This window comes from Aquamicrobium soli, from assembly GCF_042646345.1.
GTDB lineage: Bacteria > Pseudomonadota > Alphaproteobacteria > Rhizobiales > Rhizobiaceae > Mesorhizobium > Mesorhizobium soli_A.
The window spans coordinates 1-55,968 of record NZ_JBHRTK010000016.1 but is presented as its reverse complement, the minus strand read 5'-3'; the positions used below and the strand labels follow the sequence as shown (position 1 = coordinate 55,968).

Genomic DNA, 55,968 nt, shown 5'->3' with positions numbered 1-55,968 from the left:
TCCTGCAACAGTTCCACCCTGAAACCAGGCAAAAGCTTGGGCGCGTAGAGCACCGCGATGTCGAGGACGCCTGTGCGGAGCTGGTCGATAAGCTGATCGGGCACGCCGACATGGGCATGGATGGCGATTTCGGGCTTTGCCTTCTTCATCCACACCAGCCAGTCCAGCAACAGCGGATTCCACAGGCTCAGTTCCCCGCCGACCGCGACGACGCCCGTCCGGCCGAGGGGGATGGCGAGTTGATGGCGCGCACGCTCCCAGATCTGGACGAAGGACTGCGCGAACCGCACGAATTCCCGCCCCGCCGGCGTCAGGTGGGCACCGTTGCGGTTGCGCACGAACAATTGCCGGCCAAGTTCGTCCTCCAGCGTGCGCACGCGCGCGCTCACCGTTGTCTGGGTGACGTGAAGGCGTTCCGCCGCCCGTAAAAAACTGCCCGAATGCACGATTTCCAGAAAAGTCCGGGCGCGGTCGATATCCAAGAAAGTCTCCAATCAATGCAATAAATTTGCACTAACGCTGCATTTAATTCCATTTGTCTTCCCCTTTCAAGCGGAGCACGGTCGCCGAAAGTCGGGTGCGGAGTCTGTCCGTCACCACGGCTCACAACGGTTTGCTGATGCAGAAGAGGGAAATTCCAGTCCGATGAGCGGCGAATACGCCTCGCCTCCATGCTTCATGCATGAGCTGGAGCCCGGCCGCGACCATGCGCCCGCGCCTCGGGATGCGTGGGCCGACGTCGCGCGCTGGCGCCAGGCAGAGCGCAAGCGCCTGCTCGACGCCCGCCTCGCCCTCGATGTCGCGGCGCGCCATGACAGCGCGAACCGCATCGCTGCGGCATTGGATCGCACCATCGGCAAGACCGGCGGCCGCACCGTCAGCAGCTATTGGCCGTTCCGCGGCGAGCCCGACCTGCGCAACTGGTCGATCCGGGTGATCGAGCGCGGCGGCCGCATCGCGCTGCCGGTCGTCATCCGCAAGAACTGGCCGCTGGAATTCAGGGCGTGGACGCCGGGCGACCCGCTGGAGCGCGGCATGTGGAACATCCTGGTGCCGGCGCGCGGGCCGTCCGTGCAGCCCGACATCGTCATCGCGCCGCTGGTCGGCTTCGACGCCGCCAACTACCGCCTCGGCTATGGCGGCGGCTTCTTCGACCGGACGCTCGCCACGCTGCCGCGGCGGGCATTCGTCATCGGCGTCGGCTACGCCGCTTCCAGGGTGGCGACCATCTACCCGCAACCGCACGACATCGCCATGGACGCAATCGTGACCGACGCGTGAATTCAACAGAAAGGCAGGCCGGCCCTGCCTGCGGCAACGATCACCGATCGGTGCCCGTCTCCAGGACCGGAACTTCCCGCAAGAAGGACAAGAAGAAGGCAGGGCTAAAGATATGTCTATTTCCGCAACCGTTCCCGAGGAACACAAGCCCACATTCATGAGAAGGTGGCTGTTCTCGACCAACCACAAAGACATCGGAACGCTTTATCTGGTCTTCTCGATGATCGCCGGCATCCTGGGCACGGGCCTGTCCGTGCTCCTGCGCATGGAGTTGCAGGAACCCGGCTTGCAGATTTTCTCCGATCCTGCGGTCTATAATGTCATCGTCACCTCGCACGGCCTGGTGATGATCTTCTACGTCATCATGCCGGCGCTGATCGGCGGCTTCGGCAACTGGTTCGTGCCGATCATGATCGGCGCGCCGGACATGGCCTTCCCGCGCATGAACAACATCTCGTTCTGGCTGCTGGCGGTATCGTTCCTGCTGTTCATCCTGTCGCTGTTCGTTCCCGGCGCGCCGGGCGTCGACGGACATGGCGGCGGCTGGACCATGTATCCGCCGTTCTCCGAATCCGGACAGCCCGGCCCCGCGGTGGACTTCGTGATCTTCGCCATCCACCTGTCGGGCGCATCCTCGATCCTCGGGGCGATCAACTTCATCACCACCATCTTCAACATGCGCGCACCGGGCATGACCATGCACAAGATGCCGCTGTTCGCGTGGTCGATGCTGGTCACCGCCTTCATGCTCCTGATGGCGCTGCCGGTCCTGGCCGGGGCGATCACCATGGTGCTCACCGACCGCAATTTCGGCACCACCTTCTTCATCCCCGACGGCGGCGGCGACCCGATCCTCTACCAGCACCTTTTCTGGTTCTTCGGCCACCCGGAAGTCTACATCATGATCCTGCCGGGCTTCGGCATCGTCAGCCACGTCATCTCGACCTTCTCCAAGAAGCCGATCTTCGGCTATCTCGGCATGGCCTATGCGATGGTGGCGATCGGCCTGATCGGCTTCGTCGTGTGGGCGCACCACATGTTCACCGTCGGCCTGTCGGTCGACACCCAGCGCTACTTCGCCTTCGCCTCGATGGTCATCGCGGTGCCGACCGGCGTGAAGGTGTTTTCGTGGCTGGCCACCATGTGGGGCGGTTCGATATCCTTCAAGACGCCGATGCTGTGGGCAACGGGCTTCGTGCTCCTGTTCACGATCGGCGGCGTCACCGGCGTCCAGCTCGCCAACCCCGTGCTCGACCGCAACATGCAGGACTCCTACTACGTGGTCGCGCACTTCCACTACGTGCTGTCCCTTGGCGCCGCCTTCGCCATCTTCGCGGGCTTCTACTACTGGTTCCCGAAGATGACCGGCTACATGTACAGCGAGGCGCTGGGCAAGCTGCATTTCTGGCTGATGTTCGTGGGCGTGAACCTGGTGTTTTTCCCGCAGCACTTCCTCGGCCTGGCCGGCATGCCCCGCCGCTATGCGGACTATCCCGACGCCTTCGCCGGCTGGAACTTCATCTCCTCGATCGGTTCCTACATCTCGACGCTCGGCCTGGTGGTGTTCTTCATCATGATCGCCGAGGCCTTCGCCCGCAAGCGCATCGCCAGCGCCAACCCGTGGGGTGTCGGGGCAACGACGCTGGAATGGACGCTGTCTTCGCCTCCGCCCTACCACCAGTTCCAGTCGCTGCCTTATATCCGCTGACGGCTCGGCCCCCAGCGGCCAGCCTCCCCGGAAAGGAAAAGCCCGGCCAGCCCGGGCTTTTCCTTTATGGATCGAGCCTTTTCCGGTCGGGCCGAGCGCCACCCAACCGTTTCTTAAGGGCTCCCCTGCTAGACCTCACTCCCGAAAGAAACCAGACGGAGTCAGTCCGGTGCGGCTTTCCGCAACGATCGCAGTGCAGCCCCCGAGGCTGCACCATGCAGCCGTTTTCCGCCCCTGCCTCCAATCCGGACAGGCCGCGTAATGGCAGCAATTCCCCTGATCGAGGAAACCAGTGGCGGGCCGGCCGGCGCGATGGTTTCGGGCCTTGCGGGCCTCACGCCCGACAGCGCCGAAAACGCGCATATCGAGCTTCTGGCTGGCGAGCGGCCCGAGCGCAAGCTGGCGATCTACCCCGCCTCGGCCGGCTTCGACCTCGTCGAGGAACTCGACCACCTGTGCGCCCGCACGGTCGAGCCGAATGTCTTCTTCAACCCGCGTTTCCTCGCCCCGGCGATGCCGCGCCTGGAAGACCGCGAAGTGCGGCTCGCCGTCATACGCGACGGCGGCGACAGCCGCAGCCGCCTGCGGCTGCTGGTGCCCTTCTCGGTCGAGCGGCCGGTCCTGCCCATAGGCACGCCAATCATGCGCACCTGGGCGAATCCGTTCGGCCCCAGCGGCACGCCGCTCCTCGACCGCGACGATCCGGTCGGCGTGATCGAGGATTTCTTCGCCATGCTGTCGCGCTCGCACCTCAACCTGCCGAAGGTGCTGGCCCTGCCCGACATGCGCCTGGACGGGCCGACCGCGAGCCTGCTGCGCACCGCGGCGGAAGCGCGCGGCCTGATGCTGATCACGACCGGCGAAGTCGAACGTCCCGTGCTGCAAAGCGATCTCGATGGCGAGGACTACCTGAAGAATGCGCTGCGGCCGCACCACTACCGCGGCTTCGGCCGCCTGAAGCGCCGCCTCGGTGAAACCGGCCATCTCGAGCATACCGTGGCGCGCGGCCCCGAGCAGATTCGTCACGCCATCGAAAGCTTCCTTTCCCTCGAGGCCGCCGGCTGGAAAGGCCGCGAACGCACCGCCATGGCGATCGACCGTTACCGGGCGGCCTTCGCCCGTGAAGCCGTGCACAGGCTCGCCGAGCGGGATTTGTGTCGCATCCACTCGCTGGAACTCGACGGGCGCACCATCGCCAGCCTGATCGTCTTCGTCGAACAGGGCGTCGCCTATACGTGGAAGACGGCCTATGACGAGTCGCTGTCGGCCTATTCGCCGGGCACGCTGCTGATGATCGAGGTGACGAAGCAGCATCTCGACGATCCCAACATCGTGGTGACCGATTCCTGCGCGGTGCCGGACCATCCGGTGATGAGCCGGCTGTGGACGGAGCGGCGGCGGGTCGGCACCTTCATCATCGGCCTGACGCCCGACGCGGACCGCCTCGCCCGCCAGGCGGCGTCGCAGCTTCACCTTTATCGCGAAACGCGCAACGTGGCGCGCATCGTGCGCAACCGTGTGAAAGCGTTGCTTCGCAGGCGCTGACCGCCCCCCCCCCGGCCGGGGTCCGCCGGGCTTAACCGATTTGCATCGCGAGCGCCGGCATTCTCTCCTTGAAGCCTCTTGTGCAACGCGATAGGCCGTTCCCATCTTTAGCATGGAGACAGGCCGTGAGCGCTGAGAAGACCAGGACAGAAACCGATACGTTCGGCCCGATCGAAGTCGCGGCCGACCGCTACTGGGGCGCGCAGGCGCAGCGTTCGCTGGGCAATTTCAAGATCGGCTGGGAAAAGCAGCCCACGGCCATCGTGCGCGCGCTCGGCATCGTCAAGCGAGCCGCCGCCGAGGCCAACATGGATCTGGGCAGGCTCGATCCGGCCCTCGGCAAGACCATCGTCGAGGCCGCGCAGGAAGTCATCGACGGCAAGCTCAACGAGCATTTCCCGCTGGTGGTGTGGCAGACCGGTTCGGGCACGCAGTCCAACATGAACGCCAACGAGGTCATCTCGAACCGCGCCATCGAGTTGCTCGGCGGCGTCATGGGCTCGAAAAAGCCGGTACATCCCAACGACCACGTCAACATGAGCCAGTCGTCGAACGACACCTATCCGACGGCCATGCATATCGCCGCCGCCGAGCGCATCGTCCACGACTTGATCCCGGCGCTGAAGCACCTGCATGCCGCGCTCGACGCCAAGGCGAAGGCCTTCGACCATATCGTCAAGATCGGCCGCACCCATACGCAGGACGCCACGCCGCTGACGCTGGGGCAGGAATTCTCCGGTTATGCCGCGCAGGTCGCCTCCTCGATCAAGCGCATCGAACTGACGCTGCCGGGCCTGCAGGAACTAGCGCAGGGCGGCACCGCCGTCGGTACGGGCCTCAATGCCCCGGTCGGCTTTGCCGAAAAGGTGGCCGAGCGTATCGCGAAAATCACCGGCATCGCTTTCACCTCGGCGCCGAACAAGTTCGAGGCATTGGCGGCGCACGATTCCATGGTGTTCACGCACGGCGCCGTCAACGCCACGGCCGCTGCGCTGTTCAAGATCGCCAACGACATCCGCTTCCTTGGCTCCGGCCCGCGCTCCGGCCTCGGCGAACTGGCGCTGCCGGAAAACGAGCCGGGCTCGTCCATCATGCCTGGCAAGGTCAACCCGACCCAGTGCGAGGCACTGACGCAGGTCTGCGTGCAGGTGTTCGGCAACAATGCCGCGCTGACCTTCGCCGGCAGCCAGGGACATTTCGAACTCAACGTCTACAACCCGCTGATGGCCTATAATTTCCTGCAATCGGTGCAGTTGCTGTCCGACGCGGCGGTCTCCTTCACCGATAATTGCGTCGTCGGCATCGAGGCGCGCGAAGACAACATCAAGGCCGCGCTCGAGCGCTCGCTGATGCTGGTAACGGCGCTGGCGCCTACCATCGGCTACGACAACGCGGCCAAGATCGCCAAGACGGCGCACAAGAACGGCACCACGCTGCGCGAGGAAGCGGTCGGCGGCGGCTATGTCAGCGAGGCGGATTTCGACCGCCTGGTGCGGCCGCAGGACATGACGCACCCCGGCTAGGGCGTTTTACGAGCGGCTGGATCACCCGGAACCGCACACGCGGTCGAACGGCCGCCCGGATTTTTCCGGGCGACCGCTGCCTTACGCCCATCTGATCCAAGGGGCGCGCCTATTGTGAACGATCCGTTTTCGGAATCGCATCTTATGTGAACAATCGATTCGATGTATATGGCTCTCATTCAACCTTGGAGAGCCAAAATGTCCATTTCCGTTTCCACTGCCGGTTCCGGCACTTCTTCGAGCGCTCCGGTCGCCGTGCTGGCCGGTCGCGTACTTCTGTCGATCCTGTTCATCATCGCCGGCTACAGCAAGCTGACCGCGATCGGCGGCACCGCCGGCTGGTTCGCCTCGATCGGCCTGCCGATGCCCACCGTTACCACCGTCGTCGTCGGCCTGGTCGAACTGCTGGGCGGCCTCGCCATCCTGGTCGGTTTCAAGACCCGGATCGCCGCCATCGTCCTGGCCGTGTTCACGCTGGCCGCCACCGCTGCCGCCCACCTCGACTTCTCGCAGGCCGGCAACGCCCTGATGCTGCAGAAGAACCTCGCCATCACCGGCGGCTTCCTGCTGCTGGCCGTGCTCGGCGCCGGTTCGCTGTCGATCGACGGCCGCCGCGGCTGATCCCAGCCTTCCCCGCATGAGAAAAGCCCGGAGCGATCCGGGCTTTTTTGATTCTGCCTGCGAGACGAGGCCGCCTAGTCTTCCACCGCCAGCACCAGTTGACGGTTGGCGATCTTCGCCAGTTGCGCCAGGCGGCCGACCGGACGTTCGCCGTACAGTCCGGCGAGTTCGCGCGGCAACACGAGCGCAAGCACGCCGTCGTCCTGCTTTTCCCATTTCAGCCGGGGAATGACGCCGGGCATCGCCGCCGACAGAATGTAGACGACGCGCATCGAGGCCGCCAGCAGGCGGGCGCGTTCCAGATAGCGCGGCGTCGCCAGCGATTGCAGTTCGGCGGCGGAATCGTTGAACAAGCCTTCATGACGGAACAGGTTGGTCAACGCCAGGAAGGCGCGGCCGGGGTGGTCCACGCCGGTGAAGGAAGCATGGGCGATGATGTTGAGCGATTGCTTGCCCCGATATTCCGGATGGGCGCGCCAGCCGATATCCGCGAGCAGGCAGGCTGCCTGCCGGTAGCGCGCCTCGTCCTCCGTCTCGTCGATGCCGAACGCGGCGAAGGTCGTGCCGGTCCACGCCGCCAGCTCGTGGGCGTGGGTGGTGGAACGCGAACGCAGACGGGCAAGTTCCTCGGCCGCCGAGATCAGCGGGTCCGCCTTCTGCAGTTCCGCATCCAGCAGGGAGTACAAAAACCCTTCGCGCACGCCGAGCGCCGACACGATGATCTTCGACGGCTTCATCGCCGCCAGCACTTCCTGCAGCACGATCGCACCATAGGGCAGCAGCGAGCGGCGGTTCTTCGAGATGCCTTCGATGCCCTTGGTCTTTTCCACGTCGCCCTTGGCGACCTGGCGAAGGAAGCTTGCCGCGCTGTCGATGCCGATCTCGTAGTGATGCATGACGCCGAGCGGATAGTTCGTCATCTCCATGTGGAGCCGCGCGAGGTTTCGCCAGGTGCCGCCGACGGCGTAGAACGGCCGGCCCTGCCCGTTCTTCAGCAACCCCGCCCGCGCCACTTCCTCGCGGGCGATGCGGGTCGCCTGGGCAAGAGAGTTTTTGGCCATGTCCTGCAGTCGAAGGCCGCCCAGCGGCAGGGTGATACCGACATCGCGGATCTCGCCCTTGATGTCGACCAGTTCCAGGCTGCCGCCGCCCAGGTCACCGGAAATGCCGTCGACCGGCGTGAAGCCGGAAATGACGCCCAACCCGGAGAAATAGGCTTCCTCATGCCCGCTCAGAACCCGGATTTCAGTGCCGAGCACCTCCTCGGCACGGGCTATGAAATCGGGGCCGTTGACCGCCTCGCGCGCGGCCGCGGTCGCCAGCACGAACATGCGTTCAGCGCCGGCCTGCTCGGAAAGGCAGCGGAAACGGCGGAATTCCGCCATCGAGCGCGTCACCGCCTCCGGGTCGAGCCTGCCGGTCGAAACGATGCCGCGGCCAAGGCCGGCCAGCATCTTTTCGTTGAACAGGACGGTCGGCGAGCGCACCAGCCCCTCATAGACGACGAGACGGATCGAGTTCGAGCCGATGTCGATGACGGACACCGGCAGGCGGTCCTGCAACCGCCCTTGCGATACTGAAATCATTCGCCTGCCGCTGCTTCGATCTGCTTCTTGCGCCGCTTGAACTGCGCAATCCGCTTGGGCGCATGCGATTTCAGCGCGTCTCCCCTGCCCGAGAGGCTCGGATTGGTCATGAAATATTCCTGCGCATTGAACGGCTCTTCGCCGTCTTCCAGAACCACCCGTCGCGAGGTGCCATCCGCCAATACTTCGAAACTCTGCTGGTTGTCCACGATGTTGCCCAGCATGATCTGGCCCAGCACCTGCTCATGCACGGTCGGGTTGGTGATCGGCACCATGGTCTCGACGCGGCGGTCGAGATTGCGCGGCATCATGTCGGCCGAGCTGATATAGACGATGGCCTCGTCGGACGGCAGGCCATGGCCGTTGCCGAAGCAGTAAATGCGGCTGTGCTCGAGAAAACGGCCGACGATCGACTTGACGCGGATGTTTTCCGAAAGCCCCGGCACCTGCGGGCGCAGGCAGCAGATGCCGCGAACCACCAGGTCGACCTCGACGCCGGCTCGGCTCGCCTCGTAAAGCGCGTCGATGATCGCCGGGTCGACCAGCGAGTTCATCTTCATCCAGATGCGGCCTTCCCGCCCCTCGCGCACATGGCCGATCTCATCCTCGATATGCTTCAGGATGCGGCTTCGCAGCGTGAACGGCGACACCGCCAGCAGCATCTCCTGGGTGGGCTCGGCATAGCCGGTGATGAAATTGAATATCTGGGCGACATCGCGCGCAATGGCGGCGTCGCAGGTGAAGAACGACAGGTCGGTATAGATGCGCGCCGTCACCGGATGGTAGTTGCCGGTGCCGAGGTGGACATAGTTGCGCAGCTTGCCTTCCTCGCGCCGCACCACCAGCGACATCTTGGCGTGCGTCTTCAGTTCCAGGAAGCCGAAAACGACCTGCACGCCGGCCCGTTCCAGGTCACGCGCCCAACGGATGTTGGCTTCCTCGTCGAAACGCGCCTTGAGTTCCACCAGCGCCGTCACCGACTTTCCCGCTTCCGCCGCGTCGATCAGGGCGCGCACGATCGGGCTGTCGTTCGAGGTGCGGTAGAGCGTCTGCTTGATCGCCACGACTTCAGGGTCGGCCATGGCCTGGCGCAGGAACTGCACCACCACGTCGAAGGATTCGTAGGGGTGGTGGACGACGATGTCCTTCTCGCGGATGGCCGCGAAGCAGTCGCCGCCATGTTCGCGGATGCGTTCGGGAAAGCGCGGGTTGTAGGGCACGAACTTGAGGTCGTCGCGGGCGATCGCCACGATCTCGGAAATCTGGCTGAGCGCCAACGGCCCGGTCAGCACGCTGATGCGGTTGGAGGCGACGCCGAGCTTGCCGGCGACGAAATCGCGCAGTTCCTCCGGCATCTGGTTGTCGAACTCGATGCGGATCACCGAGCCGCGCCGCCTGCGCTTCAAGGCGGTCTCGAACAGGCGCACCAAGTCCTCGGATTCCTCCTCGACCTCGATATCGCTGTCGCGGATGATCTGGAACGTCCCAGCCCCCTTCACCTCGTAGCCGGGGAACAGCCGGCCGATGAAAAGGCCGACGGCTTCCTCCAGCGGGATGAAGCGGATGTGGTCCTTGCGGTCCGGCAGGCGGATGAACCGCTTCAGCGCCGGCGGCAGGCGCAGCAGCGCGCTCATCTCCTCGCCGTTCTTGCGGTGGCGCAGATCGAGCGCCATCGAGAAGCCGAGGTTGGGAATGAACGGGAACGGGTGCGCCGGATCGATCGAAAGCGGCGTCAGCACCGGAAACACCTGCTCCTGGAAATGCTCTTCCAGCCAGGCTTTTTCGTCCTTGGTCAGCGCATCGCGGGAAATGCTTTCGATCCCCTGCTTGTCGAGCAGTTCCATCAGCACCGAGAGGCTCTTCTGCTGGTCCGCCTGCAGGCGCTCCACTTCGCGCAGCAACTGGTCGAGCTGCTGCTGCGGCGTGCGCCCGTCCGGGCTTTTCAGGGCAATGCCCTGCCGCACCTGTCCGGCAAGGCCGGCCACGCGCACCATGAAGAACTCGTCCAGGTTGGCGGCCGAGATCGACAGGAAACGGACGCGCTCCAGAAGCGGGTGATTCTCGTTCAGCGATTCTTCCAGCACTCGCCGGTTGAATTGCAGCCAGGAAAACTCCCGGTTGACGAAACGGTCGGGATTTCCGTCCTCCGCCACCTCGGTGGCCTTGATGTCGAATTCTCTCTGAACCGGCTTCAGCTCGTTCATGTCCCTGCTCTTGGTTCTCGCGCCCGATGCTGCTTGCCGGCTAACCGGCTCAATCTACCCTGTGCCATGGTTTTGCGACAGTTTCATTTCATCGAACTTGCAAATGTCGGCCTTATGCTCCAAACGCAGGAAGTCCGATCGAATTGAGACGGAGACGAAGATGGCAGGCCACTCCATTCCCCATTTCCAGAACGATGCCGGCCATCCGGCCATCGACATCGGCGTCAAGGAATTCATGTGCGTGGGCGCCAATCCGCCGTTCGACCATCCGCATGTCTTTCTCGATCTCGGCGACGACAGCGAAAAAGTCTGCCCCTACTGCTCGACGCTCTACCGCTATTCGCCCGAACTGAAGCCGACCGAGACGCGGCCGGCCGGCTGCCTCTACATCAATCGGGCCGCCTGACCAGCCATATCCGACCGATCCCGCCGTGACCCGCGACCACGCCCGGCAGATCCTGATCGCCGGAGCCGGCATCGGGGGACTGGCGGCGGCGCTCGCCTTTGCCCGTCGCGGCTTCGAGGTGCGCCTGTTCGAGCAGGCCGCGCAGATCGAGGCCATCGGCGCCGGCATCCAGCTTTCTCCCAACGCCACCCATATCCTCGACCGGCTCGGCGCGCTTGACCGGCTGCTGTCCTGTGCGGTGCAGCCGCAGGCGGTCGTGCTCAAGGAGGCCGGCCGGCTTTCCACCCTGGCCAAGGTCCCGCTGGGGGAGAGCGGAAAGCGGCGCTGGAAAGCCCCCTATCTGGTCGCCCATCGCGGCGATGTGCAGGAAGCCCTGCTGGAAACGGTGCGGCATACGCCGCAAATCGAGCTTTTTACCGACGCCCGGGTCGAGGCCGTGACGCCGGAAGCGCAGGGCGTCACCGCAACGCTGTCGCTTAATGGCCAGAAGGTGCGGGAAAGCGGCTCGCTGCTGGTCGGGGCCGACGGCGTATGGTCGACGGTCCGCGCCCTTGCCGGGGGCCCCGAGAGCCGGTTCACCGGCGAACTCGCATGGCGCGCCACGCTTGCCGCCGAAAGCCCGGCCGGCGCGGCCTTTGCCCGCATCGCCGACCCTTTCTGCGTCACCGCGTTTCTTCATGCCGGCTTCCACCTCGTCGCCTACCCGATGCGCGGTGGTGAGGCATTCAACCTCGTCGCCTTCACCAAGGGCGAGAAAATGGCGCAAGGCTGGTCCGGAAAGGCCGATATCGGCACGCTGCGGCGGGCCATGCGCCATACGGCGCCGGCGCTCGCCGGCCTCGCGGACGAATCCGGGCCGTGGACGGCGTGGCCGGTCCATACCGTCGACCGGCACCGGGCCTGGGCGTTTTCCCAAGGCATCGCCCTGATCGGCGACGCCGCCCATGCGATGACGCCGTTTGCCGCTCAAGGGGCCGCCATGGCGATCGAGGACGCGGCAACGCTGGCGGCGCAGATCGACCGTGCGGGCGTCAATCTCGCCGGCGCGCTGGCTTCGTGGGAGGCGGAGCGCAAGGCGCGGGTGGCCAAGGTCGCCCGGCGCGGGTCGCTCAACCATCTCGCCTGGCATGCGGCCGGCCCGGTGGCGCTGGCGCGCAACCTGATGCTGGCGCTGCGGCCCGGCGACAAGCTTGCCGCCGATCTCGACTGGCTCTACGGCTGGCGCGCGCCGGAATAAACCCGGCGCGCCTCGTTTCTCAGTGCAATATCTGCGACAGGAACAGCTTCGTGCGCTCGTGCTGCGGGTGGTCGAAGAACTCGGCCGGCGTGTTCTGCTCGACGATCTGGCCCTGATCCATGAAGATCACGCGGTTGGCCACCTGCCGCGCGAAGCCCATTTCGTGCGTCACGCACAGCATCGTCATGCCTTCCTCGGCAAGGCTCACCATCGTCTCCAGCACTTCCTTGACCATTTCCGGGTCGAGCGCCGAGGTCGGCTCGTCGAACAGCATGATCTTCGGCTTCATGCACAGCGAGCGTGCAATCGCCACGCGCTGCTGCTGGCCGCCCGACAGCTGCCCCGGATATTTATGCGCCTGCTCCGGAATCTTGACCCGCTTCAGGAAGTGCATGGCGGTTTCCTCCGCCTCCTTCTTCGGCGTCTTGCGCACCCAGATCGGCGCCAGCGTGCAGTTCTCCATGATCGTCAGGTGCGGGAAGAGGTTGAAGTGCTGGAACACCATGCCGACCTCGCGGCGCACCTCGTCGATCTTCTTGAGGTCGTTGGTCAGCTCCTTGCCATCGACCCGGATCGAGCCCTTCTGGTGCTCCTCCAGCCGGTTGATGCAGCGGATCATCGTCGACTTGCCCGAGCCCGAAGGCCCGCAGATGACGATGCGCTCGCCCCGCATCACCTTGAGGTTTATGTCCTTCAGCACATGGAACTCGCCGTACCATTTGTGCATGCCGGTGATCTCGATGGCGACATCGGTAGCCGATACCTGCATCTTTGCGGCATCGACCTCGATCTCTTCCGCGCTGACTGCGTTTTCCGTAGCCATAAGCCGGTTCCCTTTTTCGTTTTATCTGTGGCCGGTATCGAGCCGGCGTTCCATGAACATCGAATAGCGCGACATGCCGAAACAGAACAGCCAGAACACCAGCGCCGCGAACACGAGACCCGAGATCGGCGTCTGCGGCGAGGCCCAGGTGGCGTCGGAAAAATTCTGGCGGACCACGCCGAGCAGATCGAACATGGAGATGATGTAAACCAGACTGGTGTCCTTGAACATGCCGATAAAGGTGTTGACGATCCCGGGGATCACCAGTTTCAGCGCCTGCGGCAGAATGACCAGCACCATTTTCTGCCAGTAGCCAAGGCCGAGCGACTCGGCGCCTTCATATTGCCCCTTGGGGATCGCCTGCAAGCCGCCGCGTACGACCTCGGCCATATAGGCGGCCGCAAACAGCGTCACGCCGATCAGCGCCCTGAGCAGCTTGTCGAAGGTGACCCCCGCCGGCAGAAACAGCGGCAGCATCACGCTTGCCATGAACAGTACCGTGACCAGCGGGATACCGCGCACCGTCTCGATGAAGATGACGCAGACGAGCTTGACCACCGGCATCTCCGAGCGCCGGCCAAGCGCGAGCACGATCCCCAGCGGCAGCGAAATGGCGATACCGACGAAGGACAGCACCAGCGTTACCAGCAGGCCTCCCCACAGCGGCGTCTCGACATGCGTCAGGCCGAACCAGCCGCCGGTGAGAAGCACGAACGCAAAGATCGGGAAGACGAAGAAGAACAGCACCGCGTTCAGGCCCTTGCGCGGCGCTTTCGGGATCAGCAGCGGCACCAGCAGCAGCACGAACATCACCGCCACCAGGATCGGGCGCCAGCGCTGGTCGATCGGGTAGCGGCCGAACATGAACTGCCCGAACTTCGCCTGGACGAAGGCCCAGCAGGCGCCCGACCAGCCGTCCGGCTGGATGCCGCCCTGCGCGGCCGTGGCGCAGAAGGTGCGGTCCGTTCCCGTCCACTGGGCGTTGACGAAGGCCCATTCGAGGAAGGGCGGCAGGAGATAGGCGACCAGTAGCAGGCCGAGAATGGTCAGGACCGAATCGCCCACCGAGGAAAACAGGTTCTTGCGCAGCCAGGCGCCGGTGCCGGCCTCGCTCTTGGGCGCGGCCTGCGCCACCACCATTTCGGCCCGGACGAAGGAAAGATCGTGTTCCTGCACCTTATCTCTCCACCAATGCCATCTTGGCGTTGAACCAGTTCATGAAGGCAGAGGTCACGAGGCTGATGGCGAGATAGACCACCATCCAGATGACGACGATCTCGATCGCCTGTCCGGTCTGGTTGAGCACCGTGCCGCCGGTGGCCACCAAGTCAGGGTAGCCGATGGCGATGGCGAGCGAGGAGTTCTTGGTAAGGTTCAGGTACTGGCTGGTGAGCGGCGGAATGATGATACGCATCGCCTGCGGCACCACCACCAGCCGCAATGTCTGCCGCGCCCGCAGACCCAGCGATTCCGCCGCCTCGGTCTGTCCCTTGCTGACGCCGAGGATGCCGGCGCGCACGATCTCGGCGATGAAGGAGGCCGTATAGAAGGACAGCGCCAGGTAGAGCGACAGGAACTCCGGCTTGATCTGGAAGCCGCCGGTCAGGTTGAAGGTCGACTGCTTGGGCACGTCGAAGCTCAACGGAAAGCCGCTCAGCACGAAAGCCAGGACCGGAAGGCCGACGATGAGCGCCAGCGCCGTCCGGAAGACCGGAAAAGTCTGCCCGGTCGCCATCTGCCGCTGGCGTGCGCGTCGCGCCATGAAAAAGGCGAGTATGACGCCGATCGCGAGCGCGAGCAGGATCAGTTCTGAGCCCTCCCCCCACACCGGGCGCGGAAAATAGAAGCCGCGGTTGTTGAGGAAGCTTTCGAGCGGCAGGTGGATGCTGTCGCGCGCGCCGGGCAGCACCGACAGGACCCCGAAATACCAGAAGAAAATCACCAGCAACGGCGGGATGTTGCGAAACACCTCGATGTAGACGGTGCAGATCTTGCGGATCAGCCAGTTGTGCGACAGCCGGCCGATGCCGACGATAAAGCCGATGATGGTGGCGGTGACGATGCCGGCCGCCGCCACGATCAGCGTGTTAAGGAAACCCACCAGAAGCGCGCGCCCGTAGGTCGAATCCGACGAATAGGCGATCGGGCTTTCGGCGATGTCGAAACCGGCGCGGCTGTTGAGGAAGCCGAACCCCGAAGCGATGTTGGAGCGCCTCAGATTGTCGATGACGTTGTTGACGATCCACCAGCTTGCCGCCACGAGCAGAACGACGACGAGAAGCTGAAAGAATATACCGCGGACCTTCGGGTCATTGATGAAGGAACCGCGACTGGCCTTGCCACCGTCAAGAATCCCTTGCGATGCCATGCACTGGCCTCCCTGTTACGAGGGGCCGGAAGGCGACAGTGTCGCCTCCCGGTGTGCGTTCCGTCCGCGGTCAGCGGATCGGCATGGCGTATTGCAGGCCGCCCTTGGTCCACAGCGCGTTCAGGCCACGCGCGATCTTCAGCGGGCTGCCCGAGCCGACGTTGCGCTCGAACATCTCGCCGTAATTGCCCACAGCCTTGACGATATTGACGACCCAATCGTTGGTCAGGCCGAGGTCCGTACCGATCTTGGTGTCGGCCTCGGTGCCGAGCACGCGCTTGATCTCGGGATTGGGCGAATTCTTCATTTCGTCGACATTGGCCTGGGTGATGCCCAGTTCTTCCGCCTGCAGCAGGGCGTAATAGGTCCAGCGCACGATGTGGAACCACTGGTCGTCACCCTGGCGCACGGCCGGGCCGAGCGGCTCCTTGGAGATGATCTCCGGCAGCACGACATGATCGTCCGGCGCCGACAGCGTCAGGCGAATGCCGTAAAGGCCCGACTGGTCGGTGGTGTAGACGTCGCAGCGGCCCGAATCATAGGCGGCGTTCACCTCTTCCAGCTTTTCGAAGACGACCGGGTTGTATTCCATCTTGTTCGACTTGAAATAGTCGGCAAGGTTGAGTTCGGTCGTGGTGCCGGCCTGCACGCACACCGCCGCGCCCGAAAGCTGGAGCGCCGAGTTCACGCCGGGCAGTTTCTTGGCGTTGATCATGAAACCCTGGCCGTCATAATAGGTGACGCCCGCGAAGTTCAGCCCCAGCGCGGTGTCGCGGTTGATGGTCCAGGTCGTGTTGCGCGACAGGACGTCGATTTCGCCCGACTGCAGGGCGGTAAAGCGTTCCTTGGCGCTGAGCGGCGTGTACTTCACCTTGGTGCCGTCACCGAAAACGGCAGCCGCGATGGCGCGGCAGAAGTCGACGTCGAGGCCCTTCCACTCCCCCTTGTCGTCAGGCGCGGAAAATCCGGCCAGACCGGTCGAGACGCCACACTGGATGAAGCCCTTGGCCTTAACATCGTCAAGTGTGCTCGCCGACGCGGAAGCGGCCATCACTCCAAACGTCGCGGCACCAAGGATGCCGATTGCAATGTGTTTCATGACCCTCTGACCCTTTTCTATAATTATCCAGGCTAACGCCCGAGCTTTATTTCCCACATGAACGCAAGAAGCGTGCCGGCCCACTTCCGGCACGCGGCATCGGGTTGGATGCGCTGGCAGTTCACGGGACGCATCGAAAGCGATTATTTTCGTGAGGTCAAGGAAAATGACCAAATCGCGAAGCGTTTGGAAATCGAATCTACTATCGCCCCAAGGCGTAGCCATCGAGGCCTGTCGGGCAGGAAAACCGGCAAGCGCCATGCTCCCCCGCTTGGCCTAGGCAAAGCCCGATCCTGGCGGCCGGGAAAGGTTGCGTTGGCCAAAAGGCGGCCCTATGCCTAGCCTTGTATCCAACCGAAATTTTTCTTACCGATCGGCACAATAATGGCAAAGAACGGCGCAGACAGCGAAACGGAGATGGGCGTCAACACGCGCCTCGCCCACATCGGCTACAACCCGCGCGACTACCACGGCTTCGTCAACCCGCCGGTGGTGCACGCTTCCACGGTGCTCTATCCCGATGCCGCCACGCTGGTCTCGCGGGGCCAGAAATACACCTACGGCACGCATGGCACCCCGACTTCGGATGCCCTCGCCAAGGCCGTCGACGCGCTGGAAGGCTCCGCCGGCACCGTCATGGTGCCGTCCGGGCTTGCCGCCGTGACCCTGCCGCTGCTCGCCTTCGCCTCGGCCGGCGACCATGTGCTGATCGTCGATTCCGTCTATGGGCCGACCCGGCATTTCGCCGACACCATGCTCACCCAGCTCGGCGTCGAGGTGCAGTATTACGATCCGCGCATCGGCGCCGGCATCGAGGCGCTGATGAGGCCCAACACGACGGTGGTGTTTACCGAGTCGCCCTGCTCCAACACCTTCGAGATGCAGGATATCCCTGCCATCGCCAAGGCCGCGCATGCCGGCGGCGCTGTCGTCATGATCGACAACACCTGGGCGACGCCGCTCTATTTCCGCCCGCTCGAGCATGGCGTCGACATCTCGATCCATGCCGCAACGAAATATCCGGCCGGCCATTCCGATGTCCTGCTCGGCACCGTCTCGGCCAACGAGGCCTGCTGGCCGAAGCTCGATGCGGCCTTCAGCGCGCTCGGCCTGTGCGCCGGGCCGGACGACGTCTACCAGGTGCTGCGCGGCCTGCGCACCATGGGCGTGCGGCTGGAGCATCACCGCAAGAGCGCGCTCGAGATCGCCACCTGGCTGGAAGGCCAGCCGGCTGTCGCGCGCGTGCTGCACCCGGCTCTCGCCAGCCACCCCGATCACGCGCTGTGGAAGCGCGATTTCTCCGGCTCCAGCGGGGTCTTCTCGATCGTATTGGCTGGCGGCGGCCAGAAGGAGCAGCACGCCTTCCTCGACGCGCTGACGATCTTCGGCCTCGGCTATTCCTGGGCCGGCTACGAAAGCCTGGCGGTGCCCGTATTCCTCGGTGACCGCACCGTCATGAAGGAAAAATACGAGGGGCCGCTGATCCGCCTGCAAATCGGCCTTGAAGACGTCGAGGACCTGAAGGCCGACATAGCCAGGGGCCTCGCCGCCATCGCCTGAAAAGGAAATGCGACATGAAGCCGGTGTCCTTTCCCGGCTTCATTTGCTTTAGCGCAAAGAAGGACGCGGCCATTTCGTATCACCTTCGGTGCGGCTGTTCGTTTCGGCTGGCTGGAGAATAGGCAAATGGCTGAAGACGCCGACAAAAAGCGACCCGTCGTAAGCACCGCCCAGGCGGCGAGCGGCGCCGACGAGGACAATACGCTTCTGCCGATGCTGATCGGCGGGCTGATCATGATCATCATCGGCGCCATCGTCCTGATGATGTTCGTGTAGCGCGGCTTGCGCGAAAGCCGCACCCGCGCATGAAAAAAACCCGGCCACCGGCCGGGTTTTTCTTTTCCTGTCCTTGCGGAAGAAGGCGGGCCGCGCGGGCCCGTGCGCCCTTATCCGAAGACGACGGTCTTGTGGCCGTTCAGCATGACGCGCGCCTCGACGTGGGACTTCACGGCGCGGGCGAGCACGCGGCTTTCGACGTCGCGGCCGGCGGCGACGAAATCCTCGGCGGTCATGGCGTGGGTGACGCGTTCGGTCTCCTGCTCGATGATCGGGCCTTCGTCGAGGTCGGGGGTGACGTAGTGCGCCGTGGCGCCGATCAGCTTCACGCCGCGCTCGTAGGCTTGGTGGTAGGGCTTGGCGCCCTTGAAGGACGGCAGGAACGAGTGGTGGATGTTGATCACCTTGCCGTAGAGCCGCTTGGAGATGGTGTCGGACAGCACCTGCATGTAGCGCGCCAGGATAACCAGGTCCGCGTCGGTCTCGCGCACGAGGTTGAGCAGCTTCTCGTCCAGTTCCGGCTTGTTGTCCTTCGTGGCCTTCCAATAATGGTACGGCACGCCTTCCAGCTCGGCGGTGGCGCGGCTGTCTTCGTGGTTGGAAACGATGGCGACCACCTCGGCGTTCAGCCAGCCGACCTTCACCTGATAGAGCAGGTGCAGCAGCGCATGGTCGAACTTGGAGACCATGATGATGAGGCGCGGCTTGCGCGAGCGGTCGGTAAGCGCCGCCTTGATCTCGAACCGGTCGAGCGCCGGCTTCAGCGCCCGATTGATCTCCTCGCCGGTCTTGTCGGAATTGACGGTGAAGGCGATGCGCATGAAGAACTGGCCGGTCTGGCGGTCCCAGTACTGGTTGCTCTCGGCGATGTTGGCGCCGATCGAGGCCAGTTCCGTGGTCACGGCGGAAACGATGCCGGGTTGGTCGACGCAAGTGAGCGTCAAGATGAAGGCGCGATCAGTCATGGGCTACTCGTTCGGTTGAATTCGGAATGCGGGCGGGCTGCCGTCCGACCCGGGACGACGCGATTCCTATACCATGACCAAAAGCGCCGTGGTGACGTTGGCGACACTTTAACGCTGCTTTGCGCCGGGTTTCCGCTAATTGTTCGCCGCAAAACAAGGGCACCGGATTCGTTCGCAACCCGGTGCCCTCGACGCGCCTTGCGTCGGTATCCGGTCTCAGCGCCGGCTGAGCAGGGTGGCGGCGAGCAGGCCGACCACGGCCAGGCCGATGGCGGCGGTGGTGGCGGGGTGCCGGCGGGCCGTGCCTTCGATGGCCCTTGCATGGCTGCGCAACGCCGGCAGATGTTCGCCGATGCGCCCGGCGAGGTCCGAATAGGCATCCTGCGCCGCCTGCCTGCCTTCCTCGTAATAGGCGCCGCCCCGCTTCGCCGCGGCTTTCTTAAGGGCCGCCAGTTCCCTCGAAAGGGACGAAATCTGCCGGTCGAGGTCCAGATCGGTCATGTCGGAGAACGATGCCATGCTTGCCTTCCTTCGTTGCGAGAAGGAAGCCTAACGGCTGGTGGACCCGATGGTTCCAGCCGCCACGGCGAAGGGTCAGCGCACCTGGTCCAGCAGGCGCTTGCACTCCAGGAGATCGAACAGCGCTTCCTGCAGCAGCGCGCGGTTGTCGCGGGAAAGCCTGCCCTCGTCGGCCTGGACCGGGCCTTCCTCATCGCTCTTGCCGAGGCCGAAGAAGCGCCGGCTCGGCTTGACCTTGGGCTGGCCGACCAGCATCTCGTCGTCGGCGCCGCGAGGCTGGGCTGCCGGCGTCAGCGGCACCGCATCGGCCTGCTTGCGCTGGGCGATCGCCTCGACGGCCGCCATGTCGCCATTGCCGATCGCCACCAGGAACTGGTTGCCGTTTTCGCGCAGCAGCTTCTGCACGCCCTTGATGGTGTAGCCCTGGTCGTAAAGCATGGTGCGGATGCCCTTGATCAGTTCGACATCCTGCGGCCGGTAATAACGGCGGCCGCCGCCACGCTTCATCGGCTTGATCTGGGTGAAGCGCGTTTCCCAGAAGCGCAGCACGTGCTGCGGCAGGTCGAGTTCCTCGGCAACCTCGCTGATGGTGCGGAATGCATCCGGGCTCTTGTCCATGGGCGGAATCCTCACGCTGGACGACGACCACACATGATGGTCGAATCGAGCTTTATTTCAACCGTTTGCGTGGCAATATTCAAGCCTCGCATCGCTTGAGCGGCGCGTTATCAACCGCAAGCGGACGCCATGCCTACCCAGACCTACTTGGCGGTCTTGGCCTTGTTGTTCTGATGCGCGCGCAGAATGCGGCTCTTCAGCACGTTGGATGCCTTGAAGGTCATCACCCGGCGCGGCAGGATCGGCACTTCCTCGCCGGTCTTGGGGTTGCGCCCGATGCGCTCGTTCTTCGAGCGGACGTGAAAGGTCGCGAACGAGGACAGTTTTACGGTCTCGCCGCGCACGATGGCCTCGCAAATCTCGTCGAGGACCGCTTCCACCAGTTCAGCCGACTCGGTACGGGACAAGCCTACCTTGCGGTAGACGGCTTCAGCGAGGTCGGCGCGCGTAAGTGTCTTTCCCCCCATGCAACCGTCCCATCCGCATAAAACAAACTATTCAGGAAACGCTACAGCGTAAGTAATTGATCCGGCAAGGTCAAGGACCGAACCGACGGGTTCTGCCCCCTACCAGCGAACCAGCACCGCGCCCCAGGTGAAGCCGCCGCCCATCGCCTCGAGCAGCACCAGGTCGCCCTTCTTGATGCGGCCGTCGGCCACGGCCACCGACAGCGCCAGCGGCACGGATGCCGCCGATGTATTACCGTGCAGGTCGACCGTCACCACCACTTTTTCCTCGGCAATCCCAAGCTTCCTGGCCGAAGCGTCAATAATCCGTTTATTCGCCTGGTGCGGCACGAACCAGTCGAGGTCGTCGGCGGTGATGCCGGCCTCGGCGAAGGTCGCCTCGATGACGTCGGTGATCATGCCGACCGCGTGCTTGAACACCTCGCGGCCTTCCATCCGCAGATGCCCCACGGTGCCCGTGGTCGAGGGACCGCCGTCGACATAGAGCTTGTCCTTGTGCACGCCGTCGGAGCGCAGGCTGGCGGCCAGCACGCCACGGTCGGCAACCGTGCCGGCGCCCTCGCCCGCCTCCAGCACCACAGCGCCGGCGCCGTCGCCGAACAGAACGCAGGTCGAACGGTCGCTCCAGTCGAGAATGCGCGAAAAGGTTTCGGAGCCGATCACCAGCGCGCGCCTAGCCAGGCCGCCGCGAAGATAGGCATCCGCGGTCGCCATCGCATAGACGAAGCCCGAGCACACCGCCTGCATGTCGAAGGCGAAGCCATGGTGCATGCCGAGCCGGTTCTGGATTTCGACGGCGGTCGCGGGAAAGGTGTTGTTGGGCGTGGAGGTCGCCAGCACGATCAGGTCGATGTCGGCCGGCGTCAGGCCGGCATTGGCAAGAGCTCCCCGCGCCGCCGCCTCGCCCAGCGAGGCCGTCGTCTCGTCTTCGGCCGCGATATGGCGCTGGCGGATGCCGGTGCGCTGGACGATCCACTCGTCCGACGTCTCCACCATGCCTTCGAAATCGGCATTCTTCATGATGCGGCGAGGCAGCGCAGCACCAGTGCCTCGCACAAGCGATCTGATCAAGGGTCTGTCCTATTCTTCTTCGGTCTCGGCCCCGGATCTCTGGAGCGAGGCGGCCTTGGGATTGCGTGCGTGGAACAAGTCGAGGTCGGCTTCGATGCGGTCGAGCAAGCGGTTACGCACCATGTCGTAACCTAGTTCCACCGCCGCGGCAAAGCCGTTCGCATCGGCGCCGCCGTGGCTTTTCACGACAATGCCGTTGAGGCCGAGGAAGACACCGCCGTTGGAGCGGCCGACATCGAGCTTCTCGCGCAGCCGGTTGAAGGCGCTGCGGGCCAGGATGTAGCCGAGCCGCGCCATCAGCGTACGGCTCATCGCCTCGCGCAGGTACTGGGCGAACTGGCGCGCGGTGCCTTCGGCGGTCTTGAGCGCGATGTTGCCGGAAAAGCCTTCCGTCACCACCACGTCGACGGTGCCCTTGCCGATATCGTTGCCCTCGACGAAGCCGCGATAGTCCATCGAAGCCAGGTTGGCCTCGCGCAGCATGCGCCCCGCGTCCTTGACTTCCTCCTGCCCCTTGATCTCCTCGACGCCGACATTGAGCAGGCCGACCGTGGGGCGCTCGACGCCGAACACGGAGCGCGCCATGCCGGTGCCCAGGATGGCGAAGTCCACGAGTTGGTGCGCATCGGCACCGATGGTGGCGCCAACGTCCAGCACCACGCTTTCGCCGCGCAGCGTCGGCCAGATCGCGGCGATGGCCGGACGATCGATGGTGGCCATGGTGCGCAGGCAGAATTTCGACATCGCCATGAGCGCGCCGGTGTTGCCGGCCGAGATACATGCGTCCGCCGTGCCGTTCTTCACCGCCTCGATCGCCTTCCACATCGACGATTTCCAGCGGCCGTTGCGCAGCGCCTGGCTGGGCTTGTCGTCCATGCGCACGGCGACTTCGCAATGGATGAGTTCGCTTACCCCGGCAAGCTTCGGAAAGCGCGCAAGGATGGGCCCGACGATCTCTTCGCGGCCATAAACGATGAAACGAATATCGGGGCGGCGTGTCGCGACGGTTGCCAGAGCCGGCACGACCACGTCCGGGCCGTGATCGCCGCCCATGGCGTCGATGGAAATCCTGATCACTCGAAATTCATCTCACGGTTTGCCCCGGCCCTCGCGGCGATACCGCGAAAATAGCGGTTTTGCGCCTCCACACAACCGGCATTCTCTTCCATCTTCCAGCTTTCAGGATTTTCCAAGCAGCGAGCGCAGCTTTTTCTGGAATTCGTTCTCCACCGGTTCGGCGTCGTCCGCGGCCTCGCCAAGGCTGACGCCCGGCTTGCGCGGATAAGGATCGATCGCAAGCGCAAAGAACTGCTCGGCGAGCGCGCCGGCGTCCACCGTATCGCCGGAAAAGGTTTCCGGGCTGTCCGGCCCGTCGGCATCGAGAAGAATCTCTCCGGCGTGGCCGAATCCCTCGCGGCCGAGCTTGGAATCCTCCGGCAGGAAAAGCCCTTCGACTGCCTCGTCGATATGGGCGTCGAGCGGGTCGAGCGTGACGACGCAGGCCTGGACGATGTCGGCACGGACGCGGCCGGCGATCTTCACGCCGTTGCGCTTCCACGGCTTCACTTCCAGTTCGGCGCGCCAGTCCTTCACGGAAAGCAGGCCATGCTCCTCGGCCAGCGCCGCCAGTTGGACAGAATCGGCCTCGATCGTCAGCGACACGCCCTTTTGCGGCAGCCGCGCGACATGGACGGGGAAGGAAACCGGGCTTTTTATCGGTGTTTCGTGCATCGCAAATTCCTCCTCATGCCGCATGGGCGGCAGGAAAGGACAGTTTCCCGGCCTGGATTTGCGCGGACGGCTGCGAGGCCAGGTCCTTTTCAACCCGCAGCACGTAATCGGCAAGGGCGCCGGCCTCCGGCCAGGCTTCGGTATCGGGCCGGACGTTGCGGGTCAGCGCCGCGGCCAACGAGGCGACATCGCCACGGTCCAGCGAATCGCTGTAGGCGGCCGTGCGGCCGTAATACATCTTGGCGAGTTTCTTCATGCGCTTGGGCACGCCGATGTCGCTTATGCCGAGTTCGCGCAGCGAATGGTCGATATCGAGGAAAAACTCGTCGATCAGGATCTGGGCGATCGCCTGCGAAGCCCCTTCCTCGCCGCGCATGCGATGCTGGAACAGGAACATATGCAGCGACAGCATCTCGAAACGGCCGAGCGGCGTGTCGGGGACGCCCCAGTCCGAATAAAATGGGCTTTGCCGCGCCGCTGCCACGATCTCCCCGTACAGGGCCTCGGTGATCGCGCGATTGGCTTGGCGTTCGCGGCCAAACAGGCGCTTGAACATGGGGAACGAACTCCCGAGGGGGTCTTTGTTACGGTGGTGTTGTTGCATCGGCAGCTAAGCTGGTTTACCGGTTTTGCGGCGCCGTGCAAGCCGGCCAATCTGATGGAGTTGTTGTTGCGCGAGCAAAATTTCAAGCCAAGCCGTCCAGCGAAACCCGTTTTGGCGCTGAAGGCCCGCTCTCCCCTGTCGTTGGGAATGGTGTCGATGCTGCTTGCGGCATCGGTCCTGACCGCCTGCAATTCGTCCAAGACGTTCGGCGACCTCAACCCGAGCCAGACCCTCACCCAGGGCTACATCGTCGACCAGGAGACGCTCGACCTCGTTCCGGTCGGCTCAAGCCGCGAACAGGTGCTGCTGGCCCTCGGCACGCCCTCGACCACGGCCACCTTCGACAACGAGGTGTTCTACTACATTTCGCAGACGCGCAAGCGCCCCGTCGCCTTCGCCAAACCCAAGCTTGTCGACCAGAAGGTGCTGGCCGTCTATTTCGGCCCCGACAACCGCGTCACCCAGATCGCCAATTACGGCCTGAAGGACGGCAAGGTCTTCGATTTCGTGTCGCGCACGACGCCGACCGGCGGCAAGGACCAGAACTTCCTCGCGCAGGTCATCAAGGGCGCCGGCAGCCTCGCCCCGAGCCTGCCCAGCGGCTGATACGGGTCGGCCAGCCAGCCCCACACAAGAGCGATCACCGTCATTCCGGAGCCGCGCGCAGCGGAACCCGGAATCCAGCACGCCTACCTTAACCGCTTGAAGCGCATCGCGATCTTTCAGATTCGCTCCATACGCTTTGGGCTGGTTTTGACCCGAAACAGAGACCCCTTCGGGAGACCGCCAGCGTCTCCACTCTGGATTCCGGGTTCCGCTGCGCGGCCCCGGAATGACGGCCCCTGTCGCACGGCCTGAAACGTTTCATCGCTTGACTGAACCGGAGCGATTCCCCTCGGAGTCCTTTCGTGGGCAAGCCAGGGATCGCCCGGCGGCCGAACCCCCCTGCCCCCAAAGAAAAACCCGCGGGATCGCTCCCGCGGGTTTCTGGTTTCTACCGGCCTTCGATCAGGCGGAGTGCGCCAGCACGGCAAGGAGCAGCAGCGCGACGATGTTGGTGATCTTGATCGCCGGGTTGACGGCGGGGCCGGCCGTATCCTTGTAGGGATCGCCGACGGTGTCACCAGTCACCGAAGCCTTGTGCGCTTCTGAGCCCTTGAGATGCTTGACGCCGTCCTTGTCGGTGAAGCCGTCCTCGAACGACTTCTTGGCGTTGTCCCAGGCACCGCCGCCGGATGTCATCGAGATGGCGACGAACAGGCCGTTGACGATGACGCCGAGCAGCGAGGCGCCGAGCGCGGCAAAGGCGGATGCCTTCGAGCCCGAGATAAGCAGCACGCCGAAATAGACGACCAGCGGCGCGAGCACCGGCAGCAGCGAGGGGATGATCATTTCCTTGATCGCCGCCTTGGTCAGAAGGTCGACGGCGCGCGCATAGTTCGGCTTCGACGTTCCCTTCATGATGCCGGGGTTCTCGCGGAACTGCTTGCGCACTTCCTCCACGATCGAGCCCGCCGCGCGGCCAACCGCCGTCATGGCGATGCCGCCGAACAGGTAGGGGATCAGGCCGCCGAAGATCAGGCCGGCCACCACATACGGGTTCGACAGGTCGAACGACACGGTGCCGAGGTCGGAGAAGTACGGGTACTGCGCCGCGTTGGCGGCAAAGTACTGCAGGTCGTTGGAATAGGCGGCGAACAGCACCAGCGCGCCGAGGCCGGCGGAACCGATGGCGTAGCCCTTGGTCACGGCCTTGGTGGTGTTCCCGACCGCGTCGAGCGCGTCGGTCGAATGACGCACTTCCGGCGGCAGACCCGACATCTCGGCGATGCCGCCGGCATTGTCGGTGACCGGGCCGAAGGCGTCGAGCGCCACGATCATGCCGGCAAGGCCGAGCATGGTGGTGACGGCGATCGCCGTGCCGAACAGGCCGGCGAGCTGGTAGGTGGCGATGATGCCGCCGACGATGACGATGGCCGGCAGAGCCGTCGATTCCAGCGAAACCGCAAGGCCCTGGATGACGTTGGTGCCGTGGCCGGTTACCGACGCCTGGGCGATGGAGTTCACCGGGCGCTTGTCGGTGCCGGTGTAGTACTCGGTGATGACGACGATCAGCGCGGTCACCACGAGGCCGATCAGGCCGCAGATGAACAGGCTGGTGCCGGTCAGCGTCATGCCGTTGGCGGTGCCGATGTCGCCCCAGCCGATGGTCATCTGGTTGGCGATCGCCAGGCCTGCGATGGACAGGATGCCGGTAACGATCAGGCCCTTGTAGAGCGCGCCCATGATCGACCCGTTCGAGCCGAGCTTGACGAAGAAGGTGCCGACGATCGACGTGACGATGCAGACGCCGCAGATGACGAGCGGGTAGAGCATCATTTCGGCGAGGTTGGGCGCCGTGGCGAAGAAGATCGCCGCCAGAACCATGGTCGCGACGACCGTCACGGCGTAGGTCTCGAACAGGTCGGCCGCCATGCCGGCGCAGTCGCCGACATTGTCGCCGACATTGTCGGCGATGGTGGCGGGGTTGCGCGGATCATCCTCCGGGATGCCGGCTTCCACCTTGCCCACGAGGTCGCCGCCGACATCCGCACCCTTGGTGAAGATGCCGCCGCCGAGACGGGCGAAGATGGAAATCAGCGAGGCGCCGAAGCCCAGCGCCACAAGCGCGTCGACCACGTCGCGGCTGCCCGGCGCGTAGCCGAGCCCGCCGGTAAGGATGAAGTAGTAGACGGAGACGCCGAGCAGGGCGAGGCCGGCCACCAGCATGCCGGTGATGGCGCCCGACTTGAAGGCGATGTCGAGGCCGGCGGCGAGGCTGTTGGAAGCCGCCTGCGCAGTGCGCACATTGGCGCGGACCGACACATGCATGCCGATGAAGCCGGCGGCGCCCGACAGCACCGCGCCAATCAGGAAGCCGATCGCGGCGACACCCGAAAGCAGCCACCAGGCCAGCAGGAAGACGACCACGCCGACGATGGCGATCGTGGTGTACTGACGTGCAAGGTAGGCTTGCGCACCTTCGCGGATGGCCGCGGAAATTTCCTGCATGCGTGCATTGCCCTGGTCGGCAGCAAGTACCGACCGTGTCGCCCAGATGGCGTATAGGACTGAAAGCAGGCCGCAGGCGATGACGACGTAAAGCATGGTCATGGCCTAGTTTCCTCGATTGACGGTCCGAAGAACCCCTCTCCGGGCCAGTGAGACACGGCTTCGTTTTCCCCAAGGGAATCCGAACCTCCCCTGCGACTTATCGAAACAGGCAGCCGAACGTCAAGAAATTGTTGAGTTTTTGCCCGGCTTTCACCCGAAAGCGCGGGCTTCGACGCGCTTTTCGCAAGCGGTATTTCTTTAGATCGATTGAAAGCCGAGAATGCGCGCCAGGTGATTCGGTCGGCGGTTTTTTGGCCGGCGCATCAGGAAGGTTTGCGGGCGTCCGCCAGGCGCTGCGCGCCGAGCAGCAGCAGGCACAGCCCCGTCACCGGCAGGACGATCGCGGCCAGCATCTCCCAGCCCCAGGCATTATAGACGGCGCCCGACATCAGCGAGGCGAAGGCGACCGTCGAGAACAGCACGAAATCGTGGAAGCCCTGAGCCCTGCCCTTCTCCTCCGGGTGATAGGCCGCTGCCACCATCGAGGTCGCACCGATGAAGGCGAAATTCCAGCCGAGGCCGAGCAGGATCAGCGCCGTCCAGAACTGCCACAGCGCGATGCCCGACAGCGCCACGGCCGAACAGCCGACCAGCAGCGCAAAGCCGCAGGTGACGACAGCCGGCGCGCCGAAGCGGTGGATGAGCCGGCCGGTGAAGAAACTCGGCCCGAACATCGCCATCACGTGCCACGAAATGCCGAGCGTCGCCTCGTCCGAGGAAAAGCCGCAGCCGACCATGGCGAGCGGCGCGCCGGTCATGACGAAGGTCATCATGGAATAGGAGCCGACGGCGCACACCAGGGCGACCGCATAGCGAGGCTGCATGACGATCTGCAGCAGCGGGCGGCCGGCATCCTTTACAGCCTCGTGCGCCTTCACCGCCGAGCGGGCGGGCAGCAGGAACAGGATCGCGCCGCCGACCACCGCCAGCACCGCGATGGCGACGAACGAGCCGGCAAACGGCACCGGCGCCAGGAGATCATGGGTGTAGATGACCGTCTGCGGCCCGAGCACCGCGGTGATAATGCCGCCGGCCAGAACCAGCGAAATGGCGCGGGCCTTGAATTCCGGCGGCGCGCTGTCTGCCGCGGCGAAGCGGAACTGCTGCACGAAGGCATTGCCGAAACCGACGATCGACAAGCCGAAGGTGAAGCCCCAGAAGCTCATATGGAACAGGGCGATCGCCGCGATCAGCCCGCCTACGGCCGAAATCCCTGCCCCCGAAAGGAAGCCGTCGCGATGGCCGAGCTTGCGGATGACCCAGGCTGCGGGCAAGGCGCCGACGGCCAGGCCGACGCTGTAGCCGGTGAGCGGCGCGGTCGCCAGCGACTTGTCAGGCCCCAGCATGAGGTGGCCGGCCAGCGCCCCGAGCGCAAAGCAGATAGGCCCGGCGGAGCCCAGGACGGCCTGTGCCGCGGACAGGACGAAGGCTACACGGCGGGCCTCGCCCTGCGCCCCGGCCTTCACGCGCCCTTGCCCCGCCCTTCTCCGCGCACCCGGCGCGCAACGCGGTCGAGCACCGCGTTGACCAGCTTCGGCTCGTCCTCGGTGTAGAACGCCTTGCCGATATCGACATATTCCGAAACGATGACGGCGGTCGGCACGTCGGCGCGCTTCATGAGTTCGTATACCCCGGCCCGCAGGATCGCGCGCAGGGTGGAATCCAGCCGCGACAACGGCCAGTCTTCCGTCAACGCCTGGCGGATGACGGGATCGACCGTCTTCTGGTTCTCGACGACGCCCGACAGGATGGCGCGAAACCACTGCGCGTCGGCCTCGCGGTAAAGCGCGCCGTCCACTTCCTTGCCGAGCCGGAAGGCCTCGTATTCGGCGGCGATCTCGAGGACGCCGCTGCCGGCGACATCCATCTGGTAAAGCGCCTGAACCGCGGCAAGCCGCGCGGCCCCGCGCTTGTTGGCCTGGCGGGGCGCCGGACCGGACGATGCGGGCTCCTCGCTCACGCCTCTTCTCCAAACCGTTCCCTGAGCGCGATCATGGTCAGCGCGGCGCGCGCGGCAAAGCCGCCCTTGTCGCCCTCGCTGCGCCTGGCGCGCGTCCATGCCTGCTCGTCGTTTTCCGTGGTCAGGATCCCGTTGCCGATGGCGACTGCTTCCTGCACCGAAAGATCCATCAGGGCGCGGCTCGATTCATTGGCGACGATGTCGAAATGATAGGTATCGCCGCGCACGACCGTGCCAAGCGCCACGAAGCCGTCGTAGACGGTGCCACCGTTCGCCGCCGCGTCGAGCGCGAAGGTGATGACAGCCGGAATTTCCAGCGAACCCGGCACCGTCGCCACCTCGTAGGTCGCGCCGGCTTCCTCCAGCGCATGGGTCGCGCCGTCCAGCAGCGCATCGGCCAGTTCGTCGTGGAAACGGGCCTCGACGATGAGCAGGTGCGCCTTCTTGCGCGGGCGAATGAACGCCTTGCCGTGTTGGGATGTGCCAGCCATTGATGCTCTCCGAAAGAGCGGGTGACTTAAGCCGAAGCCGCGCGGTGCGCAAGCGCCGCGAACGGAGACAGTGCGTCAAAACGACTGCCCGGCTCAAAAGCCCTGTGCGGCGGCTTCCGCCAACCGTGCGGCATAACGCGCCATGGTGTCGATTTCGAGATTTACGCGGTCGCCCGCCTTGCGCTCGCCCCAGGTGGTGACGGAGAGCGAATGGTGGATCAACAGCACGTCGAAGCGCAGGCCATCGACCTTGTTGACCGTCAGCGACGTACCGTCCAGCGCGACCGACCCCTTCGGCGCGATGAACCGCGCCAGTTCGCGCGGCGCTTCCAGCGTGAAGCGCACGGCGTCGCCTTCGTCCTTGCGTTCCACGATCGTCGCCATGCCGTCGACATGGCCGGAAACGATATGGCCGCCAAGTTCGTCGCCGATCTTGAGCGCCCGCTCGAGGTTGATGCGGGTGCCGGCCTGCCACCCCGCCGCCGTCGTCAGCCTCAGCGCCTCCTCCCAGGCCTCGACCTCGAACCAGCGCGCATTCGAGCCTTCCTCCGGCAACGCGGTGACGGTCAGGCAGACGCCGCCGCAGGCGATGGAGGCGCCGATGGCGATCGTCGCCGGGTCATAGGCGGTTTCGACGCGCAGGCCGACGCCTTCCTTCAGCGGTTTCACCTGCGCGACCTTGCCGATGTCGGTGACGATCCCGGTAAACATTACAAAGCCCTCACCCATTCCCTGCAGATGTCGTCGCCAAAGCGCATTTCGCGTGTCGCCGTGAACCCGGACGGGATGCTTCCTTCATTGATCGGCGAAGCGATGCCGTCGGCCCCGATCTCGTCCACGCCGCGAAACAGCACGATGCGGTCGACCAGGCTGTCGGCGAGAAAGGCGCTGGCGGTTGCGGCTCCGCCCTCGACCAGGACGGTCGCCATGCCGAGCGCGGCAAGGTCTTCCATCAGTTCCGGCAGGGCGATGGCGCCGTTATGCGTATCGGTGCCGATGAAGCGCACGCCACGACGCTCGAACGCCGCCTTGCGCTGCAGGTCGACGCCCTCGCCGACGGCAAGGTGAAGCGGCACGCGATCGACGTCGGCGACCAGCTTCGCCGTTTCCGGCAGCCGCAGGTCGCGATCGAGCACGATGCGCGCCGGCGACCGGTTCTCCAGACCCGGCAGCCTTACCGTCAGCGCCGGGTCGTCCTCCAGCGCGGTGCCGATGCCGATCAGGATCGCATCCGCCTCCGCCCGCATCATCTGCACCTCGCGGCGCGCGATCTCGCCGGTGATGGTGACCTGCCCCTGGCCACGCCGGCCGATCTTGCCGTCGCTCGAAAGCGCAAGCTTCAGAGTCACTTCCGGGCGCTTCCTGAGGGATCGAATCAAATAGCCGGCCAACTGCGCGTTGGCTTCCGCGGCCAGTACCTTCTCCACCACCTCGACGCCGGCGGCGCGCAGGATGGCGTAGCCCTTGCCTGACACGCGCGGATCGGGATCGCTGGCAGCACCGACCACCCGCGCGATGCCGGCGTTCACCAGGGCGTTGGCGCAGGGCGGCGTGCGGCCGTGATGCGCACACGGCTCCAGCGTCACATAGGCTGTCGCGCCGCGGGCGAGTTCGCCGACCCCGGCCAGCGCCTCCGCTTCGGCGTGCGGCCGGCCGCCGATGGCGGTGACGCCGCTGCCGACGATCATCGGCCCGGCGCCGTCGTCGCGCACGATCAGCGTGCCGACCGAGGGATTGGTGGCGGTGCGGCCGAGATTCCTGCGCGACAGCCGGAGCGCCGCCGCCATGTAGCGGCGGTCGATGGCTTCCTGAACCGGATTGCTCGCAGCCGCCATTCAGCCGGCGTCCTCGTCTTCGCCCTTCAACTCGCCCAGGACATCGTGAAAATCCTTGGCCTCGCGGAAATTACGATAGACCGATGCGAAGCGCACATAGGCGACGTCGTCGAGCGACTTCAGCGCCTCCATCACCAGCCGGCCGATCTCGCCGGTGGTCACCTCGGTTTCGCCGGAACTTTCGAGCTGGCGCACAATGCCGGTGACGGCGCGGTCGATGCGCTCGGGGTCCACGTTGCGCTTGCGCACGGCGATCTCGACCGACCGCAGCAGCTTGTCGCGGTCGAACGGCACCTTGCGGCCGGATTTCTTGACGACGACGAGGTCGCGCAACTGCACCCGCTCGAAGGTGGTGAAGCGGCCGCCGCAATCGGGGCAGACGCGCCGGCGACGGATGGCAGCCCCATCCTCGGCGGGGCGGGAATCCTTCACTTGCGTATCTTCGGACTGGCAGTAGGGGCAGCGCATGGCGGTCGGTCGTCTCGCGATTCTTTCAACACCGAAGGCTTATAGCATGTCTCCCGAAAGCGGTCCCGATTTCGGGATAAAGACATGCTTGAAATCAAGAACTTAAAGCGCCCGCAGCGAATCTGGAAGATCGCGACACGCTTTAAGACCCTTCGGCACGGGTGCAAACATGAGAACGGCCCCGCTACCCGGAGATAGCGAGGCCGCCCGGAAATTTCTATAGGTCGGCTCAGCCGAGATACGGATAGAGCGGGAAGCGATCCGTCAGGGCCACGACCTTGGCCTTCACCGCAGCCTCGACGGCGGCGTTGCCCTCGTCGGAGTTGGCGACCTTGAGCCCATCCAGAACCTCGGCGATCAGCTTGCCGATCTCGCGGAACTCGGCCTGCCCGAAGCCGCGCGTGGTGCCGGCCGGCGTGCCCAGGCGGACGCCGGAGGTGACGAACGGCTTTTCGGGGTCGAAGGGAATGCCGTTCTTGTTGCAGGTGATGTTGGCGCGGCCCAGTGCCTGCTCGGCGCGCTTGCCGGTGGCGTTCTTCGGGCGAAGGTCGACCAGCATCAGGTGGTTGTCGGTGCCGCCCGACACGATGTCGAGGCCGGTTTCCTTGAGGCTCTCGGCCAGCGCCTTGGCGTTGGCGGCGACATTCTGCGCATAGAGCTTGAACTCGGGCTTCAGCGCCTCGCCGAAGGCCACGGCCTTGGCGGCGATGACGTGCATCAGCGGGCCGCCCTGCAGGCCGGGGAACACGGCCGAGTTGATCTTCTTGGCGATCTCCTCGTCGTTCGTCAGCACCATGCCGCCGCGCGGGCCGCGCAGGCTCTTGTGCGTGGTGGTGGTGACGACGTGGGCATGCGGCAGCGGCGATGGATGCACGCCGCCCGCCACCAGGCCGGCGATGTGGGCCATGTCGACCATCAGGTAGGCGCCGATCGAATCGGCGATCTCGCGGAAGCGCTTCCAGTCCCAGATGCGCGAATAGGCGGTGCCGCCCGCCAGGATCAGCTTCGGCTTGTGCTCGTGCGCTAGTCTCTCGATCTCGTCCATGTCGAGCAGGTGGTCGTCCTTGCGCACGCCGTAGGAAACGACCTTGAACCACTTGCCGCTCATGTTGACCGGCGAGCCGTGGGTCAGGTGGCCGCCCGAATTGAGATCGAGGCCCATGAAGGTGTCGCCCGGCTGCAGCAGCGCCAGGAACACGGCCTGGTTCATCTGGCTGCCGGAATTGGGCTGCACGTTGGCGAAGTTGCAGTCGAACAGCTTCTTGGCGCGCTCGATGGCCAGCGTCTCGGCCACGTCGACGAACTGGCAGCCGCCGTAGTAGCGCTTGCCCGGATAGCCCTCGGCATATTTGTTGGTCATGATCGAGCCCTGCGCTTCCAGAACGGCGCGCGAGACGATGTTTTCCGAGGCGATCAGTTCGATCTCATGGCGCTGGCGGCCGAGCTCGTCGCGGATGGCGCCGAAGATTTCCGGATCGACATCGGCGAGAGGCGTCTCGAAGAAGGCTTCACGTGTCGTTTGGGCTGCCGCTGAACTGGCCATGCTTGGTGTTCCTCACTGTCGGGGTGTTGCGCGGCAATTAACACAGATGTTGCGACGCCGCCACGCTTGCGGCGCGAAATTTGCTGGCCGAAATGCGCCAAGGAGCGCGGCGCCATAAGAAAAGGCCGCCCCTGACAGGCGGCCTCTTTCATGATCGGCGAAAAGGCGCTCAGAGCGCGGACGTGATCTGCAACTCGTCGACGCCGTCCCAGCCGTAGACGTCGTCGCGGAACTGGACGACGCCGGGGCCGGTCGACCAGGCCGAGACGTAGAGGAAATGCACCGGCACCGGATTGGTGACGGCGACCGGCTGGCTCTCGCCGGTCTTGATCGCCGCCTCGAAATGCTGGCGATCCCAGCCGGGCGTGTCGCGCAGGATCCAGGTGACGAGGTCGCGCACGTTCTGCACGCGCACGCAGCCCGAGGAATCGAAGCGGATCAGGTTGTTGAACAGGCTTTGCTGCGGCGTGTCATGCATGTAGACGCCGTCCGGGCTCGGGAAGTTGATCTTCACCGTCGCCATGGCGTTGTTGGCGCCCGGGTCCTGGCGGAAGCGGTACTTGGCGGCCTCCTCCGTCGACCAGTCGACGTTCATCGGATCGACCTCGCTGCCGTCGGGCGCGAACAGGCGGATATGGCTGTCCTTGAGGTAGTTCGGGTCCTTGCGCATCAACGGAATGATGTCCTTGCGCACGATGGAAACCGGCGCATTCCAGTACGGATTGACGATGATCTCGTTGATCTTGGAATTGACGATGGGGGTCTGGCGGTCGATCTTGCCGACGATCGCGGTGTGGCGAAGCACGACGCGGTTGTTCTCCACCGCCTCGATCTGGGCGGCGGGGATGTTGACCAGCACGTAGCGGTCGCCGAGCGTGCCGACCTTCTCGCGCAGGCGACCCAGGTTGGTCTGGAGCTGACCGAGGCGCGTCTGGGCGCCCACGTTCATCGCCAGATAGGAATACTTGCCCAAAACGCCGTCCGCCGGCAGGCCATGGCGCGCCTGGAAGCGCTTGACGGCGGCATCGACGTAGGAATCGAAGGACGGCGAAAGGCCGGCGTTCTGCGGCAGGTCGCCCGACACCATCAGCCGCTTGCGCAGCGGCACCACGTCGGCATCGACGACGCCGAGCTGAAGCTTCTTGGTGGACGGCACTTCGCCCCAGCCGCCCTGGCTGACGATGCCCTGGTACTGCGCGATCGCCTGCTCGGTGTAGGAAACCGTCTGCGGGCTGAAGATCGGCAGCGTCGAGGCTACCTTGGCACCGCTGTTGCTCGAGCGGGCGTCGAAGGTATCGTCCCAGCCGCGGCCCGACGATTTAAGGATGTCATCGATGACGTTCTGGGCGCGCGCACTGCCGGCGACGAGGGTCGCAGCGAGGGCGGAGGCTCCGGACAAGAAAAAACGACGGCTGGTGATCATGGACGTTCCAGACTATCCCTTACAATTTTTCCGATGGCCGGAATGCTCACGGCCACTCAAGCGCAACCCGGAGGGCGACCTCATTTTCGGCCGGCAATCTTAACAATATGCCAACCATGCCCATGCGAACCGCAAACAACGCCATTTTTGGCCAAGGTCCGGTCCGCCCAGGTTTTTCGTCCTGTTTGGTCAGCTTCCTCGCTTCCACCTGAATATGGCGGCAACGTGGCGCGGCCCGCCCCGCCGATGCTCGGCCGGCCAAGAAAAGCGGGCCAGTGCTTTTTATGCACCGGCCCGTGACTGGAGTCTCATGCCGCGAACGGGTGGTCCCGTCCTGCCGTGTTTTTCCCCGCGGAGCGCCGCCTACATGCGGTAGGCGATGGTGTCGTTCCAGAAGCGGTCCAGGCGCTGCAGGGCGCGGTTCATCTGCTGGAACTCGTCGGTGTTGATGCCGCCGACCTGCTCGATCGAGCCGATATGGCGTTCGTAGAGCCCGGCGACCACCTCGGCCACCTCGGTGCCCTTCTCCGTCAGGCTGACCCGAACCGAGCGGCGGTCGATGCGCGAACGCTGGTGGTTGATGAAGCCGAGGTCGACCAGCTTCTTCAGGTTGTAGGAGACGTTGGAGCCGAGATAGTAGCCGCGCGACCGCAGTTCGCCGGCGGTCAGTTCGGCATTGCCGATGTTGAACAGAAGCAGCGCCTGGATGGCGTTGATGTCGGAGCGGCCGTTGCGGTCGAATTCATCCTTGACCACGTCAAGCAGACGGCGGTGCAGCCGTTCGACCAACTGCAGCGATTCCATGTAAAGCGAACGGATTGCCTCGCGACGATCGTCGGATACGGGGGCGGACTTCTGCGCCTGGCGGGAATTGTTCATTGTCTTTGCCTCTCGTTTGTCGCCTGGTGGTTTTTTGTTTTTCACCTTGATCGCGACACTATCGAATACTCATAAAATTCGACTTAAACGCCAAGGCTAACAAGGCCTTACCGGGACCCACCTTGGTAAGAGGCTTAATGAAGGGTCACCCCGAACGGGATGATTAACCTAAACATTTAGCGACCGGATCGCCGGCGCCGTTCAGGCCTGCTGCGCCTGCCGCCGCTGCCAGTGGAGAAGCAGCCGGAAGACGATGTAGACAAGCGCCACCGCCGCATGGGTGGCCACGATCTGCCAGCGTTCGCCGAAGAGGCGAGGCAGGCCCGCATACATCACCGTCTCGGTGGCGGCGCACAGGAACCAGATCACCGGCCCCCAGGAGGCGAGCATCCACAACCCGGCCGCCGCGAAGGGAAACAGCACCGCAAGCAGTGAGGAAGCGATCTGCCAGTGCACCGGCATGGTATCGAACCGCCACAGCGGTCCTGAGTAGAAGCCGAGCAACCGCACCCAGTAAAGGGCGCCGAATATGAGGCAGTAGGCGGCGACGACGCGCTGGAACCAGGCAAACAGGACATCGGCCAGCGAAGGGCCGAGCGTCACGCGGCCGGAGACGGCGTCATCGCTCACAACGCCAGTTCCCGGTCGCCGAGCGGCGCGAAATAGGCATCCACCTCCGCGCCCCGTACCGCCTCGAGGCTCGGCGGATGCCAGGTCGGCCTGCCGTCCTTGTCGATCAGCGCAGCGCGAATGCCCTCGTAGAAGTCATGCCCGGTGAGCATCCGGCAAAGAATGCGAAACTCCATGCGCACGCATTCGGCCATCGTCAGCGTCTGGCCGGCGCGGAGTTCGCGGAAGGTGACGGCAAGGCTGGTGGGCGAGCGCTTGCGGATCGTCGCCAGCGTGGCGGCGGCGAACTCGTCTTCCGGCGCAGCCCGTTCGAGGCTTTCGACAATGGCCTTCAGGGAGGGTTGCGAGAAATGCCGGGCGATCGCTTCCAGCACCGGCCGCTCGGTCTCGCGACGGGCCGGCGTGAAGAAGCCGCGCAACACCTGCTCCGGGTCACCGACCTCGGTCAGCCGTTCGATGAGGCCGGCCTGGTCCGCCGCCTTGATGGTGTGGGTGGCAAGGCCCGACCACAGCGCATCGCCGTAACGGATGCGGTTGCCGGTCAGAGCCAGATAGAAGCCGAAGCAGCCGCCGAGGTCCGGCAGGAGATGGCTGGCGCCGACATCGGGGAAGAAGCCGATGCCGACCTCCGGCATCGCGAACTGGGCGTTTTCCGTCATCACCCGGTGCGAGCCGTGGCAGGAAATGCCGACGCCGCCGCCCATGACGATCCCGTCGATCAGCGCCACATAGGGTTTCCTGTACCCTTCGATCAGGGCATTCATCCGGTACTCGTCGGCGAAGAAATCCGCCGGCGGCGCCCCTGCCCGACCGGCATGATAAACCTGGACGATGTCGCCGCCTGCGGAGAACGCCCTGCCCTCGGCCTTCACCAGCACAAGCGCGACGTCGGCATCGTGCTCCCAGGCGTGCAGCGCCCTGGTCAGCGCCGTGACCATCCTGTGGGTGATGGCGTTGAGCGCCTGCGGCCGGGTCAGCGTCACCACCCCGGCACGGCCGATGCGTTCGAAGCGGATCTCGTCGCCACCACCAAAATCCATGCGCAGGGAATCCTCTAAACCGCGTCCTCCACAAGTGCTAAAGGCTCGCGCATGGCCGCGTCAATGCTGACCGGCCGATCCCGGACGACCATGTCGCATTGGTCTTGTCGCTGGCATCGTGGTAGAAGCCCGGCCATCCGGAGATTTCGCCATGAACAAGTTCACCCCCGCAAAACCCGCCGGCGCGCGCAGCGTCGATGACATCACCGGCTCGCGCCGCCTGCGCCGCATGCGCAAGGCGCCCTGGTCGCGACGGCTGGTGCAGGAGAACCGGCTGACGGTGGACGACCTGATCTGGCCGATCTTCCTGATCGACGGCGACGGCCGGCGCGAGCCGATCGAGGCCATGCCTGGCGTCTTTCGCCTGTCGGTGGACATGGCGGTCAAGGAAGCCGAGCGCGCCGCCAGGCTCGGTATCCCGGCCATCGCCACCTTCCCCAATGTCGAGATGAAGCTTCGCGACCAGACCGGCTCGGCGATCCTCGATCCCGACAACCTCATCAACCGGGCGACGCGCGCCATCAAGAAGGCGGTGCCGGAGGTCGGCATCATCACCGACGCGGCGCTCGACCCGTTCACCAGCCACGGCCATGACGGCATCTTGCGCGACGGCATCATCGTCAACGACGAGACGGTCGAGCAGGTGACGGCCGCCGCCGTGCTGCAGGCCGCCGCCGGTTCCGACATCATCGCCCCTTCCGACATGATGGACGGCCGCATCGGCGCCATCCGCGACGCGCTCGACGCCAACGGCTTTGCCGAGGTCGCCATCATGTCCTACGCGACCAAGTTCCATTCGGCCTTCTACGGCCCCTATCGCGACGCCATCGGCACTGCCGGCCTGCTGCAGGGCGACAAGAAGACCTACTATCTCGACCACGCCAATTCCGACGAGGCGGTGCGCGAGGCCGAGCAGGACCTGGCCGAGGGCGCCGACATGCTGATGGTCAAGCCCGGCCTGCCCTATCTCGACATCATCCGGCGGGTGAAGGACGAATTGCAGATGCCGACCTTCGCCTACCAGGTGTCGGGCGAGTATTCGATGATCAAGGCCGCCGGCACCAATGGCTGGATCGACGGCGAGAAGGCGATGCTGGAATCGCTCCTGTGCCTCAAGCGGGCCGGCTGTGACGGCATTCTGACCTATTTCGCGCCGACGGTCGCCGAAATGCTCAAGGGCTGACGCGCGGGCGCTCCTCCGCCCTTGCCGGGGCGGCGCGAGGCCGGTCGGTTATGAAGCGCCATATCTCGTCATCCGGCTCGACCTGGCCGCTCAGGACAAAATACTTGTAGAGGACGAGCAGCGAGATCGAGCGGTCCAACTGCTGGTCGCGGAACGGCCGGCAGTAGGCTTTCGCGGTCGCGATGATTTTCTCCGCCTCCTGCGGATGCCGCTCGTAATGCGCCACCTTGTCGGCCAGGTCCGAAAAATCAGGCGCCAGCGGCACGTAATGGACACCGGGCTTGAGCCATCCTTCGCAGAACCATGTCTCGAAGGTCGGCTCCGGCATCAGGCACAGCGAATTGGAACTCATGATCCATTTGAGGTTCGTGGCGACATCGTTGCCTTCCAGGGAAACGATGTAGCGGTAGCGCCTCTGCTGGTCGATGCTCAGATACGGCTTGCGATACTGCTCCTCCGCCTTCGGCGACGGCGTGCCCGCATCGCAGAAGTCGAGACCGTGGACGGCCTGCATGAAGCGCTTGCGGATCGGGCTGTAGAGACCACCGCGCCAGACCACCTTCGGCATCTTGTCCGAGAACGGCACGCTGTCGGCCGGCATATGGAAGTGCCGGAACTTGTTGAGGTTGAGAACGACGCTGTTGGCATTGTCGCCGGCGATCGGCCGGCTCTTGAGGATGGACGGCACCGGCGGCACCACCCGGACGTCGCCGAACTTCACATCCAGCCGCAGGCCGGGATCGAAGAAGCGGACATATTCCTTGAAGTCGTAGTAATAGCGGCTGCGGCGCCACGGCACGTTGTCGACCGTCACCGCCTCGCTGCCGGGCGTGAAGGATGTGGTCAGCTTATTGTAATAGTCGAGCCTCTCCCGCACCGGTGCGCCGCCCTCTATGGCGCGTTCCAGCAACCCGTCCAGTTGGCGGCGAAACAGGCTCTTGGGCGCGATGTCGCGCACGGCGTTGCGCGCATAATAGAAGACCCTGCGCGCCGTCCGATCCAGATTTGCAACTGTCAGGCGATGAGAAAGCCCCATTTCGCGGCTCATATCATCGGCCGCGCGGGTTGTCGTCACAAATTGTTGATGGGCGCGAGGCGGCGCAAGCCCTCGGCGCCGCGCCATCAGCCGCGCCAATCCGGGCGGACGATGCCCGGGCCGATTGGAATCGCGCCCGGACGCTCCTAGGATGACCGCGAGTCGTAGCCGGCGGAAACCCGTCGGTTCATCGCGAGGACCCGCAAATGGAATATCGTACCCTTGGCCGCTCCGGCCTGAAGATTTCCACGCTGACCATGGGGACCATGACCTTCGGCGGTCAGGGCGCTTTCGCCAAGGTCGGCAACACCGATCTCGCCGAGGCGCGACGGCAGATCGACCTGTGCCTCGATGCCGGCATCAACCTCATCGACACCGCCAACATGTATTCGGCCGGCCGCTCGGAGGAGATCGTCGGCGAGGCGCTCGGCGGCAAGCGCAAGAACGACGTGCTGATCGCCACCAAGGCGCGCATGAAGATCGGCACCGGCCCCAATGACGAGGGCCTGTCGCGCTACCACCTGATCCGCGAATGCGAGAAGAGCCTGAAGCGGCTCAAGACCGACGTCATCGACATCTACTTCATGCATGAGTGGGACGGCATAACCCCGCTCGAGGAAACGCTGTCGGCGCTGGAAATGCTCGTGCGGCAAGGCAAGGTGCGCTATGTCGGCTGCTCCAACTATTCGGGCTGGCACATCATGAAGGCGCTGGGCATCGCCGAGCGCGAGCACTATCCGCGCTTCGTCACCCAGCAGATCCATTACACGCTGGAGGCGCGCGAGGCCGAATACGAGCTTCTGCCGATCTCCGTCGACCAGGGGCTTGGCGTGCTGGTGTGGAGCCCGCTCGCCGGCGGCCTGCTTTCCGGCAAGTACACCCGCGACAAGGCCACCGCGCGCCAGCTTGCCGGCTGGTCGGAACCGCCGATCCGAGACGAGGACCGGCTGTGGCGCATCGTCGACACGCTGGTGGAAATCGGCAAGGAACGCGGCGTCTCGGCCGCGCAGGTGGGGCTCGCCTGGCTGCTCGGCCGCCCGGCGGTCGCCTCGCTGGTCATCGGCGGCCGCAACGAGGCGCAGTTCAAGGACAACATCGCCGCCGCCAACCTGACGCTGTCGCTGGAAGAGCGGACGCGGCTCGACACCGTCAGCAAGCCGCCGGTGCTCTATCCCTACTGGCACCAGCAGGCGACCGCGAAGCGCAGCTTCGGCCCCGCCGATCTCGTGCTCGACCGCTCATGACGCCGTCGAGGCGCTGCCCGTGACGGCGACGCAGGACGACAGCGAAGCGGGAAATCCCTACTGGCGGCGCAACCTCGCCGTCAGCCTGGTCGGTTCGTTCACCACCATCGTGGCGATGACGCTGTTGTTGCCGTTCCTGCCGCTCTATGTCGAGGAACTGGGCGTCAGCGGCCATGCGGCGATCGTGCAATGGTCGGGCATCGCCTATGGCGCCACCTTCTTCGCCGCCGCGCTGGTGGCGCCGCTGTGGGGACGGCTCGGCGACCGCTACGGCCGCAAGCTGATGCTAGTGCGCGCCAGCTTCGGCATGGCGGTGGCGATGTCGCTGACCGGCATGGTGCAGGACATCTGGCAACTGGTGCTTCTGCGCGTGCTGATCGGCCTTGCCGGCGGCTATTCGTCCGGCTCCACCATCCTGGTCGCCATGCAGACGCCGAAGAACCGCTCCGGCTGGGCGCTGGGCACGCTCGCCGCCGGCATCATGGCCGGCAATCTGGTCGGGCCGCTGGTCGGCGGCGCGCTGCCGCCGCTGATCGGCATCCGCAACACCTTCTTCCTGGCCGGCGGCGTCATTTTCCTGTCGTTCCTCGCCACCACCCTGTTCATCAAGGAAGACCCGCAGCGCCGCCCTGCGGCTGCCGGCGACGCCAAGGCCAAGCGGCAAAGCGGCGCCTGGGCGCGCATTCCCGACAAGGGCCCTGTCGCCGCCATGCTGTTTACCGGCACGCTGCTCATGTTCGCCACCATGTCGATCGAACCGATCCTGACCGTTTATGTCGGGCAACTGATTGAGCGGCAGGAAAGCGTTACGCTGGTCTCCGGCATCGTCATGTCGGCGGCCGCCCTCGGCTCGATCCTGTCGGCCTCGCGCCTCGGCAAGCTTGCCGACCGCATCGGCCACTGGAACGTGATTACCGGCGCGCTCGCGGTTTCCGCGCTTCTGCTCATCCCGCAGGCTTTCGTCAGCCAGAGCTGGCAGTTGGTGGCCCTGCGCTTCCTGATGGGGCTGGCGCTCGGCGGGCTCCTGCCCTGCATCACCACCGTGATCCGCCACAACGTGCCCGACGCCGTCGGCGGCAACGTGCTCGGCCTGTCGATTTCGGCGCAATATGTCGGCCAGGTCGCCGGTCCGCTCGCCGGCGGCTTCGTCGGCGGGCACTTCGGCATGCCGGCCGTATTCCTGTTCACCTCGGCGCTGATGGCGCTGGGCGCCGCCTACAACTGGCTTACCCAGCAACGGCGCGCACGAACGCTGCCGCAAGGACAATCCCGATGACTTCCAACGACAATCCCCTCGACCGTATCCTCGTCCTCGCCGGCGGTCTGTGCGGCGTCTTCGGCGTCGCGCTTTCGGCGGCGGCAGCGCACCGCGGCGGCACCTTCACCGCGACCGCGGCCTCGTTCCTGCTCATGCACGCGCCGCTGTTCGTCGCCGTCGGCCTTCTTGGCGGCAACCGCCTGCTCAGAGGCGGCAGCTTCGCGCTTCTTGCCGGGCTCGTCGTCTTCAGCGGCGACCTTCTTGCCCGCGACGTTCTCGGCTTCCGGCTCTTCCCTTTCGCGGCCCCGACCGGCGGGACGCTGCTGATGGCGGGCTGGCTTTGCATCGCCGCCTCCGCCTTGGCACGGCCGCGCCGAAATTCTTGATTTCGCTTCCACGCTCCCCATTTGAGCGGGAAAGGCCGATCACCGGCCTGCAACGAGGAATAGAATGAACACACGTGTTCTCGACGGCGAAATCCTGACCACCGGTCTCGACGATGCCCGCCTCTACGAAGGGGTGCGCACGAGGCGTATCGTCGCCGTCGTCATCGACTACCTGATCGTGGCGCTGCTCACCATTCCGGTCGCCATCCTGGTCTTCCTGCTCGGCCTGCTGACGCTCGGCCTCGGCTGGGTGCTGTTTTCCGTGCTCGTGCCTGTCGTGGCGCTCACCTATGTCTGGTTCACGCTGGGCAGTTCCGACCAGGCGACCATCGGCATGAAGCTGCTGGGGGTTCGGCTGGAACGGCTGGACGGCAGGCCGGTCGACGGCGTGCTGGCGGTGGTGCATTCCGTGCTTTTCTGGGCCGGCAACGTCATCCTGACGCCGCTCGTGCTGCTGGTGTCGCTGTTTGCCGACCGCAAGCGCACGCTGCACGACCTTCTGCTCGGCACGGTGGTGAGGCGCAGCTATCGCTGACTACGCCTTTCGCCGCGCCATTCGGCAATTCGGCGCAAAATGACGGCGTCCCGGCGCCGCTCCCTTCACAATCCTGTTGAAATTTTGGCCGCCGGGTCCAAAGGTATGTCGATTCGCAGGAGTCGCTTCCGGTTTCGATGACGCAGCACCCGACCCAGTCGCCGCAGTTCTTCCTGACAGCACCGTCGCCGTGCCCGTATCTCGACGGCCAGTTCGAGCGCAAGGTGTTCACGCATCTCGTCGGCGACAAGGCGCCGGAGATGAACGACCTGCTGACGCAGGGCGGTTTCCGCCGTTCGCAGAACATCGCCTACCGGCCGGCTTGCGAAACCTGCCGCGCCTGCGTCTCCGTGCGCATCCTGGCGCAGGAATTCGCCCCCAGCCGCAACATGCGGCGCGTCATGCAGCACAATAGCGACCTTATCGGCACCATGCACGACGCCGAGCCCTCGACCGAGCAGTATTCGCTGTTTCGCGCCTATCTCGATGCCCGCCACCGGCGCGGCGGCATGTCGGACATGACCGTGCTCGACTACGCCATGATGGTCGAGGACACCCATGTCGACACCAAGGTGATCGAGTACCGGCGGCGCGGGCCCGACACGTTCATCACCGGAAAGGGACAGGGCGAACTGATCGCGGTGGCGCTGACCGACCGCATGGCCGACGGCCTGTCCATGGTCTATTCCTATTTCGATCCCGATCTCGCCGACCGGTCGCTCGGCACCTTCATGATCCTCGACCACATCGAGCGCACCCGGGCGTTGGGGTTGCCCCATGTCTATCTCGGCTACTGGGTCAATGGCTCGCGCAAGATGGACTATAAGATACGCTTCATGCCGCAGGAGCACCTTGGCCCAAAGGGCTGGGAGCGATACACAGGCGAACCCTGAATAATCGGCCCGTACCTCATACGCTGCCGTTGAACCTTGCAACGGAGGCTGTGTTTCGCCGTGTCCGCTGAGAACAACTACAAGAAGGGGCTGCTGCTGACCGCCTTGGGCGGCATGGCGCTGACCATCGACATCCCGCTGATCCGCCTCGCCAACGGCGAACCGTGGACCATTCTCCTGCTGAGGACGGGCATGACCTTCCTGTCGGCGCTGGTCGTCTGGGCGATATGGCGTTCGTTCTCGCCGAAGGCGCCGCAGCTCGTTCCCGGCCGGACCGGCCTCATCGTGGCGGCGCTGTACGGGATAGGCTCCATCACCTTCGTCACCGGCGTCTTCAACACCTCGACGGCCAATCTGGTCTTCATCCTAGCCTTCAACACCGTTTTCGCGGCGGCGCTTTCCTGGATTTTCCTGAAAGAGCGGCCGCAGACCGTAACCCTCGTCACCATGGCGGTGATGATCGTGGGCGTGCTGATCATCGTCGGCAGTTCGCTCGGCACCGGACACCTGTTCGGCGACCTGATGGGCCTGTGCTCGGCCTTCTTCATCGCCTGCGCCATCACCATTTCGCGCTCCAGCGGCAAGGACATGGGCTTTACCGCCCTGGTCGGCGTCATCCTGCCCTGCATGGTCGCGGCCTTCATGGTGTCCAAGGGCGGGTTCCAGGTCGAAGCGCCGTGGTGGATCCTCTTCAACGGCGCCGTCATCATGCCGATTTCGTTCTTCTGCCTCGCCAACGGCCCGAAATACATCTCGGGAGCCGAGGTCGCCATGTTCTACCTGCTGGAAACGGTGCTGGCGCCGGTGTGGGTGTGGATGATCTTTTCAGAAGTGCCGTCGCGCAACAGCCTGATCGGCGGCGTGATCCTGATCACCGCGCTGGTTTTCCACTCGGTGTGGCAACTGCACCAGGGCCGCAAGCGCCGCATGGCGCGCGCGGTTCGTCATCCGGCCTGACTGAGGTCCTTGGCGGGCTCGACGACCGCCTCGATCTCCATGGCGCCGGGCGCGTCCGCGACCGGGGCGTCGGCGGCTTCCTCCGCCTCGTGCAGCCATTCGCGCCAGATCGCCACCAGCAGCGCCATCAGCACCGGGCCGATGAACAGGCCGAGGAAACCCATCGTCTTGACGCCGCCGACCAGGCCGAAAAAGGTCGGCAGGAACGGCAGCTTGATCGGGCCGCCGACCAGTTTTGGCCGCAGCGTCTTGTCGACGATGAAAAGCTCGACCGTTCCCCATGAAAACAGCGCGGCACCCGCCAGCACCGAGCCGCTGGAAACCAGGTAGATCGACACCAGCGTGAACGACAGCGGCGCGCCGCCGGGAATGAGCGCCATCAGGCCGGTGAGCACGCCCAGCGTCACCGGCGAAGGCACGCCGGCCAGCCAGTAGGCGATGCCGAGCACGACGCCCTCGCCGATGGCGATGATGGTCATGCCGGTGACGGTCGAGGAGATCGTTGCCGGGACGACGCGCGAAAAGCGCTCCCAGCGCGTCGGCAGGATGCGCTCGCCGAGCCGGTCGACCTGGGCGGCGAATTCCTCGCCGTTGCGATAGACGAAGAACAGCGCGATCAGCATGAACAGCAGCGTCAGCAGCAGGCTGAAGGCCTTGCCGCCGGCCGTCAGCGCGCCGCGGTAGATGCTGCCGATATTGGAACCACTGACCAGTTGAATGAGTTCGCCGATACCGCCGGGGTGGCCGAAGGCCCTCTCCCACTGCTCGTTGAGCCAGGCGCCGATGACCGGCAGGGCGGCGATCCATTCCGGCGTCGACGCACCCTCATGGTTGGCCTTTATCAGCCAAGCCACCCATTCGCGGCTCTCGTTGACGGTATAGCTGGCGGCAAACGAGATCGGCACCACCAGGAACGCCAGGATGAACAGGATGGCCAGCGTCGCCCCGATGGTGCGGCTGCCGCCGATGGCGCTGAGCAGCCGGCGATAAAGCGGCCAGCTGGCAAAGGCGATGACCAGCGCCGCCAGAACCGGTACCAGGAAGCCGTGGAAAAAATAGACGCCGGCGGCGAAGACCAGGAGCAGCAGCCAGCGCGCCGCCGAGATCGGCGGCACGACTGCCGAGCGGAGCGGCACCGCCGCCCCCATCAGGCGCAGCGGCTTGACCGGTCGTTTGAACTCATTCTGCTTCAAATGACCTGCGCCTCTTTCTGGTTTCGCCAAGCCCGACTATCGGCGCAAATAGTGCAGTAAACGTGGCTGCCTGCCAACCGGCCATTTGCCGGCGGCATCGTTGCGGGCCGGCCCGCGCCGGATCACCGCTCAACCGAACTTGCCGGTGCGCGGAAAGCCCTTCGGCACCATGCGGCCGGCGGCGGCGCGATTGCCGATCCATTCGAGCAGTTCTTCGCGGGTCCTGACGAAGGTGCGGTCGGCCGAATCCTGCCAGGACAGGCCGCTTTCCAGCGCGAAGGTCTTCAGGTCGAGAACGCCGCCGTCCTTGTATTTCTGTAGGCGCACGCCCTTGCCGCGCGTCATTTCGGGGATTTCGGAGAGCGGGAAGACCAGCATCTTGCGGTTCTCGCCGACGATCGCCACGTGGTCGCCCTCGACCGGCAGACACATCCTGGCCTCGTCCGGGGTCTTCACGTTCATCACCTGGCGCCCCTTGCGGGTGTTGGCCACTACCTCGGTCTCCGGCACGACGAAGCCGTTGCCCTGGTGCGAGACCAGCAGCAGCTTGCGGCCCGCGTCGTGGACGAAGGCCGTGACAATGTCCTGGTCGTTCTCCATGTCGACGATGATGCGCACCGGCTCGCCATGGCCGCGCCCGCCCGGCAGGCGGTCGGCGCCAATGGTGTAGAACTTGCCGCCGGTGGTGAACAACAGCAGCTTGTCGGTGGTCTGCGCATGGAAGGCGAGCTTGAGCGCGTCGCCCTCCTTGAAGGAAAGCGCGGACGTGTCGGAAAGGTGGCCCTTCAGGGCCCGCAGCCAGCCCTTCTCGGACACCACGATGGTCACCGGCTCGCGCTCGATCATCGCCTGGGCGATGTCGTCCAGGTCGACTTCCGGCGCGTCGGCGAACTCGGTGCGGCGCCGGCCGATGTCGGTTTCCGGGCCGTATTCCTCGCGAACCTTGCCGATCTCCCACTTGATCGTCGCCCATTGCTTCGCTTCGGAAGCAAGCAACGCCTCGATTTGGCTCTTTTCCGCCGAGAGGCCGTCGAACTCCTTGCGGATCTCGAATTCCTCCAGCTTGCGCAGGGCGCGCAACCGCATGTTGAGGATGGCTTCCGCCTGCGTGTCGGTCAGGTCCCAGCGGGCCATCATGACCTGCTTGGGCTCGTCCTCCTCGCGGATGATGCGGATCACCTCGTCGATGTTGAGATAGGCGATGAGGTAGCCGCCGAGGATTTCCAGCCGCCGCTCGATCTCGCCGAGCCGATGGCGGGAACGGCGCACCAGCACCTCGCGCCGGTGCTCCAGCCATTCGCGCAGGACGTCCTTCAACGACAGCACGTTCGGCACCTTGCCGCGCGACAGCACGTTCATGTTGAGCGGGAAGCGGCTTTCGAGCTCGGTCAGCTTGAACAGCGATTCCATCAGCAGGCCAGGATCGACGGAGCGGCTTTTCGGCACCAGCACGATGCGGATGTCTTCCGCACTCTCGTCGCGGATGTCCTCCAGCAGCGGCAGCTTGCGCGCCATCAGGAGTTCGGCTGTCTTCTCGATCAGCCGGGCCTTCTGCACGCCATAGGGAATCTCGGTGACGACGAGGTGCCAGGTGCCCCGGCCCTGATCCTCCTGATGCCACTTGGCGCGCACGCGGAAGGATCCGCGCCCCGTCTCGTAGGCCTCCAGGATGGAAGCGCGGCTATCGACGATGATGCCGCCGGTCGGGAAGTCCGGCCCCTGCACGAATTCCACCAGCCTGGCGACCGTCGCGCCGGGGTTTTCGATGAGGTGTAGGGCGGCGTCGCACAATTCGGCCGCGTTATGCGGCGGGATCGAGGTCGCCATGCCGACAGCGATGCCGGAGGAGCCGTTGGCGAGCAGGTTCGGGAAAGCGCCGGGAAGGACCGACGGCTCCTCGTCCTCCTCGTTGTAGGTCGGGCGGAAGTCGACGGCGTCCTCGGTGATGCCTTCGAGCAGCAGCACCGACACATCCGTCATGCGCGCTTCGGTGTAGCGCATGGCGGCGGCGTTATCGCCGTCGATGTTGCCGAAATTGCCCTGCCCGTCGACCAGCGGGTAGCGAACGGAAAAATCCTGCGCCAGGCGCACCAGCGCGTCATAGATCGACTGGTCGCCGTGCGGATGGAACTTGCCCATCACCTCGCCGACGATGCGCGCGCATTTGGCGAAACCCTGGTCCGGGTTGAGCCTGAGCAGGCGCATGGCATGGACGATGCGGCGATGTACCGGCTTCAGCCCGTCGCGAACGTCGGGCAAGGCGCGGTTCATGATCGTGGATAGCGCGTAAGCCAGATAGCGCTCTTCCAGCGCCTTCTTCAGATCTACCGGCTCGATATTGTCGTCATCGCCACCCCCCGGCGGCACAAGGCTCTTTCCCATGGGGTTGACCTAGCCGAGCGGCTGATTCGCGGCAAGGGCGAAGGCAAAAATGCGCGGAGACAAGCACAAAACAAAACCCCGCCGGCATGGGCGGGGTTCTGGCTTGAACGGCTGCAATCGCCGCAACGGCTTATTCGGCGTCCTTGGCGGCGGCCTTCTTCTTGGGCGCGGCCTTCTTCTTCGGCTCGTCGGCGCCGGCGGCGTCGTCCGCCTTTGCCTCATCCGCCTTGGCGGCGGCCTTCTTGGAGGTCGCCTTCTTCGCCGGCTTGGCCTTGGTTTCGGCTTCCTCGTCGTCGGCCATCAGTTCTTCCTTCGACACCTTCTTGTCGGTGACGGAAACCTGGCCGAGCAGATGGTCGACGACCTTCTCCTCGAACATCGGCGCGCGAAGCGTGTTCACGGCCTCCGGGTTGCTGCGGTAGAACTCGAACACCTGCTGCTGCTGCTCCGGCGGGAAGCGGCGCACCTGCTCGAACAGGCCGCGCTGCAGTTCCTCGTCGGTGACGGTGACGGCCGCCTTCTCACCAATCTCGGCCAGAACCAAGCCAAGGCGCACGCGGCGCTCGGCCAGGCGCAGATATTCGGCGCGGGCCTCTTCCTCGGTGGTGTCCTCGTCGGCGAAAGTGCGACCGGCCGCTTCCAGGTCGCGGTTGACCTGCGCCCAGATGTTGTTGAACTCGGCGTCGACCAGCTTCGACGGCGCTTCGAAGGAATAGGCGCTGTCCAGCTGGTCGAGCAGCTGGCGCTTGACCTTCTGGCGCGTCACCGAGCCGAACTGGTTCTCGAGCTGGCCGCGCACGATCTCGCGCAGCTTGTCCAGCGATTCGAGGCCGAGGCTCTTGGCGGTTTCGTCGTTGATCTCCAGCGGACCGGGCTTCTCGACGCCCTTCACGGTGACGTCGAAGGTCGCTTCCTTGCCGGCCAGGTGCTCGGCCTGGTAGTTTTCCGGGAAGGTCACGGTGACCAGCTTCTCGTCGCCGGCCTTGGTGCCGACCAGCTGGTCCTCGAAGCCGGGGATGAATTCCTTGGAGCCCAGCACCAGCGGCTGGTCGGTGCCGGCGCCGCCGGCAAAGGCCTCGCCGTCGATCTTGCCGACATAGTCGATAGTGACGCGGTCGCCGTCGGCGGCCTTGCCGTCCTTCGGCTCATAGGAGCGCGTGGATTCGGCGACGCGCTTGACCTGCTCGTCGATCTCGCTTTCCGGCACGTCGTAGACGGGACGCTCGACCTTGATGTCGGAGAATTCCTTGATCTCGATGGCCGGGATGACCTCGTAGTTCAGCTTGAACTCGAAATCGACGCCGCCGGCGAGGATCTTCTCGGCTTCCTTCTCGTCCTCGGTCATGATGACCTCGGGCTGCATGGCCGCCTTCTCGCCGCGGCCGGTGATGATGGTGCGGCTGTCGTTGAGGATTTCGTTGACCACTTCGGCCATGAACGACTTGCCGTACATCTTGCGCAGATGCTGCATCGGCACCTTGCCGGGGCGGAAGCCGTTGATGCGGGCCTTGCCCTGCGCATCCGAAAGCCGCGCTACCAGCTTGGCTTCCATGTCGCTGGCCGGCACGACGACCTTGATCTCGCGCTTGAGGCCGGAGTTGAGCGTTTCGGTGACCTGCATCATCAAACCTTTGTCTTCGCCAATGAGGCGCTATACGGTCGCGCCGTACAATGCCTTTTATGTCTTGCCGGGAGTGGCTTTGTCGCGGAACCGGGAAATTCGGTCGCAGCAGCGGCTCAAATTGCCCAAAACACGCTCCAAAATGTGAATAAGTCTTTGTTTTTCCTACTTCTTATCACATCTTGCAGAAGCGGATCGTCGCGTCCCGTCACATTCGACACGCCTTTTGTCACAGGCGAGGCTAATTTTCAACCTTCTTCGCAATCCCGGCAGACGCGCCATTTTGATGGCGAGATTGACAGAAAGATGGCGGCATGGGATTGGCGGGCAGCGCGGATGTGGCGGAACTGGTAGACGCCCTGGATTTAGGTTCCAGTGCCGAAAGGCGTGGAGGTTCGAGTCCTCTCATCCGCACCAGTTTCCTTATCTTTGTCCCACGGCAGTTCGCTTGCGCTCACGCCTGCGACGGGGCGGCCTGACCGGCCGGCGGGCCGTCGCCCGCTCGAACCGAAGGGTTCGCAAGAACTCGCCAAAGTTCGGTTACGCTATCGAAATCCATAGGGCGCCCTGTCGGTAGCTCGCAGCGGTCCCCGTCTCGGTTTCGCAAGCATCGACGGGCACAAAATTACCTTAATTTCTTTTGGAACGCATCGGGCGCCGGTCCAGTTCTTACCCCGTCGACAGGTTCTGCTGAACGTTCTGCTGACAATTCCTGCTGAAAGGAGAGAACAAATGAAAACCCTTGTTCCTATTGCTGCGGCAGGTGCGCTGGTCGCACTGACAGGTGCTGCATTCGCCGATACAGCGGTTTCCGCGACGACCGACCTCAACGTCAGAGCCGGCCCCGGTTCCCAGTATCCGGTCATCGGCGTGCTCAGGGCCGGACAGCAGGCCACGCTCAGCGGCTGCCTGCAGAATGGCAAGTGGTGCACCATCGCCGAGGCCGATGGTCAGGGCTGGGTCTACTCGGACTATGTTACCGGCGATTTCGGCGGGACCCGGGTCGTGCTGAGCCAGCGGCCGGCTGATTCCGGCGTTGCCGTCGTCGAAGCCCCGCAGGTCAAGGCCGGCGATGCCGGCGCCTTTGCCGGCGGTGCCACGGGCGCCATTGCCGGCGCCATCATCGGCGGCCCTGTCGGCGCCGCGGTTGGCGGAGCGGCTGGCGTCGTAGCCGGCGGCGCGGCTGGCACGGTCATCACGCCGCCCGAAACGGTCCGCACCTATGTCTCCACGCATGAACCGGCGCCGGTCTATCTGGACGGCGAGGTGGTGACGGGTGCGGCGCTGCCCGAGACGGTCGAACTGCATTCGATTCCCGACTACCAGTACCGCTACGTCAACGTGAACGGGCAGTCGGTCTTCGTCGAACCGAACAGCCGCAAGATCGTCTACGTCATGCGTTAAAAGCAACCGGCTCCCGCCTGCCCCATGGCCGGCGGGGCCGAACTTCCGTCAGTAAAGCGGCTCCTCGAACAGCGTCTTGTCGCCATCGACCAGCGCCTTGATCTGGGCGGTGCCGTCCTTCGCGATCGCCGCGCGGATACCGAACGGGCGCACCCGCATGTCCCGCTCGATCACCCCGCCCTCGCCTTCCGGCAAATAGAAGCGCTCGATGCCATAGTCGGGCGACACCGTCGCCTCCGGATCGTCCCCAAGGTTCCAGCCGGCGAAGATATGGCCGGCGATATCCACTTCGCCAGGCGGCGCGGCTTCCGGTGCCTTGTCGAGCCAGGCTGCGGCCGGACGCCAGTAGCCGTCCGCCTCCTGCTTCAAGCGCACGACGAGCGGGCCGTCGTGGCTGGTTTTGCGGTCGGCCGGGATGTTGGCGATCAGCCGCACCGGGATGCGCGAAATATCGTAGCTCAGATAGACATAGTCGCCGCGCAGCAGGTCGCGCGGGTCCACCGGCTCGACCCTCAGCAGCACTTCCGCGCCGTTGCGCAGGATCGCCGCGCGCCCGGCGATGATCCAGCTCAGGAAAGCGATCTGGACGAGCGCCAGCACCAGCGCCGAGACGATCAGCCGCTTGTCGGGCATCATGGCGCGGCTCCTTCGGCGGATGACCTCTTCATGTGCTTTTCGACGCGCACGATTATAAAGGCGAGGATCGCCAGCGTGACGGCGGCCGCGAGGAAGAAACCCGCCGTTCCCAGCATCGTCTCCATGGTCACGGCATAGATCAGGCAAAGCTCGAACGCGAAGCCGATATAGGCGAGCCAGCGCAGCCCTCGGCTGACGCGACCGCCAAAAACGATGGCAAGCGCTATGCCCGCGAGTGTCACGGCGGCCGCAACGGCAAAACCCGGCCCGTTCACCAACTCGATCTGGATGATGGCCATGGCGGTCAGGAACCCGATCAGCGCGTGCAGCGGCAGCCGTCCGCCGACCTGGACCATCCGGTCGACCGGCCCGGGAGCCAGCACGGCAACCGCGAAGACGCCGGCGCAGACCGCCGCCATCAGGGTGGAGAGGCCTGCCGCATCCCTGTCCACTGCGAGCGCCGCGCCATAGAAGATCAAAGAAAGAAGAATGAGATGCCGCGCCGGCTGGCTGCGCGTCCAGAGCGACAGGCCGAACAGGACAAGCAGGGCCGCGACGAAGGCCGACGGAACATGGATGCTGCGGAAGAAGATATCGAAACTCCCGGTCAGCGACAGCACCAGCCACGCATCGGCGATGCCGACGGCCGCCACCGTCAGCGGGCCGGAGCGCAGCGCCAAGGCCGCCAGCGCGGTACCGGCTCCCCAGGTGACAAGCGCCGAGGCCTCGCTGCCGGCGAGATGGTACATCTGGCCGATCAGCGCGATGGCGCCGCCGAATGCCGCCACGGCGACGATCCACAGCGCCTCGCCGATGAAGCCGTGGCCACGCGCCTTGGCCAGCGCGCCGCCGACATAGCCGCCGAGAATAAGGACGAACAAGCCCGCCACCCGGCCGAGGCGCGGGATCGCTTCCCAGTTGGCGGCGACGAAGATCAGGATCGCGGCGGCGAACAGCAGCGCCGCCATCATCGAAAGCACGGCGCCGAAGCTCAGCGACCGGCGCTCGTTCTCATCCACATCGCTGGCAAGCCGCTCGGCGAGCGCGGCGTCGATCAGGCCCTTGTCGAGCCACCGCGCTATGTCTCGCCTGACCCGGGTCGAATAACCTGCCATGCGCCCAGCCCATCCCTCTTCCAGCCATTTTGCGGCTGTTAGCCGACTTCAACAACCCTTTGACGCAGCGTCATTTTCCGACTCGGGCGACATTGTGTCAAAATCGGGTGACTTTTGCCATGTTGCATTGCACAAATGCATTGCTGCTATGCACCGATAGCTCTTCCAAATCGATTTGGGCCGGCCTATCTAGGCTTCGTACACAGCGACGGAATGGTCCGAACTAAAGACGAAACGAGCAATATCATGAACTTGATCCGCAACTACCGCAACTGGCGCCGCTACCGTGAAACCGTCACGGAACTGAGCCGCCTTTCGAACCGCGAACTCACCGACCTCGGCATCAGCCGCAGCGACATCCACTCGGTGGCCCGCAAGTCCCTCTGATTTAATCGGACCCGAAGGGTCCGTACTTTGAAAGAGAACGACGATGAACCTGATCCGCAACTTCCGTAACTGGCGCGCTTATCGCGACACGGTAAACGAGCTGGGTCGCCTTTCCAACCGCGAGCTTGCCGACCTCGGCATCAACCGCGGCGAAATCGCCGCCATCGCCCGCCGGTCGGTCTAACGAATTTCGCCAAGGGTCGACCTCCTCCCCGACCCTGGCGGATACGGTCAGTCTTTTACCTCCTCCCAAGAGGCTGACCAGCTAAACGGCGCCCGCCGCACCTCCTCCCGCGGCGGGCGTTGTTTCCCCCTCCCGGCTCATGCCGGAAACCAAGGGTCCCCGCCCCCTTAAAGGCGAGGCAGAATTTCGCCAAAGCCGACCTCCTCCCCGGCGATGGCGAATAGGCCAACCTTCTCCTCCTCCCAAAAGAGGTTGGCCCCCAAAACGACACCCGCCGGTCCTCCCCCGGCGGGTGTTGTCTTTTGAGCCCCCTGAACGGGGTCGATTGCATTCCCCCGGCCAAGCGATTATCCCGCACCATCATGAGCACCAGACCCATTCATATCGTCGGCGGCGGCCTCGCCGGTTCGGAAGCGGCATGGCAGGCCGCGCAGGCCGGCGTGCCCGTCATCCTGCATGAGATGCGGCCGGTGCGCGGCACCGAGGCGCACAAGACCCAGGGGCTGGCCGAACTCGTCTGCTCCAACTCGTTCCGCTCCGACGACGCCGAATCCAATGCCGTCGGGCTGCTGCACGCCGAGATGCGGATGGCCGGCTCGCTGATCATGGCGGCCGGCGACGCGCACCAGGTGCCGGCCGGCGGCGCGCTGGCGGTCGATCGCGACGGCTTCTCGCAAGCCGTCACCGAAAAACTGGAAGCTCATCCGCTCATCATCATCGTGCGCGAGGAAGTCGCCGGGCTGCCGCCGGAGGACTGGGACCAGGCGATCATCGCCACCGGCCCGCTGACGGCGCCCTCGCTGGCGCAGGCGATCGCGGACGCCACAGGTGCCGATGCGCTCGCCTTCTTCGACGCCATTGCCCCGATCGTGCATTTCGATTCGATCGACATGGATACCTGCTGGTTCCAGTCGCGCTACGACAAGGTCGGCCCCGGCGGCACCGGCAAGGACTACATCAACTGCCCGATGGACCGCGACCAGTACGCCGCCTTCATCCAGGCCCTGCTCGACGGCCCGAAGACCGAATTCAAGGAATGGGAAGGCACCCCCTATTTCGACGGCTGCCTGCCGATCGAGGTGATGGCCGAACGCGGCCCCGAGACGCTGCGCTACGGGCCGCTGAAGCCGATGGGCCTGACCAATGCGCATAACCCGCAGGTCAAGGCCTATGCCGTGGTCCAGCTTCGACAGGACAACGCGCTGGGCACGCTCTACAACATGGTCGGATTCCAGACCAAGCTGAAGCATGCCGAGCAGGTGCGTGTCTTCCGTACCATTCCCGGGCTGGAAAACGCCGAATTCGCGCGCCTCGGCGGCCTGCACCGCAACACCTACATCAACTCGCCGACGCTGCTCGACGGCTCGCTGCAACTGAAAAGCCGGCCGGGCCTGCGCTTCGCCGGGCAGATCACCGGCTGCGAAGGCTATGTCGAATCGGCCTCGATCGGGCTTCTCGCCGGGCGCTTCGCCGCGGCCGAACGGCTCGGCCGGGCGCTCACGCCGCCGCCGCTCACGACCGCGTTCGGCGCGCTGCTCAACCACATCACCGGCGGCCACATCGTTTCCGACGACGAGCCGGGCAAGCGTTCCTTCCAGCCGATGAACGTCAATTTCGGCCTGTTTCCCCCGGTGGAAGTTCCGAAGGAAGAAGGCAAGCGCCTGCGCGGCAAGGAAAAGACGGCGGCCCGGAAGAAAGCCCTCACCGCCCGCGCGCTGGCCGATTGCCGGCAGTGGCTCGACGGGCAGTCGTAAAGCGCGAATCCATTAGCTTTCGTGGGCTTCGGTACCCCCACCCCTGACCCTCCCCACAAGGGGGAGGGGAAACGGAAGCGCGGCGCCAGAATCCCCCCTTGTGGGGCAGTGTTTACATTGGACTCGTGATGAGGTGTCTGTTGAAGAACAGGGCGAGGGTTATGTC

54 protein-coding genes and 1 tRNA gene (1 of these 55 only partly in view) are annotated in these 55,968 nt (G+C 64.8%); 22 read left to right on the top strand and 33 right to left on the bottom strand.

What is annotated here, in order from left to right:
* A protein-coding gene (locus ACFOHJ_RS16830) for a LysR family transcriptional regulator (RefSeq protein WP_378222433.1) crosses the window boundary here: on the bottom strand, positions 1-482 show its 5' portion. The gene continues 364 nt to the left of window position 1, outside the view; only the first 482 of its 846 coding nucleotides appear in the window; its start codon is at positions 480-482; the stop codon falls past the left edge of the window.
* Positions 483-645: 163 nt separating this feature from the next.
* On the opposite strand from ACFOHJ_RS16830, the gene ACFOHJ_RS16825 reads away from it, so the two are divergent.
* From ACFOHJ_RS16825 to ACFOHJ_RS16805, 5 genes are all read left to right on the top strand, one after another.
* The gene (locus ACFOHJ_RS16825; protein WP_378222432.1) at positions 646-1,281 is read left to right on the top strand and encodes a 5-formyltetrahydrofolate cyclo-ligase; all 636 of its coding nucleotides are present in this window, start codon (positions 646-648) and stop codon (positions 1,279-1,281) included.
* 112 nt (positions 1,282-1,393) lie between these two features.
* The gene (gene ctaD / locus ACFOHJ_RS16820; RefSeq protein WP_378222430.1) at positions 1,394-2,989 is read left to right on the top strand and encodes a cytochrome c oxidase subunit I; all 1,596 of its coding nucleotides are present in this window, start codon (positions 1,394-1,396) and stop codon (positions 2,987-2,989) included.
* Positions 2,990-3,250: 261 nt separating this feature from the next.
* A complete protein-coding gene (locus ACFOHJ_RS16815) occupies positions 3,251-4,534 on the top strand; it encodes a GNAT family N-acetyltransferase (protein ID WP_378222428.1) in 1,284 nt (427 codons plus the stop codon).
* Positions 4,535-4,659: 125 nt separating this feature from the next.
* Complete coding sequence (fumC, locus tag ACFOHJ_RS16810; protein ID WP_378222426.1) at positions 4,660-6,057, top strand: class II fumarate hydratase; 1,398 nt, start codon at positions 4,660-4,662, stop codon at positions 6,055-6,057.
* A 198-nt stretch (positions 6,058-6,255) separates the two neighbouring features.
* Positions 6,256-6,678: a DoxX family protein gene (locus ACFOHJ_RS16805; RefSeq protein WP_378222425.1), complete on the top strand. Its 423-nt coding sequence runs from the start codon at positions 6,256-6,258 to the stop codon at positions 6,676-6,678.
* 74 nt (positions 6,679-6,752) lie between these two features.
* Here ACFOHJ_RS16805 and ppx read toward each other — a convergent pair whose 3' ends face one another.
* Together ppx and ACFOHJ_RS16795 are read right to left on the bottom strand one after the other, a co-directional pair.
* Positions 6,753-8,264 (bottom strand): exopolyphosphatase, encoded by a 1,512-nt coding sequence (gene ppx, locus ACFOHJ_RS16800; RefSeq protein ID WP_378222423.1) that lies wholly within the window; start codon positions 8,262-8,264, stop codon positions 6,753-6,755.
* Positions 8,261-10,468 (bottom strand): RNA degradosome polyphosphate kinase, encoded by a 2,208-nt coding sequence (locus ACFOHJ_RS16795; protein ID WP_378222421.1) that lies wholly within the window; start codon positions 10,466-10,468, stop codon positions 8,261-8,263. Before ACFOHJ_RS16795 ends, ppx begins: the two co-directional genes overlap by 4 nt.
* Before the next feature lie 160 nt (positions 10,469-10,628).
* Here ACFOHJ_RS16795 and ACFOHJ_RS16790 point away from each other — a divergent pair, with 160 nt between their 5' ends.
* Positions 10,629-10,874: a zinc-finger domain-containing protein gene (locus ACFOHJ_RS16790; protein ID WP_378222419.1), complete on the top strand. Its 246-nt coding sequence runs from the start codon at positions 10,629-10,631 to the stop codon at positions 10,872-10,874.
* A 25-nt stretch (positions 10,875-10,899) separates the two neighbouring features.
* On the top strand, positions 10,900-12,111 hold the full coding sequence (locus ACFOHJ_RS16785) for an FAD-dependent monooxygenase (protein ID WP_378222418.1): 1,212 nt from the start codon (positions 10,900-10,902) through the stop codon (positions 12,109-12,111).
* 19 nt (positions 12,112-12,130) lie between these two features.
* Here the strand turns inward: ACFOHJ_RS16785 and ACFOHJ_RS16780 are convergent, their stop codons facing one another.
* From ACFOHJ_RS16780 to ACFOHJ_RS16765, 4 genes are all read right to left on the bottom strand, one after another.
* Positions 12,131-12,934 carry an amino acid ABC transporter ATP-binding protein gene (locus ACFOHJ_RS16780; protein ID WP_378222416.1) on the bottom strand — a complete coding sequence of 268 codons (804 nt, stop codon included), beginning with the start codon at positions 12,932-12,934 and terminating at the stop codon, positions 12,131-12,133.
* A 21-nt stretch (positions 12,935-12,955) separates the two neighbouring features.
* Positions 12,956-14,110, bottom strand: coding sequence for an amino acid ABC transporter permease (locus ACFOHJ_RS16775; RefSeq protein ID WP_378222415.1), 1,155 nt, complete (start codon positions 14,108-14,110; stop codon positions 12,956-12,958).
* A gap of 1 nt (position 14,111) precedes the next feature.
* Entirely contained in the window at positions 14,112-15,302 is a 1,191-nt protein-coding gene (locus ACFOHJ_RS16770) for an amino acid ABC transporter permease (RefSeq protein ID WP_378222413.1), read from the bottom strand.
* A gap of 70 nt (positions 15,303-15,372) precedes the next feature.
* Entirely contained in the window at positions 15,373-16,401 is a 1,029-nt protein-coding gene (locus ACFOHJ_RS16765) for an amino acid ABC transporter substrate-binding protein (protein ID WP_378222411.1), read from the bottom strand.
* 384 nt (positions 16,402-16,785) lie between these two features.
* On the opposite strand from ACFOHJ_RS16765, the gene ACFOHJ_RS16760 reads away from it, so the two are divergent.
* Positions 16,786-17,961 carry a cystathionine beta-lyase gene (locus ACFOHJ_RS16760; protein ID WP_378222409.1) on the top strand — a complete coding sequence of 392 codons (1,176 nt, stop codon included), beginning with the start codon at positions 16,786-16,788 and terminating at the stop codon, positions 17,959-17,961.
* 126 nt (positions 17,962-18,087) lie between these two features.
* Positions 18,088-18,237, top strand: coding sequence for a hypothetical protein (locus ACFOHJ_RS16755; protein WP_378222408.1), 150 nt, complete (start codon positions 18,088-18,090; stop codon positions 18,235-18,237).
* A gap of 110 nt (positions 18,238-18,347) precedes the next feature.
* Here the strand turns inward: ACFOHJ_RS16755 and purU are convergent, their stop codons facing one another.
* The 8 genes from purU to ACFOHJ_RS16715 form a co-directional block, all read right to left on the bottom strand.
* On the bottom strand, positions 18,348-19,202 hold the full coding sequence (gene purU, locus ACFOHJ_RS16750) for a formyltetrahydrofolate deformylase (RefSeq protein ID WP_378222406.1): 855 nt from the start codon (positions 19,200-19,202) through the stop codon (positions 18,348-18,350).
* Positions 19,203-19,418: 216 nt separating this feature from the next.
* The gene (locus ACFOHJ_RS16745) at positions 19,419-19,721 is read right to left on the bottom strand and encodes a hypothetical protein (RefSeq protein WP_378222405.1); all 303 of its coding nucleotides are present in this window, start codon (positions 19,719-19,721) and stop codon (positions 19,419-19,421) included.
* Positions 19,722-19,796: 75 nt separating this feature from the next.
* Positions 19,797-20,339 carry a MerR family transcriptional regulator gene (locus ACFOHJ_RS16740; protein WP_378222403.1) on the bottom strand — a complete coding sequence of 181 codons (543 nt, stop codon included), beginning with the start codon at positions 20,337-20,339 and terminating at the stop codon, positions 19,797-19,799.
* Between the two features lie 143 nt (positions 20,340-20,482).
* A complete protein-coding gene (locus tag ACFOHJ_RS16735; protein ID WP_378222402.1) occupies positions 20,483-20,806 on the bottom strand; it encodes an integration host factor subunit alpha in 324 nt (107 codons plus the stop codon).
* A 99-nt stretch (positions 20,807-20,905) separates the two neighbouring features.
* Complete coding sequence (locus ACFOHJ_RS16730) at positions 20,906-21,877, bottom strand: beta-ketoacyl-ACP synthase III (RefSeq protein ID WP_378222400.1); 972 nt, start codon at positions 21,875-21,877, stop codon at positions 20,906-20,908.
* Positions 21,878-21,886: 9 nt separating this feature from the next.
* Positions 21,887-22,954 (bottom strand): phosphate acyltransferase PlsX, encoded by a 1,068-nt coding sequence (gene plsX / locus ACFOHJ_RS16725; RefSeq protein ID WP_378222398.1) that lies wholly within the window; start codon positions 22,952-22,954, stop codon positions 21,887-21,889.
* Positions 22,955-23,056: 102 nt separating this feature from the next.
* Positions 23,057-23,608, bottom strand: a complete 552-nt coding sequence (locus ACFOHJ_RS16720) for a YceD family protein (protein WP_378222396.1) — start codon at positions 23,606-23,608, stop codon at positions 23,057-23,059.
* A gap of 13 nt (positions 23,609-23,621) precedes the next feature.
* Positions 23,622-24,164: a ubiquinol-cytochrome C chaperone family protein gene (locus tag ACFOHJ_RS16715; RefSeq protein WP_378222395.1), complete on the bottom strand. Its 543-nt coding sequence runs from the start codon at positions 24,162-24,164 to the stop codon at positions 23,622-23,624.
* Positions 24,165-24,368: 204 nt separating this feature from the next.
* Here ACFOHJ_RS16715 and ACFOHJ_RS16710 point away from each other — a divergent pair, with 204 nt between their 5' ends.
* Positions 24,369-24,818 (top strand): outer membrane protein assembly factor BamE, encoded by a 450-nt coding sequence (locus ACFOHJ_RS16710; RefSeq protein WP_378222394.1) that lies wholly within the window; start codon positions 24,369-24,371, stop codon positions 24,816-24,818.
* A 402-nt stretch (positions 24,819-25,220) separates the two neighbouring features.
* Here ACFOHJ_RS16710 and ACFOHJ_RS16705 read toward each other — a convergent pair whose 3' ends face one another.
* The 12 genes from ACFOHJ_RS16705 to ACFOHJ_RS16650 form a co-directional block, all read right to left on the bottom strand.
* A complete protein-coding gene (locus ACFOHJ_RS16705; RefSeq protein WP_378222392.1) occupies positions 25,221-27,365 on the bottom strand; it encodes a sodium-translocating pyrophosphatase in 2,145 nt (714 codons plus the stop codon).
* A gap of 263 nt (positions 27,366-27,628) precedes the next feature.
* Positions 27,629-28,831 carry an MFS transporter gene (locus tag ACFOHJ_RS16700; RefSeq protein WP_378222391.1) on the bottom strand — a complete coding sequence of 401 codons (1,203 nt, stop codon included), beginning with the start codon at positions 28,829-28,831 and terminating at the stop codon, positions 27,629-27,631.
* On the bottom strand, positions 28,828-29,325 hold the full coding sequence (gene nusB / locus ACFOHJ_RS16695; protein WP_378222389.1) for a transcription antitermination factor NusB: 498 nt from the start codon (positions 29,323-29,325) through the stop codon (positions 28,828-28,830). Before nusB ends, ACFOHJ_RS16700 begins: the two co-directional genes overlap by 4 nt.
* Entirely contained in the window at positions 29,322-29,816 is a 495-nt protein-coding gene (gene ribH, locus ACFOHJ_RS16690; protein ID WP_378222387.1) for a 6,7-dimethyl-8-ribityllumazine synthase, read from the bottom strand. Before ribH ends, nusB begins: the two co-directional genes overlap by 4 nt.
* 93 nt (positions 29,817-29,909) lie before the next feature.
* Positions 29,910-30,527: a riboflavin synthase gene (locus ACFOHJ_RS16685; protein WP_378222386.1), complete on the bottom strand. Its 618-nt coding sequence runs from the start codon at positions 30,525-30,527 to the stop codon at positions 29,910-29,912.
* The gene (ribD, locus tag ACFOHJ_RS16680) at positions 30,527-31,651 is read right to left on the bottom strand and encodes a bifunctional diaminohydroxyphosphoribosylaminopyrimidine deaminase/5-amino-6-(5-phosphoribosylamino)uracil reductase RibD (RefSeq protein WP_378222384.1); all 1,125 of its coding nucleotides are present in this window, start codon (positions 31,649-31,651) and stop codon (positions 30,527-30,529) included. Before ribD ends, ACFOHJ_RS16685 begins: the two co-directional genes overlap by 1 nt.
* Positions 31,652-32,119, bottom strand: coding sequence for a transcriptional regulator NrdR (gene nrdR / locus ACFOHJ_RS16675; RefSeq protein WP_378222382.1), 468 nt, complete (start codon positions 32,117-32,119; stop codon positions 31,652-31,654). It abuts the gene before it with no gap.
* A 229-nt stretch (positions 32,120-32,348) separates the two neighbouring features.
* Positions 32,349-33,662 carry a serine hydroxymethyltransferase gene (glyA, locus tag ACFOHJ_RS16670; protein WP_378222380.1) on the bottom strand — a complete coding sequence of 438 codons (1,314 nt, stop codon included), beginning with the start codon at positions 33,660-33,662 and terminating at the stop codon, positions 32,349-32,351.
* A 169-nt stretch (positions 33,663-33,831) separates the two neighbouring features.
* Complete coding sequence (locus ACFOHJ_RS16665; RefSeq protein ID WP_378222378.1) at positions 33,832-35,085, bottom strand: L,D-transpeptidase family protein; 1,254 nt, start codon at positions 35,083-35,085, stop codon at positions 33,832-33,834.
* 363 nt (positions 35,086-35,448) lie between these two features.
* Positions 35,449-35,964: a transcriptional regulator LdtR gene (gene ldtR / locus ACFOHJ_RS16660; protein ID WP_378222376.1), complete on the bottom strand. Its 516-nt coding sequence runs from the start codon at positions 35,962-35,964 to the stop codon at positions 35,449-35,451.
* Between the two features lie 201 nt (positions 35,965-36,165).
* Entirely contained in the window at positions 36,166-36,594 is a 429-nt protein-coding gene (locus ACFOHJ_RS16655) for a DUF6163 family protein (RefSeq protein ID WP_378222374.1), read from the bottom strand.
* Entirely contained in the window at positions 36,591-37,634 is a 1,044-nt protein-coding gene (locus tag ACFOHJ_RS16650) for an enoyl-CoA hydratase/isomerase family protein (protein WP_378222372.1), read from the bottom strand. Before ACFOHJ_RS16650 ends, ACFOHJ_RS16655 begins: the two co-directional genes overlap by 4 nt.
* A gap of 151 nt (positions 37,635-37,785) precedes the next feature.
* On the opposite strand from ACFOHJ_RS16650, the gene hemB reads away from it, so the two are divergent.
* Complete coding sequence (hemB, locus tag ACFOHJ_RS16645) at positions 37,786-38,817, top strand: porphobilinogen synthase (protein ID WP_378222370.1); 1,032 nt, start codon at positions 37,786-37,788, stop codon at positions 38,815-38,817.
* On the opposite strand, the gene ACFOHJ_RS16640 is transcribed toward hemB, so the two are convergent.
* On the bottom strand, positions 38,807-39,865 hold the full coding sequence (locus tag ACFOHJ_RS16640; RefSeq protein ID WP_378222369.1) for a glycosyl transferase family 90: 1,059 nt from the start codon (positions 39,863-39,865) through the stop codon (positions 38,807-38,809). The genes hemB and ACFOHJ_RS16640 overlap by 11 nt on opposite strands.
* A gap of 194 nt (positions 39,866-40,059) precedes the next feature.
* On the opposite strand from ACFOHJ_RS16640, the gene ACFOHJ_RS16635 reads away from it, so the two are divergent.
* From ACFOHJ_RS16635 to ACFOHJ_RS16610, 6 genes are all read left to right on the top strand, one after another.
* Positions 40,060-41,097 (top strand): aldo/keto reductase, encoded by a 1,038-nt coding sequence (locus ACFOHJ_RS16635; RefSeq protein WP_378222367.1) that lies wholly within the window; start codon positions 40,060-40,062, stop codon positions 41,095-41,097.
* 19 nt (positions 41,098-41,116) lie between these two features.
* Positions 41,117-42,373 carry a multidrug efflux MFS transporter gene (locus ACFOHJ_RS16630; protein WP_378222365.1) on the top strand — a complete coding sequence of 419 codons (1,257 nt, stop codon included), beginning with the start codon at positions 41,117-41,119 and terminating at the stop codon, positions 42,371-42,373.
* The gene (locus ACFOHJ_RS16625) at positions 42,370-42,741 is read left to right on the top strand and encodes a DUF423 domain-containing protein (RefSeq protein ID WP_378222363.1); all 372 of its coding nucleotides are present in this window, start codon (positions 42,370-42,372) and stop codon (positions 42,739-42,741) included. Before ACFOHJ_RS16630 ends, ACFOHJ_RS16625 begins: the two co-directional genes overlap by 4 nt.
* Positions 42,742-42,805: 64 nt before the next feature.
* Complete coding sequence (locus ACFOHJ_RS16620; RefSeq protein ID WP_378222361.1) at positions 42,806-43,276, top strand: RDD family protein; 471 nt, start codon at positions 42,806-42,808, stop codon at positions 43,274-43,276.
* Between the two features lie 137 nt (positions 43,277-43,413).
* The gene (locus tag ACFOHJ_RS16615; RefSeq protein WP_378222359.1) at positions 43,414-44,169 is read left to right on the top strand and encodes an arginyltransferase; all 756 of its coding nucleotides are present in this window, start codon (positions 43,414-43,416) and stop codon (positions 44,167-44,169) included.
* 60 nt (positions 44,170-44,229) lie between these two features.
* Positions 44,230-45,126, top strand: a complete 897-nt coding sequence (locus tag ACFOHJ_RS16610; RefSeq protein WP_378222357.1) for a DMT family transporter — start codon at positions 44,230-44,232, stop codon at positions 45,124-45,126.
* Here the strand turns inward: ACFOHJ_RS16610 and ACFOHJ_RS16605 are convergent.
* From ACFOHJ_RS16605 to tig, 3 genes are all read right to left on the bottom strand, one after another.
* Complete coding sequence (locus ACFOHJ_RS16605; protein ID WP_378222356.1) at positions 45,114-46,319, bottom strand: AI-2E family transporter; 1,206 nt, start codon at positions 46,317-46,319, stop codon at positions 45,114-45,116. The two genes, ACFOHJ_RS16610 and ACFOHJ_RS16605, sit on opposite strands and share 13 nt — an antisense overlap.
* A 129-nt stretch (positions 46,320-46,448) precedes the next feature.
* Positions 46,449-48,701 (bottom strand): DNA topoisomerase IV subunit A, encoded by a 2,253-nt coding sequence (parC, locus tag ACFOHJ_RS16600; RefSeq protein WP_378222354.1) that lies wholly within the window; start codon positions 48,699-48,701, stop codon positions 46,449-46,451.
* A 130-nt stretch (positions 48,702-48,831) separates the two neighbouring features.
* Positions 48,832-50,322 (bottom strand): trigger factor, encoded by a 1,491-nt coding sequence (tig, locus tag ACFOHJ_RS16595; RefSeq protein WP_378223042.1) that lies wholly within the window; start codon positions 50,320-50,322, stop codon positions 48,832-48,834.
* A 332-nt stretch (positions 50,323-50,654) separates the two neighbouring features.
* On the opposite strand from tig, the gene ACFOHJ_RS16590 reads away from it, so the two are divergent.
* Together ACFOHJ_RS16590 and ACFOHJ_RS16585 are read left to right on the top strand one after the other, a co-directional pair.
* A tRNA-Leu gene (locus ACFOHJ_RS16590) sits at positions 50,655-50,739 on the top strand.
* Between the two features lie 315 nt (positions 50,740-51,054).
* Positions 51,055-51,726 carry a DUF1236 domain-containing protein gene (locus tag ACFOHJ_RS16585; protein WP_378222353.1) on the top strand — a complete coding sequence of 224 codons (672 nt, stop codon included), beginning with the start codon at positions 51,055-51,057 and terminating at the stop codon, positions 51,724-51,726.
* 48 nt (positions 51,727-51,774) lie between these two features.
* On the opposite strand, the gene ACFOHJ_RS16580 is transcribed toward ACFOHJ_RS16585, so the two are convergent.
* Together ACFOHJ_RS16580 and ACFOHJ_RS16575 are read right to left on the bottom strand one after the other, a co-directional pair.
* Positions 51,775-52,362: a GDYXXLXY domain-containing protein gene (locus ACFOHJ_RS16580; protein ID WP_378222351.1), complete on the bottom strand. Its 588-nt coding sequence runs from the start codon at positions 52,360-52,362 to the stop codon at positions 51,775-51,777.
* Complete coding sequence (locus tag ACFOHJ_RS16575) at positions 52,359-53,477, bottom strand: DUF2157 domain-containing protein (RefSeq protein WP_378222349.1); 1,119 nt, start codon at positions 53,475-53,477, stop codon at positions 52,359-52,361. Before ACFOHJ_RS16575 ends, ACFOHJ_RS16580 begins: the two co-directional genes overlap by 4 nt.
* A 246-nt stretch (positions 53,478-53,723) precedes the next feature.
* Here ACFOHJ_RS16575 and ACFOHJ_RS16570 point away from each other — a divergent pair, with 246 nt between their 5' ends.
* From ACFOHJ_RS16570 to trmFO, 3 genes are all read left to right on the top strand, one after another.
* Positions 53,724-53,864 carry a DUF1127 domain-containing protein gene (locus tag ACFOHJ_RS16570; protein ID WP_378222348.1) on the top strand — a complete coding sequence of 47 codons (141 nt, stop codon included), beginning with the start codon at positions 53,724-53,726 and terminating at the stop codon, positions 53,862-53,864.
* A 43-nt stretch (positions 53,865-53,907) separates the two neighbouring features.
* Positions 53,908-54,048 carry a DUF1127 domain-containing protein gene (locus ACFOHJ_RS16565; RefSeq protein WP_378222346.1) on the top strand — a complete coding sequence of 47 codons (141 nt, stop codon included), beginning with the start codon at positions 53,908-53,910 and terminating at the stop codon, positions 54,046-54,048.
* 362 nt (positions 54,049-54,410) lie between these two features.
* Positions 54,411-55,802 carry a methylenetetrahydrofolate--tRNA-(uracil(54)-C(5))-methyltransferase (FADH(2)-oxidizing) TrmFO gene (gene trmFO / locus ACFOHJ_RS16560; protein ID WP_378222344.1) on the top strand — a complete coding sequence of 464 codons (1,392 nt, stop codon included), beginning with the start codon at positions 54,411-54,413 and terminating at the stop codon, positions 55,800-55,802.
* Positions 55,803-55,968 lie beyond the last annotated feature (166 nt).

Coding starts and splice junctions, on each gene's coding strand:
- ACFOHJ_RS16825 (WP_378222432.1), top strand. CDS start 646: ATGAGCGGCGAATACGCCTCGCCTCCATGCTTCATGCATGAGCTGGAG.
- ctaD (WP_378222430.1), top strand. CDS start 1,394: ATGTCTATTTCCGCAACCGTTCCCGAGGAACACAAGCCCACATTCATG.
- ACFOHJ_RS16815 (WP_378222428.1), top strand. CDS start 3,251: ATGGCAGCAATTCCCCTGATCGAGGAAACCAGTGGCGGGCCGGCCGGC.
- ACFOHJ_RS16805 (WP_378222425.1), top strand. CDS start 6,256: ATGTCCATTTCCGTTTCCACTGCCGGTTCCGGCACTTCTTCGAGCGCT.
- ppx (WP_378222423.1), bottom strand. CDS start 8,264: ATGATTTCAGTATCGCAAGGGCGGTTGCAGGACCGCCTGCCGGTGTCC.
- ACFOHJ_RS16795 (WP_378222421.1), bottom strand. CDS start 10,468: ATGAACGAGCTGAAGCCGGTTCAGAGAGAATTCGACATCAAGGCCACC.
- ACFOHJ_RS16790 (WP_378222419.1), top strand. CDS start 10,629: ATGGCAGGCCACTCCATTCCCCATTTCCAGAACGATGCCGGCCATCCG.
- ACFOHJ_RS16780 (WP_378222416.1), bottom strand. CDS start 12,934: ATGGCTACGGAAAACGCAGTCAGCGCGGAAGAGATCGAGGTCGATGCC.
- ACFOHJ_RS16770 (WP_378222413.1), bottom strand. CDS start 15,302: ATGGCATCGCAAGGGATTCTTGACGGTGGCAAGGCCAGTCGCGGTTCC.
- ACFOHJ_RS16765 (WP_378222411.1), bottom strand. CDS start 16,401: ATGAAACACATTGCAATCGGCATCCTTGGTGCCGCGACGTTTGGAGTG.
- ACFOHJ_RS16760 (WP_378222409.1), top strand. CDS start 16,786: ATGGCAAAGAACGGCGCAGACAGCGAAACGGAGATGGGCGTCAACACG.
- ACFOHJ_RS16755 (WP_378222408.1), top strand. CDS start 18,088: ATGGCTGAAGACGCCGACAAAAAGCGACCCGTCGTAAGCACCGCCCAG.
- purU (WP_378222406.1), bottom strand. CDS start 19,202: ATGACTGATCGCGCCTTCATCTTGACGCTCACTTGCGTCGACCAACCC.
- ACFOHJ_RS16745 (WP_378222405.1), bottom strand. CDS start 19,721: ATGGCATCGTTCTCCGACATGACCGATCTGGACCTCGACCGGCAGATT.
- ACFOHJ_RS16740 (WP_378222403.1), bottom strand. CDS start 20,339: ATGGACAAGAGCCCGGATGCATTCCGCACCATCAGCGAGGTTGCCGAG.
- ACFOHJ_RS16735 (WP_378222402.1), bottom strand. CDS start 20,806: ATGGGGGGAAAGACACTTACGCGCGCCGACCTCGCTGAAGCCGTCTAC.
- ACFOHJ_RS16720 (WP_378222396.1), bottom strand. CDS start 23,608: ATGCACGAAACACCGATAAAAAGCCCGGTTTCCTTCCCCGTCCATGTC.
- ACFOHJ_RS16715 (WP_378222395.1), bottom strand. CDS start 24,164: ATGTTCAAGCGCCTGTTTGGCCGCGAACGCCAAGCCAATCGCGCGATC.
- ACFOHJ_RS16710 (WP_378222394.1), top strand. CDS start 24,369: ATGCTGCTTGCGGCATCGGTCCTGACCGCCTGCAATTCGTCCAAGACG.
- ACFOHJ_RS16705 (WP_378222392.1), bottom strand. CDS start 27,365: ATGACCATGCTTTACGTCGTCATCGCCTGCGGCCTGCTTTCAGTCCTA.
- ribH (WP_378222387.1), bottom strand. CDS start 29,816: ATGGCTGGCACATCCCAACACGGCAAGGCGTTCATTCGCCCGCGCAAG.
- ACFOHJ_RS16685 (WP_378222386.1), bottom strand. CDS start 30,527: ATGTTTACCGGGATCGTCACCGACATCGGCAAGGTCGCGCAGGTGAAA.
- ribD (WP_378222384.1), bottom strand. CDS start 31,651: ATGGCGGCTGCGAGCAATCCGGTTCAGGAAGCCATCGACCGCCGCTAC.
- nrdR (WP_378222382.1), bottom strand. CDS start 32,119: ATGCGCTGCCCCTACTGCCAGTCCGAAGATACGCAAGTGAAGGATTCC.
- glyA (WP_378222380.1), bottom strand. CDS start 33,662: ATGGCCAGTTCAGCGGCAGCCCAAACGACACGTGAAGCCTTCTTCGAG.
- ACFOHJ_RS16665 (WP_378222378.1), bottom strand. CDS start 35,085: ATGATCACCAGCCGTCGTTTTTTCTTGTCCGGAGCCTCCGCCCTCGCT.
- ldtR (WP_378222376.1), bottom strand. CDS start 35,964: ATGAACAATTCCCGCCAGGCGCAGAAGTCCGCCCCCGTATCCGACGAT.
- ACFOHJ_RS16650 (WP_378222372.1), bottom strand. CDS start 37,634: ATGGATTTTGGTGGTGGCGACGAGATCCGCTTCGAACGCATCGGCCGT.
- hemB (WP_378222370.1), top strand. CDS start 37,786: ATGAACAAGTTCACCCCCGCAAAACCCGCCGGCGCGCGCAGCGTCGAT.
- ACFOHJ_RS16640 (WP_378222369.1), bottom strand. CDS start 39,865: ATGAGCCGCGAAATGGGGCTTTCTCATCGCCTGACAGTTGCAAATCTG.
- ACFOHJ_RS16635 (WP_378222367.1), top strand. CDS start 40,060: ATGGAATATCGTACCCTTGGCCGCTCCGGCCTGAAGATTTCCACGCTG.
- ACFOHJ_RS16625 (WP_378222363.1), top strand. CDS start 42,370: ATGACTTCCAACGACAATCCCCTCGACCGTATCCTCGTCCTCGCCGGC.
- ACFOHJ_RS16620 (WP_378222361.1), top strand. CDS start 42,806: ATGAACACACGTGTTCTCGACGGCGAAATCCTGACCACCGGTCTCGAC.
- ACFOHJ_RS16615 (WP_378222359.1), top strand. CDS start 43,414: ATGACGCAGCACCCGACCCAGTCGCCGCAGTTCTTCCTGACAGCACCG.
- parC (WP_378222354.1), bottom strand. CDS start 48,701: ATGGGAAAGAGCCTTGTGCCGCCGGGGGGTGGCGATGACGACAATATC.
- tig (WP_378223042.1), bottom strand. CDS start 50,322: ATGCAGGTCACCGAAACGCTCAACTCCGGCCTCAAGCGCGAGATCAAG.
- ACFOHJ_RS16585 (WP_378222353.1), top strand. CDS start 51,055: ATGAAAACCCTTGTTCCTATTGCTGCGGCAGGTGCGCTGGTCGCACTG.
- ACFOHJ_RS16580 (WP_378222351.1), bottom strand. CDS start 52,362: ATGATGCCCGACAAGCGGCTGATCGTCTCGGCGCTGGTGCTGGCGCTC.
- ACFOHJ_RS16575 (WP_378222349.1), bottom strand. CDS start 53,477: ATGGCAGGTTATTCGACCCGGGTCAGGCGAGACATAGCGCGGTGGCTC.
- ACFOHJ_RS16570 (WP_378222348.1), top strand. CDS start 53,724: ATGAACTTGATCCGCAACTACCGCAACTGGCGCCGCTACCGTGAAACC.
- ACFOHJ_RS16565 (WP_378222346.1), top strand. CDS start 53,908: ATGAACCTGATCCGCAACTTCCGTAACTGGCGCGCTTATCGCGACACG.
- trmFO (WP_378222344.1), top strand. CDS start 54,411: ATGAGCACCAGACCCATTCATATCGTCGGCGGCGGCCTCGCCGGTTCG.